51 protein-coding genes and 1 pseudogene (2 of these 52 cut by a window edge) are annotated in these 57,671 nt (G+C 59.0%); 22 read left to right on the forward strand and 30 right to left on the reverse strand.

Translation table 11 applies throughout. The annotated features are described in order from the left end of the window. Positions 1 to 10, reverse strand: partial view of an ABC-F family ATPase gene (locus tag EIY71_RS00480; RefSeq protein ID WP_045121838.1) — the start only. The gene continues 1,577 nt to the left of window position 1, outside the view; the window shows 10 of its 1,587 coding nt (coding positions 1-10); it begins with the start codon at positions 8 to 10; its stop codon lies off the left edge, out of view. 392 nt (positions 11 to 402) lie between these two features. Between EIY71_RS00480 and lpxO the strand changes: the two genes are divergently transcribed. Next, positions 403 to 1,302: a lipid A hydroxylase LpxO gene (lpxO, locus tag EIY71_RS00485; protein ID WP_102718826.1), complete on the forward strand. Its 900-nt coding sequence runs from the start codon at positions 403 to 405 to the stop codon at positions 1,300 to 1,302. Between the two features lie 42 nt (positions 1,303 to 1,344). Here lpxO and EIY71_RS00490 read toward each other — a convergent pair whose 3' ends face one another. Then, complete coding sequence (locus EIY71_RS00490) at positions 1,345 to 2,205, reverse strand: Ku protein (RefSeq protein WP_134019827.1); 861 nt, start codon at positions 2,203 to 2,205, stop codon at positions 1,345 to 1,347. Positions 2,206 to 2,399: 194 nt separating this feature from the next. Between EIY71_RS00490 and EIY71_RS00495 the strand changes: the two genes are divergently transcribed. Both EIY71_RS00495 and EIY71_RS00500 read left to right on the forward strand, forming a co-directional pair. Beyond that, complete coding sequence (locus EIY71_RS00495; RefSeq protein WP_102686228.1) at positions 2,400 to 2,741, forward strand: hypothetical protein; 342 nt, start codon at positions 2,400 to 2,402, stop codon at positions 2,739 to 2,741. A gap of 50 nt (positions 2,742 to 2,791) precedes the next feature. Then, complete coding sequence (locus tag EIY71_RS00500) at positions 2,792 to 3,937, forward strand: PQQ-dependent sugar dehydrogenase (protein ID WP_134019830.1); 1,146 nt, start codon at positions 2,792 to 2,794, stop codon at positions 3,935 to 3,937. Between the two features lie 5 nt (positions 3,938 to 3,942). Here the strand turns inward: EIY71_RS00500 and EIY71_RS00505 are convergent, their stop codons facing one another. After that, entirely contained in the window at positions 3,943 to 5,046 is a 1,104-nt protein-coding gene (locus EIY71_RS00505; RefSeq protein WP_085745765.1) for a GNAT family N-acetyltransferase/peptidase C39 family protein, read from the reverse strand. Positions 5,047 to 5,138: 92 nt separating this feature from the next. Here EIY71_RS00505 and EIY71_RS00510 point away from each other — a divergent pair, with 92 nt between their 5' ends. From EIY71_RS00510 to ilvA, 3 genes and pseudogenes are all read left to right on the forward strand, one after another. Then, entirely contained in the window at positions 5,139 to 6,713 is a 1,575-nt protein-coding gene (locus EIY71_RS00510) for a RimK family protein (protein WP_134019833.1), read from the forward strand. A 7-nt stretch (positions 6,714 to 6,720) separates the two neighbouring features. Continuing rightward, positions 6,721 to 7,644 carry a magnesium transporter CorA family protein gene (locus EIY71_RS00515; RefSeq protein ID WP_085683743.1) on the forward strand — a complete coding sequence of 308 codons (924 nt, stop codon included), beginning with the start codon at positions 6,721 to 6,723 and terminating at the stop codon, positions 7,642 to 7,644. Positions 7,645 to 7,848: 204 nt separating this feature from the next. Next, positions 7,849 to 8,838, forward strand: a pseudogene (gene ilvA / locus EIY71_RS00520) (threonine ammonia-lyase, biosynthetic); the annotation flags it as partial. Positions 8,839 to 8,864: 26 nt separating this feature from the next. Here the strand turns inward: ilvA and eco are convergent. After that, the gene (eco, locus tag EIY71_RS00525) at positions 8,865 to 9,350 is read right to left on the reverse strand and encodes a serine protease inhibitor ecotin (protein ID WP_134019839.1); all 486 of its coding nucleotides are present in this window, start codon (positions 9,348 to 9,350) and stop codon (positions 8,865 to 8,867) included. Positions 9,351 to 9,721: 371 nt separating this feature from the next. Between eco and EIY71_RS00530 the strand changes: the two genes are divergently transcribed. Next, a complete protein-coding gene (locus EIY71_RS00530) occupies positions 9,722 to 9,991 on the forward strand; it encodes a DUF1652 domain-containing protein (protein ID WP_085745760.1) in 270 nt (89 codons plus the stop codon). Here EIY71_RS00530 and EIY71_RS00535 read toward each other — a convergent pair. Next, on the reverse strand, positions 9,988 to 10,386 hold the full coding sequence (locus EIY71_RS00535) for a hypothetical protein (protein WP_064596409.1): 399 nt from the start codon (positions 10,384 to 10,386) through the stop codon (positions 9,988 to 9,990). The genes EIY71_RS00530 and EIY71_RS00535 overlap by 4 nt on opposite strands. Before the next feature lie 90 nt (positions 10,387 to 10,476). Continuing rightward, positions 10,477 to 10,737: a DUF2790 domain-containing protein gene (locus EIY71_RS00540; protein ID WP_085745758.1), complete on the reverse strand. Its 261-nt coding sequence runs from the start codon at positions 10,735 to 10,737 to the stop codon at positions 10,477 to 10,479. Here EIY71_RS00540 and EIY71_RS28700 point away from each other — a divergent pair. After that, entirely contained in the window at positions 10,730 to 10,867 is a 138-nt protein-coding gene (locus EIY71_RS28700) for a hypothetical protein (RefSeq protein ID WP_240871668.1), read from the forward strand. The two genes, EIY71_RS00540 and EIY71_RS28700, sit on opposite strands and share 8 nt — an antisense overlap. A gap of 355 nt (positions 10,868 to 11,222) precedes the next feature. Continuing rightward, positions 11,223 to 11,519, forward strand: coding sequence for a hypothetical protein (locus EIY71_RS00550; protein ID WP_134019842.1), 297 nt, complete (start codon positions 11,223 to 11,225; stop codon positions 11,517 to 11,519). A gap of 149 nt (positions 11,520 to 11,668) precedes the next feature. On the opposite strand, the gene EIY71_RS00555 is transcribed toward EIY71_RS00550, so the two are convergent. From EIY71_RS00555 to EIY71_RS00575, 5 genes are read right to left on the reverse strand one after another with little or no spacing between them, the layout of a single operon-like run. Beyond that, a complete protein-coding gene (locus EIY71_RS00555) occupies positions 11,669 to 12,223 on the reverse strand; it encodes a hypothetical protein (protein WP_134019845.1) in 555 nt (184 codons plus the stop codon). Then, entirely contained in the window at positions 12,210 to 12,848 is a 639-nt protein-coding gene (locus EIY71_RS00560) for a DUF2931 family protein (RefSeq protein WP_372239278.1), read from the reverse strand. Before EIY71_RS00560 ends, EIY71_RS00555 begins: the two co-directional genes overlap by 14 nt. Positions 12,849 to 12,901: 53 nt before the next feature. Further along, positions 12,902 to 13,780, reverse strand: coding sequence for a hypothetical protein (locus EIY71_RS00565; protein ID WP_134019850.1), 879 nt, complete (start codon positions 13,778 to 13,780; stop codon positions 12,902 to 12,904). Then, a complete protein-coding gene (locus EIY71_RS00570; protein WP_064381737.1) occupies positions 13,777 to 14,775 on the reverse strand; it encodes a DUF2515 family protein in 999 nt (332 codons plus the stop codon). Before EIY71_RS00570 ends, EIY71_RS00565 begins: the two co-directional genes overlap by 4 nt. Then, a complete protein-coding gene (locus EIY71_RS00575) occupies positions 14,772 to 16,982 on the reverse strand; it encodes a type VI secretion system tip protein VgrG (protein WP_134019853.1) in 2,211 nt (736 codons plus the stop codon). Before EIY71_RS00575 ends, EIY71_RS00570 begins: the two co-directional genes overlap by 4 nt. Before the next feature lie 362 nt (positions 16,983 to 17,344). Between EIY71_RS00575 and EIY71_RS00580 the strand changes: the two genes are divergently transcribed. Further along, entirely contained in the window at positions 17,345 to 18,646 is a 1,302-nt protein-coding gene (locus tag EIY71_RS00580; RefSeq protein WP_134019856.1) for an OprD family porin, read from the forward strand. A 159-nt stretch (positions 18,647 to 18,805) separates the two neighbouring features. Here EIY71_RS00580 and EIY71_RS00585 read toward each other — a convergent pair whose 3' ends face one another. The 12 genes from EIY71_RS00585 to EIY71_RS00640 all read right to left on the reverse strand — a co-directional run bounded on the left by EIY71_RS00585 (position 18,806) and on the right by EIY71_RS00640 (position 32,046). Beyond that, a complete protein-coding gene (locus EIY71_RS00585; protein ID WP_134019859.1) occupies positions 18,806 to 19,426 on the reverse strand; it encodes a hypothetical protein in 621 nt (206 codons plus the stop codon). Between the two features lie 44 nt (positions 19,427 to 19,470). Next, positions 19,471 to 20,409 carry a carbohydrate kinase gene (locus EIY71_RS00590; protein WP_102716869.1) on the reverse strand — a complete coding sequence of 313 codons (939 nt, stop codon included), beginning with the start codon at positions 20,407 to 20,409 and terminating at the stop codon, positions 19,471 to 19,473. A 13-nt stretch (positions 20,410 to 20,422) separates the two neighbouring features. Next, positions 20,423 to 21,919, reverse strand: a complete 1,497-nt coding sequence (gene xylB, locus EIY71_RS00595; RefSeq protein WP_134019862.1) for a xylulokinase — start codon at positions 21,917 to 21,919, stop codon at positions 20,423 to 20,425. A gap of 307 nt (positions 21,920 to 22,226) precedes the next feature. Then, entirely contained in the window at positions 22,227 to 23,699 is a 1,473-nt protein-coding gene (locus EIY71_RS00600) for a mannitol dehydrogenase family protein (protein WP_134019865.1), read from the reverse strand. Between the two features lie 16 nt (positions 23,700 to 23,715). Further along, positions 23,716 to 24,819, reverse strand: a complete 1,104-nt coding sequence (locus tag EIY71_RS00605) for an ABC transporter ATP-binding protein (RefSeq protein WP_134019868.1) — start codon at positions 24,817 to 24,819, stop codon at positions 23,716 to 23,718. A gap of 23 nt (positions 24,820 to 24,842) precedes the next feature. Further along, positions 24,843 to 25,673 (reverse strand): carbohydrate ABC transporter permease, encoded by an 831-nt coding sequence (locus EIY71_RS00610; RefSeq protein WP_007957423.1) that lies wholly within the window; start codon positions 25,671 to 25,673, stop codon positions 24,843 to 24,845. Between the two features lie 8 nt (positions 25,674 to 25,681). Then, positions 25,682 to 26,608, reverse strand: a complete 927-nt coding sequence (locus EIY71_RS00615) for a carbohydrate ABC transporter permease (RefSeq protein WP_039768250.1) — start codon at positions 26,606 to 26,608, stop codon at positions 25,682 to 25,684. Positions 26,609 to 26,701: 93 nt separating this feature from the next. Further along, the gene (locus EIY71_RS00620) at positions 26,702 to 28,012 is read right to left on the reverse strand and encodes a sugar ABC transporter substrate-binding protein (RefSeq protein WP_134019871.1); all 1,311 of its coding nucleotides are present in this window, start codon (positions 28,010 to 28,012) and stop codon (positions 26,702 to 26,704) included. Positions 28,013 to 28,237: 225 nt separating this feature from the next. Continuing rightward, positions 28,238 to 29,143, reverse strand: a complete 906-nt coding sequence (locus tag EIY71_RS00625) for an AraC family transcriptional regulator (protein ID WP_011334055.1) — start codon at positions 29,141 to 29,143, stop codon at positions 28,238 to 28,240. Between the two features lie 53 nt (positions 29,144 to 29,196). After that, the gene (locus tag EIY71_RS00630; RefSeq protein ID WP_134019874.1) at positions 29,197 to 30,075 is read right to left on the reverse strand and encodes a phospholipase; all 879 of its coding nucleotides are present in this window, start codon (positions 30,073 to 30,075) and stop codon (positions 29,197 to 29,199) included. A 150-nt stretch (positions 30,076 to 30,225) separates the two neighbouring features. After that, on the reverse strand, positions 30,226 to 31,515 hold the full coding sequence (locus tag EIY71_RS00635) for a glycosyltransferase (RefSeq protein WP_134019877.1): 1,290 nt from the start codon (positions 31,513 to 31,515) through the stop codon (positions 30,226 to 30,228). Positions 31,516 to 31,680: 165 nt separating this feature from the next. Then, on the reverse strand, positions 31,681 to 32,046 hold the full coding sequence (locus EIY71_RS00640) for a response regulator (protein ID WP_085745746.1): 366 nt from the start codon (positions 32,044 to 32,046) through the stop codon (positions 31,681 to 31,683). Between the two features lie 264 nt (positions 32,047 to 32,310). Between EIY71_RS00640 and EIY71_RS00645 the strand changes: the two genes are divergently transcribed. Genes EIY71_RS00645 through EIY71_RS00665 form a run of 5 tightly spaced genes read left to right on the forward strand, consistent with a single transcriptional unit; the run spans position 32,311 to position 38,855 of the window. Continuing rightward, the gene (locus EIY71_RS00645; protein WP_085745745.1) at positions 32,311 to 35,802 is read left to right on the forward strand and encodes a response regulator; all 3,492 of its coding nucleotides are present in this window, start codon (positions 32,311 to 32,313) and stop codon (positions 35,800 to 35,802) included. Beyond that, a complete protein-coding gene (locus tag EIY71_RS00650) occupies positions 35,802 to 36,635 on the forward strand; it encodes a protein-glutamate O-methyltransferase CheR (protein WP_085603817.1) in 834 nt (277 codons plus the stop codon). The genes EIY71_RS00645 and EIY71_RS00650 overlap by 1 nt, the downstream gene beginning before the upstream one ends. Next, positions 36,632 to 37,225, forward strand: a complete 594-nt coding sequence (locus EIY71_RS00655; RefSeq protein ID WP_085745744.1) for a chemotaxis protein CheB — start codon at positions 36,632 to 36,634, stop codon at positions 37,223 to 37,225. The genes EIY71_RS00650 and EIY71_RS00655 overlap by 4 nt, the downstream gene beginning before the upstream one ends. Continuing rightward, positions 37,219 to 38,433 (forward strand): hybrid sensor histidine kinase/response regulator, encoded by a 1,215-nt coding sequence (locus EIY71_RS00660; protein ID WP_085603811.1) that lies wholly within the window; start codon positions 37,219 to 37,221, stop codon positions 38,431 to 38,433. The genes EIY71_RS00655 and EIY71_RS00660 overlap by 7 nt, the downstream gene beginning before the upstream one ends. 44 nt (positions 38,434 to 38,477) lie before the next feature. Continuing rightward, entirely contained in the window at positions 38,478 to 38,855 is a 378-nt protein-coding gene (locus EIY71_RS00665; protein ID WP_007954537.1) for a response regulator, read from the forward strand. Between the two features lie 13 nt (positions 38,856 to 38,868). Here EIY71_RS00665 and EIY71_RS00670 read toward each other — a convergent pair whose 3' ends face one another. From EIY71_RS00670 to EIY71_RS00680, 3 genes are all read right to left on the reverse strand, one after another. Next, entirely contained in the window at positions 38,869 to 40,539 is a 1,671-nt protein-coding gene (locus EIY71_RS00670) for an ATP-binding protein (RefSeq protein WP_085745743.1), read from the reverse strand. Next, positions 40,536 to 42,038: an ATPase domain-containing protein gene (locus tag EIY71_RS00675; RefSeq protein WP_134019880.1), complete on the reverse strand. Its 1,503-nt coding sequence runs from the start codon at positions 42,036 to 42,038 to the stop codon at positions 40,536 to 40,538. The genes EIY71_RS00670 and EIY71_RS00675 overlap by 4 nt, the downstream gene beginning before the upstream one ends. 126 nt (positions 42,039 to 42,164) lie before the next feature. Beyond that, positions 42,165 to 43,220 carry a tetratricopeptide repeat protein gene (locus tag EIY71_RS00680; RefSeq protein WP_085745742.1) on the reverse strand — a complete coding sequence of 352 codons (1,056 nt, stop codon included), beginning with the start codon at positions 43,218 to 43,220 and terminating at the stop codon, positions 42,165 to 42,167. A 192-nt stretch (positions 43,221 to 43,412) separates the two neighbouring features. Between EIY71_RS00680 and EIY71_RS00685 the strand changes: the two genes are divergently transcribed. The 3 genes from EIY71_RS00685 to EIY71_RS00695 are packed head-to-tail and all read left to right on the forward strand — an operon-like array spanning position 43,413 to position 46,723. Further along, entirely contained in the window at positions 43,413 to 45,548 is a 2,136-nt protein-coding gene (locus EIY71_RS00685; RefSeq protein ID WP_102686207.1) for an FUSC family protein, read from the forward strand. Then, entirely contained in the window at positions 45,538 to 45,738 is a 201-nt protein-coding gene (locus EIY71_RS00690; RefSeq protein ID WP_085745740.1) for a DUF1656 domain-containing protein, read from the forward strand. The genes EIY71_RS00685 and EIY71_RS00690 overlap by 11 nt, the downstream gene beginning before the upstream one ends. A gap of 4 nt (positions 45,739 to 45,742) precedes the next feature. After that, positions 45,743 to 46,723 (forward strand): HlyD family secretion protein, encoded by a 981-nt coding sequence (locus EIY71_RS00695; protein WP_085745739.1) that lies wholly within the window; start codon positions 45,743 to 45,745, stop codon positions 46,721 to 46,723. A 59-nt stretch (positions 46,724 to 46,782) separates the two neighbouring features. Here EIY71_RS00695 and EIY71_RS00700 read toward each other — a convergent pair whose 3' ends face one another. From EIY71_RS00700 to mexE, 3 genes are read right to left on the reverse strand one after another with little or no spacing between them, the layout of a single operon-like run. Next, positions 46,783 to 48,204: an efflux transporter outer membrane subunit gene (locus EIY71_RS00700; RefSeq protein ID WP_134019883.1), complete on the reverse strand. Its 1,422-nt coding sequence runs from the start codon at positions 48,202 to 48,204 to the stop codon at positions 46,783 to 46,785. Then, on the reverse strand, positions 48,201 to 51,392 hold the full coding sequence (locus EIY71_RS00705) for an efflux RND transporter permease subunit (RefSeq protein WP_085745737.1): 3,192 nt from the start codon (positions 51,390 to 51,392) through the stop codon (positions 48,201 to 48,203). Before EIY71_RS00705 ends, EIY71_RS00700 begins: the two co-directional genes overlap by 4 nt. Before the next feature lie 15 nt (positions 51,393 to 51,407). After that, positions 51,408 to 52,661 carry a multidrug efflux RND transporter periplasmic adaptor subunit MexE gene (mexE, locus tag EIY71_RS00710; protein ID WP_011334072.1) on the reverse strand — a complete coding sequence of 418 codons (1,254 nt, stop codon included), beginning with the start codon at positions 52,659 to 52,661 and terminating at the stop codon, positions 51,408 to 51,410. A 429-nt stretch (positions 52,662 to 53,090) separates the two neighbouring features. On the opposite strand from mexE, the gene gcvA reads away from it, so the two are divergent. From gcvA to EIY71_RS00725, 3 genes are all read left to right on the forward strand, one after another. Then, positions 53,091 to 53,996 (forward strand): transcriptional regulator GcvA, encoded by a 906-nt coding sequence (gcvA, locus tag EIY71_RS00715; protein WP_134019886.1) that lies wholly within the window; start codon positions 53,091 to 53,093, stop codon positions 53,994 to 53,996. Positions 53,997 to 54,071: 75 nt separating this feature from the next. Then, positions 54,072 to 54,899 carry a DMT family transporter gene (locus tag EIY71_RS00720; protein WP_134019890.1) on the forward strand — a complete coding sequence of 276 codons (828 nt, stop codon included), beginning with the start codon at positions 54,072 to 54,074 and terminating at the stop codon, positions 54,897 to 54,899. A 30-nt stretch (positions 54,900 to 54,929) separates the two neighbouring features. After that, positions 54,930 to 55,691, forward strand: a complete 762-nt coding sequence (locus EIY71_RS00725; protein ID WP_134019893.1) for an SDR family oxidoreductase — start codon at positions 54,930 to 54,932, stop codon at positions 55,689 to 55,691. 37 nt (positions 55,692 to 55,728) lie between these two features. Here the strand turns inward: EIY71_RS00725 and EIY71_RS00730 are convergent, their stop codons facing one another. Then, positions 55,729 to 56,697, reverse strand: a complete 969-nt coding sequence (locus EIY71_RS00730) for an AraC family transcriptional regulator (protein WP_134019896.1) — start codon at positions 56,695 to 56,697, stop codon at positions 55,729 to 55,731. A 101-nt stretch (positions 56,698 to 56,798) separates the two neighbouring features. Between EIY71_RS00730 and EIY71_RS00735 the strand changes: the two genes are divergently transcribed. After that, positions 56,799 to 57,671, forward strand: the 5' portion of a protein-coding gene (locus EIY71_RS00735) for an MFS transporter (protein WP_134019899.1). 378 nt of this gene lie beyond the right edge of the window; only the first 873 of its 1,251 coding nucleotides appear in the window; it begins with the start codon at positions 56,799 to 56,801; the stop codon falls past the right edge of the window.

A 57,671-nucleotide genomic window follows, 5' to 3' on the forward strand; every position in this document is an offset into this window, starting at 1 on the left:
TAGAAATCAAAGGTTTTTCCTGCGAAGCGTGCTGAGTAGCGAGGGTGCAGCCGGAGCGCTTGGCCCGAGTCGAAGTGCGCTGAGGCGGGACAATCCCGTCATCAACCAAGGGGGGCGCGTAAAGTTTGGCGGCGATTGTACTGGTCTGGCTCTTTAAACGATAGGGCGGTGACATCCCGATTGCCGTTTGGCGCGATCGCGGGACAGTTTTTCACAGACGAGTGTTCACTATTGGTTACAAACTGTGGCTAAAATGCCATCCATTCACCCAATGCCTTGTCCGGCATGGGCTCAAGGATGCGCCACCGGGACGTTTTTTTTGATTTCAGACCACTGCCACAGACCTTGGGCCACAGCCCTGAAGGCGCGCAGTTTGCTCACTTCTGACGTGTGACGATTTCCGTGAAACTCATCATTGCCGCTGTATATGTCATTTCCATTGCATACGTTCATCTGCGTGGTCGCGTGCGCCACAAGCTCGGTCGACAACTTAGCGATCACTCTTCGTTTCTGGCACCGATCAACTGCTTCCTTTATCTGTTCTCGAAAAAGCCCAACACGCCGTATCTCGATCCGAAGGATTTTCCCGACCTGACTCCGTTACAGACCCACTGGGAAGAAATCCGCGAGGAAGGCCGCAATCTGCTGCGCGCCGGCGAGATCAAGCGCTCGAATCAGTACGACGACGTCGGTTTCAACTCGTTCTTCAAGACCGGCTGGAAGCGTTTCTACCTGAAGTGGTACGGCGACAGCCACCCGTCGGCACTGCAACTGTGCCCACGTACTACCGAACTGGTGCAGAGCATCGGCTCGATCAAGGCTGCGATGTTTGCAGAATTGCCGCCGGGCTCGAAACTGGTGCGTCACCGCGATCCTTACGCCGGTTCCTACCGTTATCACCTGGGTCTGGAAACGCCGAACGACGCCGGTTGCTACATCAATGTCGATGGCGAGAACTATCACTGGCGTGATGGCGAAGCGGTGATGTTCGATGAGACCTTCATTCATTACGCAGAAAACACCACCGACCAGAATCGCATCATTCTGTTTTGTGACGTCGAACGTCCGATGAAGTATCGCTGGGCAGCGGCGTTCAACGGCTGGTTCAGCCGTACCGTGATGTCGGCGGCCGGTGCACCGAACGACGCGGGTGACCGCACCGGTGGCATCAACCGATTGTTTACCAAAATCTACAAGATTCGACTGCGCGGCAAAGAGCTGAAGAAGCGCAATCGCAAGCTCTATTACATGGAAAAGTGGGCGATCTTCGGCGGACTGCTGGCGATCTTTATTCTGATCTGACGCATCGGGCGACTGTTGAAAGGCAGTCGCCCGATTTCATTTTCACGACGCTCTTTTGGTCTTCTTCGCTAGTGTTGCCTTGCTGGCGGTCTTCTTCGCCGGTTTGGCCGGGGCTTTCCCGCCGAGGCTGCGCTTGAGCAGTTCGGTCAGGTCGATAACATCGGCCGATTTGCGCTCTTCCTCACCGGAAACGGTTTCAACGTCTTCGATCTTGCCTTCATGGGCCTTTTTGTCCACCAGCGCCATGATCTTGTTTTCGAACTCGTCGTTGTAGTCCTCGGGCGTCCAGTCTGCCGTCATGTCTTCCACCAGCCGCTTGGCCATGTCCAGTTCACCCTTGGCCAACTGCGGTTTGGTCACTTCGCTGCCCAGTGCCAGTTCATCAAGGCTGCGCACTTCCTGAGGCCAGCGCAGTTTCACCAGCACCAATGCCGACTCCAGGGGCATCAACGCGGCCAGATACTGACGCGTGTGTAAAACCACACGGGCGAGGGCGACCTTTTGGGTTTTGCTCAGGGTTTCACGCAGAAGGGCGTAGACCTTGCCACCGCGCTTGTCCGGGGCCAGGTAATAGGGCGTGTCGATGTTCTGCAACGGAATTTGCTCGCTGTCGACGAAAGCGAAGATGTCGATGGTCTGGGTCGAAACCGGGTGTGCCGAACGGATCTCTTCCTCGCTGAGCACCACATAGCGGCCTTTTTCGAACTGCACGCCTTTGACGATGTGCTCCTTGGTGACTTCCTTGCCGGTGACCTTGTTGACCCGTTTATAGCCGACCGGGTCCATGCTGCGGCTGTCGAGCCAGTCGAAATCGACGCCTTGGGACGAGGTCGCCGAAACCAGCGCAACGGGGATGTGCACCAGACCGAAACTGATTGCGCCTTTCCAGATTGCCCGAGCCATGGTGCTGTTCTCCGAGTGATGTTCGGGTGACCCGTGGCCCTGCGTAAAAGTTTCCGTTGTTTGCAGGGTGCGGCGGTAAACGGCAGGTCAAGCCGTGTTACATCTTGTTTAGCGGTGACGGGTTAACAAATCCGAACCCTGGGCGTAGCGTGGACTCGAAGGCTCTAATCCACGTGCATCGAAAGAGGCCGTTCATGAACCGTTTCCTGCTTGGCATCGCATTGCTCGCCCTCACTGGTGGTCTGGTTCACGCAGAGGGCGCAATCACGCATTCACCGTTGTTGCTGGCGCAAAGTCCGACCGGCAACAGCAACAACCCCTACAACAGCCCGATCCGCCGGGCCAACCCCAACAGCATGCAGGGCACCCAGCCCAGCGCTCCGCCTGTTCGCGGGCCGAACACGGTGCCCGTACCACGCCCGCCGACCCTGGAAAACCGCGGCATCGGCAATGGCCAGCCGCTGCGCTCCGTCCCGAGCACGCCACCCACCTTCATCCCCAATCCTCCAGCCCGTGACAGCGGGAGCAACCGTTGAATGGCAGAACCGCTTCTGTCAGCCCTTCACACGAACAAAAGGAATCGTGCATGTTGCGTAAAACCCTTCTGGCCGGCCTGTGTGCCAGTGCACTGATCACTAGCCCGGCGTTCGCTGCCGCTCCCAAAGAGCTGCAAAGCGAGCAGGGCACCCTCGAGGTCACAACGATTACCCAAGGGCTCAAGCACCCATGGGCCTTGGCGTTCCTGCCGGATCGCCAGGGCATGCTGGTGACTGAGCGCCCCGGTAACCTGCGTGTGGTAGGCGCTGACGGCAAACTGTCCGCGCCGATCACCGGTGTGCCGGACGTCTGGGCCAAAGGGCAGGGCGGATTGCTCGATGTGGTGCTGTCACCGGACTTTAAACAGGATCGCCTCGTGTACCTGTCCTATGCCGAGGGCGGCGGAGCGGGTGACAAAGCCGGAACGGCGGTCGGGCGCGGGCGTCTGTCGGACGACCTGAAAACCCTGAAGGACTTCAACGTGATTTTCCGTCAGGAACCGAAACTGTCGGTCGGCAACCACTTCGGCTCGCGACTGGTGTTCGACCGCGACGGTTACCTGTTCATTACCCTGGGCGAAAACAACGACCGTCCGACCGCGCAGGACCTGGACAAGCTGCAAGGCAAGGTTGTGCGGATCTACCCCGACGGCAAGGTGCCGGATGACAACCCCTTTGTCGGCCAGTCCGGCGTGCGCCCGGAGATCTGGTCTTACGGCCACCGCAATCCCCAGGGCGCCGCGCTCAATCCGTGGACCGGAACCCTGTGGGAAAACGAGCACGGCCCGCGCGGCGGCGACGAGGTGAACATCATCGAGCGCGGCAAGAATTACGGCTGGCCGCTGGCGACCCACGGCATCAACTATTCCATGCAACCGATCCCGGAAGCCAAGGGCAAAACCGCAGAAGGCACGGTAGGGCCGCACCATGTCTGGGAAAAATCCCCGGGCGTCACCGGCATGGCCTTCTACGATGCCGATCGCTTCAAACCCTGGCAGCACAACGTGTTCATCGGTGCGCTGGTGACGCAGGAGCTGATCCGTTTGCAGTTCGACGGCGACAAGGTGGTGCATGAGGAACGCTTGCTGGGCGAACTGAAGCAGCGGATCCGTGATGTGCGCCAAGGGCCGGACGGTTACCTGTATGTGCTGACCGATGAGTCCGATGGTTCGCTGTACAAAATCGGACTCAAATGAACCTTTTACGCGGGTGAGCGAGCGTAAAGCACCACCGCCGCCCGCAACTTGCCACGACCGAAGCGGCACATCTTCTCGAACTCCCCATGGCTGACCGGCACGTGCTGGCAGTCCATGGGCTGACGATGCTGGCTGTGATCGACATCCGGGTCGTGCAGGTAGACGAAGTCTTCATCGCAGTCTGTGACGATCACCCAGTGCGGCGATTTGGACCGGGTCAGGCGATAGCTGCTGATCAGCACCAGGGGCTGACCGCCGTTGGTCAGCAATGCGGGCAAGTCCAGCGTTACGCCAATGACCTGATCGACGTCTGTGTCGTTCAGTTGCGCCATGAACTCGTCATGGACCAGGCGCATGACGTCTTTTTTATGCGCATCGCGCACGCCATCGAGAAACAGCGGCCCGCTCATGCTCAGTTGCAAACGCACTTTGAAACCCCGGCGCCAGGCTGCCAGTGCCAGACCTTGCGGGCTGCAACCGCCATGGCCAGCCGTCATGAACACCGTGGTTGCCTCGCGCCACAACTGCAATTCCTCGCGCCGCTCCAGCAAACGATCGGCCTGCAACGCACCCATGGCCATCAGCAGGCAGGCCGGGCCGCAGGTGAAGTCGGTAGTTTGTCGGTAATAGGGGACCTTGATGTTGCGTGAGTCGCGGTGCTGGAGAATGCGTTTCTCCAGACGCAGTGCGTCGGCGTGATCCTCGTAGTAGTCATGGATCAAGGCAAAGCGTCGGTAACCGTTGCGCTCGTACAGGGCGATGGCGGTGGGGTTGTCGGTGCGCACTTCCAGCCGCAGGTAGGCGCAGTCGTGATCGAGCGCACAGGTCTCGATCCGTTGCAGCAATTGCTTGCCCAGACCGCCGCCGCGCGCCTCGGGGGCAATCGCAATGGAATACAGTCGGGCCAGCGAGGTGCCGCGATGAAACAGCACCAACGCATAACCGGCGAGTTGGCCCTCACGTTCGGCCACCCACAATTGCCCGTTGGCCCGGGTGATCATCCATTGGAAACTGCGGCGGGTGAGCCGATCCGTGGTGAAACAGTGCATCTCCAGCGTGAGCAACGCTGGCAAATCTTCAACCACCGCCAGGCGAAAAACAGCATTCATATGACCACCGTAAAAGTTGCGTAACGAAACGGGACTTTCGAAAAACTTCGTGCTTAATAGAAAAGGTCTTGTTCTCCAACGGATCAATTTCTATGTCAGCGGTACAGGGTCATTGGCGCGAAGTATCCAGTCAAAATTTGCCACCGGCAACTTATTTAAAACCGCAGATCAGGACTTCCAGTCAAGTGTTGATCATCGTCGAACGCGAGGAAGACTGGGCCTCGTATTTCCCCAGCGAAGACATCCTGACGGCCCAGGAATACCTTGAACAACCACCCGACAGCGAGCCGGGAAAACGGGTGCAGGTGATCAACCTGTGCCGCAGCTACAAGTATCTGGGGCACGGTTATTACTGCTCGCTGCTGGCTGAAGCGCGCGGGCACAAGGTGATTCCTTCGGTGCGCACCATCAGCGAACTGACGCGAAAATCCCTTTACGGTCTGGCGCTGGATGACCTGGATAAAACCCTGGAAAAAGCCCTCAGTCATCATCTTTACAGCGATACCGAAGGTTTTACGCTGACACTTTATTTCGGCAAAACCCATATCGAGCCGTTGCAGGATCTGGCCCGGCAATTGTTTGAAGTATTTCCGTGCCCGATTCTGTTAGTTGAGTTTCGCAGAACTAACGGATGGCATATCGAAGGCATAAAGTCCGGTGCCTTGCACAAGTTGCGTGACGATCAGGAAGATCAGTTCGCCAATGCGCTGGACGGTTTCAGCCGCAAGATCTGGCGCGTACCGCGTTCGCCGCAAGTGGCGCGTTATGATCTGGCGATCCTGCACGATCCGCAGGAGGCGTTGCCGCCGTCCAACGCCCGCGCACTGGAAAACTTTGTGCGGGTCGGCAAGGGCATGGGCATCGATGTCGAGCTGATCGAACGCAAGGACTACGCAAGGCTGGCCGAGTACGACGGCCTGCTGATCCGCGAGACCACCAGCGTCGACAACCACACTTATCGCTTCGCCAAGAAGGCCGAAAGCGAAGGTCTGGTGGTGATGGACGACCCGACGTCGATCCTGCGCTGCACCAACAAGGTCTACCTGACCGACCTGCTCAACAGCCATCAACTGGGCATGCCGGCTACGGAAATTCTTTACAAGGAGCGACCCGAAGACTTCGAGCGGGTCGGCGAGCGCCTCGGTTTTCCGCTGGTACTGAAGATCCCCGACGGATGTTTCTCCCGTGGCGTGATCAAGGTTGAGAGCCAAGAGGCTTTGCTGGAGGCCACCGCCGAGCTGTTCGAACATTCGGTGCTGTTGCTGGCCCAGGAGTTTTTCTACACCGAGTACGACTGGCGCATTGGCGTGCTCAACCGCAAACCGATCTTCGCCTGCCAGTACTTCATGTCCAAGGGCCATTGGCAGATCTACAACCACAAGGCCAAGGGCCAGGACGTCAACGGCGAATGCCGCACGCTGGCGATTCACGAAGCGCCGCGCGCGGTGGTGGAACTGGCGGTGAAGACCGCCAACCTGATCGGCGACGGCTTGTACGGGGTTGACCTCAAGCAGGCCGGCGACAAGGTGGTGGTAATCGAGGTCAACGATAACCCGAACCTCGACGCAGGCATCGAAGACGCCTACCTGCAGGACGATTTGTATTCGCTGGTACTGGAAGAGTTCGTGCGGCGTCTCGAACTCAAACGCCGCGGGCAGGCCTGGTGACCGGCCGATGATCAACAGCTTTGCACTGAATCACGGCGGTTTGCAGCGGGTCGAGCGACTGGACGCCGAGGTGATGCTGTTCAGCGACCCCGACGCCGCCGAGCGCGACTTGCTCCACAGCCACTTCAAACTCGATGAACACGCGCTGGCCTCGGCGCTCGACCCGGACGAAGTGTCGCGGATCGAGTTTCACCCCGATCACTTGTTTCTGATCTGGAAACGCCCGGAAAACTATTCCGGCGGCGGCAGCCTGGCGTTCGAGGTGTCGTCCTGCGGTTTGCTGTTCTCACCGGGCCAGTTGCTGGTGATCGCCACGGACGACACGCCGCTGCACGGTGTCGGCACACGTCAGCCACTGAACACGCCGCTGGACGTGTTGCTGGATCTGCTGTTCAACAACATCCATCACTACCTCGGGCATCTGAAGGTGATCAAACTGGTCGCCCGGGAGTTGCAGCAGAAATTCAACGCCTCGATGCAAAACCAGCATCTGGTGCAGATGTTCAACCTCAGCGAAAGCCTGATCTATTACATCAACGCCCTGCACAGCAACGGCGCGGTACTGACGCGGTTGCGCAATCACGCGGAAAAACAGCATTTCGGCAGCGAAGCGATCGGCCTGATCGACGACCTGATCATCGAAAACAACCAGTGCTACAAGCAGGCGGAAATCTATTCGACGGTGTTCTCCGGGCTGATCGACGCCCGGGGCAACCTGATGAACAACAGCATGAACAACCTGCTACGCAAACTGACACTGATCAACGTGGTGTTCCTGCCGCTCAACCTGATTGCGAGCATCGGCGGCATGTCGGAATTCAGCATGATGACCGCCGGCACGCCGTGGTGGGTGTCGTACCCGTTGTTCCTGGCGGCGATGCTGCTGGGGGCGGGCGGGATGCTGTTCGGGCTCAGGCGTCTGGCGAAATGAAAGCAAAATTCGCCATTGACTTGCCTGCAGCGCCCGGGCTAATTTCGGGGCCATGACTTCCACCGTACTGCGCTGCCAGCCAAGCATTATTACCGCCATTCCTCATTTGGCGGGCTAGCTCACGACTGCAGCACCCAACCCGCCCTAGAGGCGGGTTTTCATTTTCTGTCTCCGGGGTTCCGAATCAAACGTCAGGAGACGACCATGCGCTACAGCCCCGCCCAGCAAGCCCTGCTTGAGCAGTACGTGAAAAAGATCCTCGCCGCGCCGGTGTATGAACTGGCGGTGCGCACGCCGCTGCAACCGGCGCCGGCGCTGTCCGAAGCGCTGGGCAACCGGATCCTGCTCAAACGCGAAGACCTGCAACCGACGTTCTCCTTCAAGATCCGTGGTGCCTACAACAAGCTGGTGCAGTTGAGCGACGAGCAGAAGGCGCGCGGCGTGATCACGGCGTCGGCGGGCAATCATGCGCAAGGCGTAGCGCTGGCGGCGCGGGAACTGGGCATTGCCGCGACCATTGTGATGCCGGCAACCACGCCTGAGTTGAAAGTGCTGGGGGTCAGCAGTCGCGGGGCTGAGGCGCTATTGCATGGTGAAAGCTTTCCCTTTGCCCTGGCCCACGCGCTGCAACTGGCTGAGCAGACTGGGCGAACGTTCGTTTCGCCTTTCGACGATCCAGATGTGATCGCTGGCCAGGGCACGGTTGCGATGGAAATCCTGCGCGAGCATCAGGGCGCACTGGATGCGATCTTCGTCCCAGTGGGCGGTGGCGGGTTGATCGCCGGCATCGCGGCGTATGTGAAATACCTACGACCGGAGGTGCGGATCATCGGTGTCGAGTCGGAGCACTCGGCCTGCCTGAAAGCTGCCCTGCAAGCGGATGAGCGAGTGGTGTTGCCCAACGTGGGCACTTTCGCCGATGGCGTGGCGGTGGCGCAGATCGGCGCTTACGGGTTCGAGGTTTGCCGCTTCTGCGTGGATGAGGTCATTACCGTCAGCAACGATGAGCTCTGTGCGGCGATCAAGAATATCTACGACGATACCCGCTCGATCACCGAGCCTTCAGGTGCATTAGCGGTCGCGGGCATCAAACAGTACGTGGCGCAAACCGGCGCACGGAATCAGACGTTCATCGCCATCGATTCTGGCGCCAATATCAATTTCGACAGCTTGCGCCATGTCGCCGAGCGAGCGGCGGCGTGCGGCGTTGTGGCTTGAAGTTACTCGGGAATGGCCACGCCAACCTTGTCCGAGGCCGACCAGATGCGGAAGCGCACTTCGACGTCCTGCGGTGCGTAGATCACGATCGGCAGCTTGCTGTTGTAGCGCACGGTGAAACCGTCACCGATCACCGGCACGAATGCGCGTTTTTTCTGGGTGCCGGGCGGGCAGGCCATCAGCGTGCTCATCGGGCCGCTGACTCTTTCCAGGCGGTAGAACGGATAACCCCAGCCTTCGAGGTTTTTCTCTTCGAGGGTGCCGCCCAGGCGTTGGCGGTTGCAGTCGACTTCGAGGGTCTTGCCAGCGAGGATTTCGACTTTGAAGTTTTCTTCCTGGGCCTGCTGCGGCAGGTGGATGACCTGGCGAGTGAAGCCCGCTTCGGCCTTCGGATAAGGCGCGGTGTCTTCAAGTTTGGCGGCGTGGGTGAGGGTGGACAGGCTGGCGAGCATCAGGCCGGCGGTCGCGTAAACAGTGAAATTTCCCATTGAAGCCTCCTGGCGGGTGTACGTTGGTTGACGGGCATTCTCACTGCCAAGGGCGATGAATGCAAACCGCCAGCCGCATGCAAATTGCAGTGCCTGCACGATCGAATCTTGCATTTTGCAACTGGCCAGTGGCCTGCCTTTTGCACAAGTCATTGATTTACAAGGGGGTGGAAAAGACCCGATGAGAGGCACGTTTTATGCGTTGATTTGGTGCGGCGCACCGAGTTCGGGCGCCTACACTCCAATGGGCATTTCGCAGTACAGCCGCTTGTCACACCCAGGGATTCAGCGGGGATACACCCGTGGGAAGCCGTGGCAACGGTCGACGTGAATACTTGATTGGCAGTCTCACAGTAAGGAGAGGTTTCGCCATGTTTCTGTCTGCCTTGGAACTCCGCAACATCATAGAAAGCAGTTTTCTACCGAAACGCTGCCAATGCACGCTGTCCCCGGATCTGTCGATGACCGTCAAAGTGTATGGCGATCACCAGACCGATCAGGTTGAGCTGCAGGTGAGTGGCATCGATGCCAGTCATTTGAACAGCTGTCGCGAAATCAACGGCCTGATCGCCGGGTTGCGCTCGGATCTTGCGCAACAAACGGCAATCCATCATTCAGTGCCGCGATCCCGAGTCGTCTAACCGACTGTTTCACCCAGTTCGACCGTCACGCGCCGGGCCTGCAAGAAGCCAAGGCCCAGCGCGAACTCGACCAGCACCGCGAGCAGAATCCCGGGGCCGGCGTGGCCGTTGAGCCATTCAGCAAACCCCAGCACCGCCAGGCCAAAACAGCCGACGATAAAGCCGTTGCTCAGCGCATTGCGCGCGATCGACACCGGCGCGTTGCGCACCAGATAAAACATCACCCCCAAGGCTGCAAACAGCACCGCACTGCGCCGTGCGACGAATCCAGCTGCCTCCGAATACTCGATGCTCCAGATCGCCAGCAACATCTGTGGCGCCAGACCCCACGCCAAGGAAAGCAGAAAACACAGGCAGAAGGTGAGGGTCGAGAGCGTGCGAAACGACAACTGCATGGCGAATCCTTGCGGCAGTGAGGAGGGCCCCGAGCATACTCTTCGAGACCCGTGCTCGCCTACCGCAAAGCCGCAAATCAGAGCTTTCTGTCAGTTCTGGAAGCTGCACGCGTCAGATAATTTCCGGTAACTGATTTCTTCCGGTTTCCCGGTGCTGTCGAGGTACTTCATGTCGGCGGTGATGACCTTGCACTCCTGCGTCTGCGGCTCGGTCAGGGAAACCACTTTGGCGACATGCAGCGGCATGCCGTATTCATAGGGAACAGCCTTGGAGGTGTCATTGGCCTGGGCCAGCCCGGCAAACGCGGTGCAGGCGAGGGCGGTGGTGAGCAGGAACGGACGAATGTTCATGATGGACTCCGGTGCGACGGTAATTGAGTTCGGCATGTTGCAAGCCAAACCTGCCGCACTGGGCGTCAGCCAGGGGCTGAGGGCGTGCGGTTCAGTAGAGTTTTTGACCGCGGCGTTAAGCGATGGTTAACCGGGCTGAACGCCGGCTGTCTGGGCGGGGATCGATTCGTGGGGGAGTCTCGGCGGATTCCTACAAGGGTGGATGCCTTGTCTGCTTTCGAGGGCTGGAGTGGGGCGGTTATGGTTTGGCGTCGCTGCAAAATCAGCGGCTTAGGTTTGGTCACCTGAAAAACTCGACACATCTGTGCCATGATTCGCGCCGCGGACACTCACGTCTTCGGAGTACATTGCTGTGGCGGCTGTGTGCAGGGGCGCCTTCGGGCGAGCTGATCGGGTTTCTCAGTTGACCAAGCCTTGCATACAGTCCGCCTCCCATCGTTTGGTCACGGTGTCGGCGGGTCATTGAAGCCTATCGAGTAATGACAATGCCAATCCTGAAACCAAGCTCCGCCCGCTATCTCCCACTCAACAGCGGCGTCACCGACAGCGCACCGCTGGTCATCGACACCCAAGCCAACCCGAAAGACCTCTTCGAAGCCGCCGTGCAACGCATCCGCGCCGCCAGCGACCTGCTCGAAACCTTGCACTGCCTGTGCTTCAAACACGCCGACGTCCAGGACATCCCCCACATCACCCATGCGCTGTACCTGCTGACGCAGGATGGCAGTGATTTGCTTCAGGTTGCGCAGCAGAAAATGTTGAACTGGCGGGCGCCGGTTTGATTTTTAGAGCGACGGCCTAGCATTCACGGGCAGAAAACTTGAATTATCTGCCCGTGCCTATGCCGGTTCAAAGTAGCTAGCAGAGTAATTTGGACTCTCACGGGGAGTGACCTTCTGGTCGACAGAACGCGAAGCCCAACGCAGAGTCATTATTTGAGATCGATGACTTTGAAACCTTTTTTATCGGGTACCGTATTCACTCCCTTGGGTTCTTCCGGCTGGCCTTTTGGGGTGATGTAGTCGTAAACGACAAATTTTTCGGGGATTTCATAGCCATCGTCGGGAATGACCAGGCGCATCTCCCGAGCACTCAGGTACAAAGAAACCGGCAGGGCCTTTTCGGCAAAATCGATGCGTTCCAGCGTTCCGCTGTCTGGATTCTTGCGTAAAACGGCGCCCTTCAAATAGGGAGAGCCATAGTTCATGGCGTAGATCAAAACGGAGCCCGTGCATTTTGCCAATGCAATTTCACCGACGGAGTCCGAGTCGGACATGTCAGTGAAGGCAGTTTCTGTCTGGTTGTTAAGTTTTACGAAGAGTCGCTGCCCGTCCTCATTTGAAGCGGACAGCAGTGAGGCAGTGGTTCCATCTGAAAGCGGGCAGTCCAGTAGCGTTTTCTTCGTTTCGGCGAAAGCAGGAAGGCACACAAGCGAAAGAATGAGAAGAAACCGCAACTTGTTTATTTCGCGATTACCAAGAGCCATACGGCACGCCAAACTTTTCAACATAGACTTTCGACACTGCGGAAAGTGGGCGATGCTTTCCTCCGGACGTTCCTTCGTAAGGGCCACGTGGATCAATTTCAGCTTGAACACAAGTAATCTCAATGGGGGGCAGGCATGGACCGAGAGCCCAGAGTTTTGCAACGCCACTGGGAGCAAGTCCGATGACCAAAGCTTCTCGATAACCTGTAATCCATTTTCCATCGGCAGCGCAGTAGGCGTTCTCCTCTTTTCGCATGATTTCTCTAGCCGACTCTGGTATGTCTACGCCCATTTGATAGGTTTGAGGTTCAACCAAAGACTGCCACCGAACGTAGATTTTTTTGGGGAGATCTGCGCCGGTGACATATTTTCCCTTGCCCCAACCGGGCTTTTCCGGCCAGCCCTTTGGTTTTCCTGAATTGCCAGGTGGATTTTGGATAGCCGCATTGCCGCTCATCGCGCGTCTATAAACCTGGCCTTTGATATCTACAACGTCGGCCGTCTCGATCCAGACCTCCATATAGTTGGGTGCAGAGAAACCCAGTCGCCAAGCCTCATAGGGCATAGAAGCACCATGAGTAGTCGAGCACGCCACAAGAAAGGAAACAAAGATGTGCAGGCGCAGGCACTTCAAAGAAAATTCACCACGGTTTTCGTTGGTCAGTGCATACGCCTATTTCACTGAATTGCTTTTATAACAGGATCTTTATAGTTCTCATCGATTTCTATTCCTGCAGCACGAGCATTGTTTTCAGCAGCAATACGCGCATCATGGTCTCGCTTCAGTTGAGCAGGCAACAGCTCTTTCCATCTTGCCTTTTCTTCATCTTTGGTAAAACCTGAAGACCAGAAGTCGCGCTCGCTCAGGAACTCCATTGATAGTAAATATGTGCCCATCTTGTCCGGGGTGTCTTTGGAATCACGGCGCCAGGCTTTAAAAGTCAGATAGACGCCATCATTGTAAAAATACCAATTGTAAAATGATTCAATTTTCAGCCAGCGATCAATGTCAAGCTCGTAATCCGGGTCCAGCCAGGGATGGCTGGAAACCAAGTGCCCCAATACGTCGTCTGGCGAGGTAATTTTTCCTATCTCAGACCCGGGAATCCTAGGGTCCCCTGGATAGAAATAGTGTTTCCAGCCAGCTGATTTTATTTTTTTTAGCAAGTCATAAATGAAGTCTTTTTGTGTTTCATGCGGGCTGTTGTCAGGTAGTCCTCTCACTGTGATGTCAACGTTTTCAATGGTGTCGCCGATTTTTTTGTCTATCACCATGGTGAAGCTTGTAGCTTTTTCAATTGTAAGTGAGGTGCTTGAATTTTTTACTGTTACGGTAGGCAGGTCTTTTTCATTTGCTGATCTTTTAAACTTGTACCAGCAGAGATCTAACTCACTCAGGCATTCTTGGGAGATTTCTAATGGCGTACTTTGTACAATATTTTCTATTTTGTTGTGTAGCTCTATTTCGATGTGGCTTTGTGTATTTGTCATGTTGGAATCACCATTGTTGCAAGCAGCAAGTAGCAGGCCTGAAAAAAACACCCATAAAAATTTCATTTGGCATTTGACCAGGTGGCAATCGTTTTGATTTGGCCTTCCATGTAGCTTTCTCGTTCTCCCATGAGCTTGTGGTATTGCTTGGCGATGGAGCCAATAAACTCCATTCGATCTGTTTCGTCGTAGAGATCGCCTTCCGACATCTGGACTCTGAGCTCTGGATTCTCAACATCGCAAGCAGTACTTAGCGCAGCGACTCGTACCGGTACAAATGGTGCCCACTCGAAACCAGCTTGCATTTTTAATGTTGCTCTAAATGGAGTGCTTTCATAAATCAACGGTTGCAGGATACGACGTTGTTCATGGTCGGCGATGGCCAGCAAGGAGGTCAGCTGGGCATTTCTTCTTGCGGGTCCCTGAGAAAGCTCCTCGGTTGCTTTTATTGCTTTAAAACCTTTAACAACGTCACTGGTTACAGCCAGGTTGTTTAGTATAGGCAGCGCATCATCTGCCCAGGGCAAGCTGTCGATGTTGGTTTTTATCTGGCCTTCACAGCTCCGCGCGTTGCGCTCTGGAGCACACTCATCAAACTGATCTTTATATTTTGCGTAAAACCAATGCCAAACAAAAATATCTTGAAATAACCAGAAATTTCCCTTCCCTAGGGAGTTTTTACCAATTCGCAAGGGAGGCTGTACGATTGGTGGGGTAAGCGCGAGATAAGGATCATTGGGAATAAAGTCCAGCCCACACTTAACTTGCTTGCTTGCAAAAGCGGCCAAACCCATCCAGTAGAATCGGCCTTTTAGTTCTGGTTTTCCATCTTCGCCAGATTCGAGGTAGAAGCCGGCATAAGCAGCCGCAATTCTAGCGGCCCGTGCACTGAAGTCAGAGATCAGCTCGTACTTTCCTGAGCTTGAGGATCGTTGTTTGCTCAGGCGTCGTATCGCTTCTTCTTGCCCCATGGCCCACAATTTTTCGCAACCAAGGACAACTTCATGTACAGAACATTTTTTGTCGTTGGTGGTAAATGTAGTAATCGGTGGCGTGCTCATTTGTTCCGGCTCGCTTCATAATCATCGGCACCAGACGGAACAGACAGCTCGTCCCATACAAGGTGAGCCTTCACAGGCTCCTTGGTATCTGTTTGCACTCTTGGGTGAAGCCCGTCAGCATCGCTCTTTGATATTTGCGGTGCTGTTTCTGAAGGGATAATCAGTGCTGTCTTGACGGACTTGACGGGTTTACCAAGTTTCGTCACGAATTTTAGTTGTTCGTCAAAACGCTCTTCTATCACTTTCGCTTTAAGCACGCTTCCAGCTCTGGCCTGATCTGCAATGAGTGGTATCAACGGCGGCAGAATTGCGATCCCGGTGCCGGCGCCGGGCGCACCGCCGGTATTGGCCTTCACCTCGGCACCACTGATGGTCACGCCACCCGCATCGACCTTGACGAAACTGCCGCCAGCCTTGGCCGTCAGTTCCATGCCACCCTCGATCACGACCTTGTCGCCGGCGTGGTAATGAATCTCCGTACCAGCCTCAACGAACTGCCCGGTGCCGACCTTCACATGTTGGGTCACGCCGACAGTCAGGTGATCGTTGGCGCGCATTTCGCTCTTGCGGTCCAGGTGAGTGATGCGGTGTTCCTCGACCTTGAATTCACTTAAAACATTGGCTTCGACGGTGTCATGCCGTTCGCTGCCGACGCGGATCTTCTGGTCGTGCTCGATGTTTTCGTCCCAATCGCGCTGGGCGTGGATGTAGATCTGCTCGACGCCTTTCTTGTCTTCGATGCGGAACTCGTTGTAGCCCTTGCCGCCCGGTGAACTCAGGGTCTTGAAGGTGCTGCGGGTCTTGTTCGCCGGCAGGTCGTAAGGGACGACGTTTTCCTTGTGGTACAGGCAGCCGGTCACCAATGGCTGGTCGGGGTCGCCTTCGAGGAAGGTCACCAGCACTTCCATGCCGATCCGTGGAATGGCGATGCCACCGTAGGCTGCGCCGGCCCAGCCGCTGGCGACGCGCAGCCAGCAGGTGGTCTTGTCGTCGGCCTGGCCTTCTCGGTCCCAGTGGAATTGCACTTTCACGCGGCCGTACTGGTCGCAGTGGATTTCTTCGCCGGCGGGGCCGGTGACGATCGCGGTCTGGCTGCCGAGGACTTTCGGTTTCGGGTGCTCGAGGGCAGGGCGGTAGTGGGCGTCCCACGGGGTGGCCACGAAGCTGTTGCGGTAGCCCTGGTGGAAATCGCTCTTGTTGTCGGTGACGTCGCTGGTGACGTTTTCGCCCAGCACTTGTGGCTGCTTGCCTTCGTGGAAGATTTCCAGCAGCAGCCACAGGTCGTTCCATTCGGCGCGCGGGTGTTCGGCCAGGGTCATGAAGTGGCCGCTGGTCAGGGTCGGTTCGTCCCCTTTGCCTTCGGCGAGTTTGTAGTCGCTGCGATGGCGCTCCAGCGCACGGGTCGAGAGGAACTTGCCGCGCTCGCGCGTGGTGAAACGGCCGGGGTAGTCGTAGTCTTCCAGGTCCGGCATGAACGCGGATTTGGCCGCGCCTTCAGGCAGAATCTTCGGTTTCTCGAAATCATAATCGCGGCGGCTGACGCGGCTGGTGCGGGTTTCCAGGCGCAGGTTGAAACGCTTGATCACCGGTTTGTCGGCGGCCATGCCGGAGTCTTGCTGGTAGTTGACCGGTTTCAGCTTGCGGAACACGGTCTGGTCGTCGCCGAACACCAGTTTGTGGCCGCTGCTGCTGTGCTGGAAGTGGAAGTGGATGCCTTCCTCCTCGCACAAGCGCTGGATGAAATGCAGGTCGGACTCGTCGTACTGCACGCAATAGTCACGTTCCGGGTACTCGGCGCTGAGCTGGAAGCTGTAGGCGTCGGCCAGAATGCCGCGATCTTCCAGCACCTGGGCGATGATCTTCGGCACCGTCAGTTGCTGGAAAATCTGCTGGTCATGGTTGTGCCGCAGGTAGGCCAGTTGCGGCACCAGGCTCAAGCTGTAACGGGTCAGGGTCTTGCCGGAATCGCCTTGCTCGATGCGATACACCAGACCGTGAATCTTGCCCTCGCCGGTGGCGCCAAAGGTCAGGCAGCCGGGCTTGTGCAGGAGTTCTTCAAGTTTGAGGTCGGGGCGGGCGCTGACCAGTTCGATGTCGAAACGGAACGGCTCGTTGAGGGCTTCGCGACCGGTGAAGCTGAGGACTTGCAGGTCGGCGGAAGCGCCTTCGAGCGTGAGGGTAATGTGGGTAGCGTTGGCGTCCAGCATGCCTTGATTTCCGTCCTTTGGATTAGCGTGGGCGGATGGTGCAGGATTAAATCGCCTCGTTCAAGGCGCAAATGCCGTAGAGGCAGTGGTCAGAACCCATAGGGAAAACCCTTAGGCCCACGGTTTGGCCCAGTAAAACAGGCACTTGCGGACGAACCAGTCTGTCGCGAACGCCGAATACCGCGTCCGGGAACAACCAGTCAGTTTCAGACTAAAGTCGCCTGTAGCACGTCAAAGCCATCTGCCATCATTGCCGTTCACCCCCGCGTGTTCACTGCCTCCCGGTTCTTCACTGGTCCGGGACGGGAGCTATTTCTGGTTGTTTGCGCCTCTGCGCAATCGTTGTTCTGTTGGAGTTTTCAATGCGTCCCCCATTTCCCCTCATCACCCCGCGCCAGTCGCTTGGCTTCGGAGCCTTTGTGCTGTGCGCCGGTTTTACCGCACAGGTCCAGGCCAGCGGTTTTTTCGAAGACGCCACGGCGAAGATCGAATCGCGCACGGTGTACTTCAACCGCGATTTCCGTGACGGGCACACCTCCAGTGATCAGGGCGCGTCCAAGCGCGAAGAGTCGGCGCAGGGCTTTATTCTCAATCTGCAATCGGGCTACACCGAAGGCACCGTGGGTTTCGGGATCGATGCGCTGGGCATGGCGGGTTTCCAGCTCGATTCCAGCCCGGATCGCAGCAACAGCGGCCTGCTGCCGTCCAGCGGCGACAACCCGCGCGGTTCGAAAGGTCAGTACGCAAAAATGGGCCTGACCGCCAAGGTCAAAGTCTCGGATACGGTGCTGAAGTACGGCGCGCTGCTGCCGGATCTGCCGCTGCTCAAGTACAACGACGGCCGCCTGCTGCCGACCATGTTCAACGGTGCGATGCTGACCTCCAAAGAGGTGAAGAACCTGACCTTCATGGCCGCGCGTCTGGACAACTACACCGCCCGGGACTCGACCGATTCGCAAGAAATACGCGTGCACTGCAAGAACAAGCGTTATGCGTGCAACACCACCGCCGATCATTTCGACATGTACGGCTTCGACTACAAGATCAACGATCGCCTGACCGCGCAGTATCACTACGCCGAACTGGAAGACATCTATCGCCAGCACTTCGTGGGTCTGTTGGCCAATCAGCCGCTGGGTGACGGTGTGTTGAAAGCCGATCTGCGTTTGCTGAAAAGCGCCGACAGCGGCGATGCGAAAGCGGGCTCAATCGACAACCGCGCGTTGAGCGGCATGCTGTCTTACGGCATCAGCGGTCACACCTTCAGCGCTGGCTGGCAGCGTATGAACGGTGACAACTCGATGCCGTATCTGGATGGCAGCAACCCGTATCTGGTGAACTACGTGCAGGTCAACGACTTCGCCGCCGCCCAGGAGCGTTCGTGGCAGCTGCGTTACGACTATGACTTCAAGGCGATCGGCATCAACGGCCTGAGCTTCCTGACCCGTTACGTGAACGGCGATCACATCAAGGTCCCGGGCAGCGATCAGGAAGGCAAAGAGTGGGAACGCGACAGCGAGTTGAAGTACGTGATCCAGACCGGGACGTTCAAGGATGTCAGCCTGCGGTTGCGTAATGCGACTTACCGCACCAACTACGAGAAGTTTGCCCGGGATGTGGATGAGACCCGTTTGATTGTGAGTTACAACTTTTCGGTGTTGTAACCCATAGGCCGGCGGTGTCTGAACTGACGCCTTCGCGGGCAAGCCCGCTCCCACAGGTTTCCTTGGTGACCACAATTTCGTGAGCACCGAGGAAACCTGTGGGAGCGACGGTGCGACGATTCGACTTGCTCGCGATGGCGTCCTTAAGAGCGCTGAGGATCAGAGCCAATGCCAGAACCGGCTCCAGAACCCGCGATTCAGATCATCCTTGCACGCCGCGTATTGCTGACCGTACATGTCCGAGCGGTTCTGCACCTTGCGCGCCACCGGCATCAGCCACGCCTTGCTGGCATAAGTCTTCTGGCGGAAACCGCCCCAGCCTTCGTGGTAATTGAGGTATTGGTTGTAGGCGTCGTACTTGTACACGCCGTTGATCGAGGTGGTCTTGTCCATGTACCAGCCGACGAAGTCGATGGCGTCGTCGAAGTCCTCGCGGTCGGCGCCATATCGGCCGGTGCTTTTCTGGTAGTGGGACCAGACTTCATCCTTGGCTTGCGCATAACCCGAGGCCGTCGAAACCCGGCCCCACGGGATCACCCACAACAGGTATTTGCGCGGCGTCTTGGCGTCGTAGCGATAGCCGGACTCCTGATACATGATCGCGAACGGCACCTGGATCGGTACGCCCCAGCGCTTTTGCGTGACTTGCGCCGCGTCGTACCAATCACTCTTTTCGCGGAAAATCTCGCAAAGGTTTTCCGGCGAACGCGGCGGTGATGTTCCGCAACCGGTCAACAGTGCCGCCAATACCAACAGTCCAACCGTGCGCCGCGAATTCAAAAGCCGTCATCCCGTCGTGCAAAAAAGGGCGCCAGTCTACGCGGTCAGGTCAACTGGTGGCGATAAGGCAAATCCGGACCTGTTTTACTGCATGTAAGGGCGGCGGCCTGTACGGCAAACCTGAGCATGCCGTCGATCTGCTCGCGGCTGAGGTGCTGAACGCCTTCCACCGAATCCAGCTCATGCTCGGTCAGCCAGGTGATCAGCGCGGCCTGGAAGGTATCGCCGGCGCCGACGGTATCGGCAATCTTCACCGAGGTTGCCGGTACCGACCATGAACCGTGAGCGCGACTGAACACGGTCGCGCCTTCACCGCCACGGGTCAGGAAAACGACCTGGCAGCGATGCTGCAACCAGCCTTCGATGACGCGCGCCGGATCTTGTTCGGGGTACAGCAGGCTCAAGTCTTCGTCGCTGACTTTGATCAAGTCCGCCAACGGCACCAGCGTAGCGATTCGTTCGCGCCACAGGTCGATGTTCGGCTCGGGGTTGAGGCGCACGTTCGGGTCGAGGCTGATCAGGCGTTTGCCGCTTTCACGCTGCACCAGCGCAAGCAAGGTATCGGCAATCGGCTGCACCACCAGTGAGAAGGAACCGAGGTGCAAGCCGCGCACTTCAGGGTCCAGCGTCGGCAGGTGCGCCAGGTTCAACTGGCGGTCGGCGCAACCCTCGCCACGGAAGCTGTAATGCGGCGAGCCATTGGCGCCCACCGCGACCATTGCCAGGGTGGTCGGCGCGGCGAAATCCACCAGGTAATCCGGGCGTACGCCTTCATCCTGCAGCACTTGCTGCAAGCGCCGGCCGAGGTAGTCGGTGGACAACCCGCCAAACAGCGCCGAATCCACGCCCAGTCGGCGCAAACCCACCGCCACGTTGAACGGTGAACCACCGGCAATCGCCTTGAAATTGACTTTCGATGCCTGTCCGCCGGCATCGTCTTCGCTGAAGAAATCGAACAGCGCTTCGCCACACACCAGGTACATAGTTGTTTGCTCTTTATAAGGTTGCGACATGCAGTCGATAGCGTTCATAGGCCTGCTGGAACGCCGCGACATTCGCGGCAACCGGCAGGGTTTCACTGTTCAGGTCGAGCTTCACGCAGCGTTCGCACAGATCGGCCAGGGTGTCTTCGTGGCCGTTCGACCACGACTTGCACCACGCCGCCTGAATCGCCGCGCCCAGGGCTGCGGCTTCGCTTTGCTCGGTGCAGATCACCGGGGTGTTCATGATGTCGGCGACGATCTGCCGCCACACCGCACTTTTCGAACCGCCGCCGATCAGGCAAATGCTGCGGCTTTGTAAACCATTCTGGCGTAGCAGATCCAGTCCATAACGCAGGCCGAAGGTGGTGCCCTCGACGGCGGCGCGGCACAGATTGGCTTGCGTCAGGTTATCGATGGTCAGGCCGTGCAGGCTGCCGGTGGCGTGGGGCAGGGGCGGCACGCGTTCGCCGTTGAGGAATGGCAACATGCTCACGCCGTCAGCGCCAATCGGGGCCTGGTCCACCAAGGCATTGAAGGCGTCGAGATCGAGGTTGAACAGTTCGCGGATCGCGCCGGTGGCGTTGGTCAGGTTCATGGTGCAGATCAACGGCAGCCAGCCGCCGCTCGAGGAGCAGAAGGTCGCGACCGACGCATCCGGGCTGACCTTCGGTGCCTCGGCGTAGGCGTACACCGTGCCGGAAGAACCGAGGCTCATGGTGATCGCCCCCGGCTGAATATTGCCGGTGCCGATGGCGCCCATCATGTTGTCGCCGCCACCGCTGGATACCAGTGCGTTGGGGTTGATCCCCAGCTGTTCGGCAACCGCCGGCAGGATCGTGCCCACCGCTTGATGGGCGTCGATCAGCTCTGGCAGCGCGGATTGCAGACGACCGCTGGCGTCGATGTCGCGCAGCAGCTGCAGATCCCATTGACGGGTGCGCACGTTGAAATAGCCGGTGCCGGAAGCATCGCCGTATTCGCTGCATGCACGACCGGTGAGCCAGAAATTCAGGTAGTCGTGGGGCAGCAGAACTCGCGCGATGCGGGAGAACACATTCGGATGCTGCTCCTTGGTCCACAACAGTTTGGAGACGGTGTAGCCCGGCGCGATGACCACGCCGAGGCGTTCCAGCGAGCCTTGTTCACCCCCCAGGTGAGTCAGCAGGCGATCGTTTTCAGGCGTGGTTTCGGTGTCGCACCAAAGCTTGGCCGGGCGCAGGACCTGGCCTTGATCGTCGAGCAGCACCAGGCCGTGTTGCTGGCCGGAAACGCCAATGCCCTGGATCGACTGGCCGTCGACATTTGCCGCCAATAAAGCGCGGCGGGTGGCGAGGGCGAAGGCTTCCAGCCATTGCGCGGTGTCTTGCTCGCGACGGCCGTTGGCGCCGCTGATCATCGTGTGGGCGGCGGCGCCCTGGCCGAGAACCTGACCGCTGACAGCGTCGAGGATGATGGCTTTGGTGCCTTGGGTGCCGCAGTCGATGCCGAGGAATAGTTGTTGTTTGTGCATGGTGTGAACCTGTTGGTTTTTTGGCGACTTCTAAAGCCACCCCTCACCCCAACCCTCTCCCCAGAGGGGAGAGGGGGAAAGGGAGCAGATTTGTATCGGCTGCAACTCCTGAGTTCTACTCCGGACTTTCAGGTCGGCGTAGCTCGAATAAGCACCTCGATCGGCTCCCTCTCCCTAAGGGGAAAGGGAGGATCTCGGTGCTTTTCAATTCCTGAGTTCGACTCCGGACTTTCAGGTCGATGTACCTCGGATAAACACCTCGATCGGCTCCCTCTCCCTCTGGGAGAGGGCTGGGGTGAGGGGCTTTTCAGGCCAGAATACGCTCGAGAGTCCGAGTGACGCCTTCTTCACGCAAGCTATTCAGGCACCACTCGAACGCCGCAACAAACTCTGGCGAACGCGGTATCGCCGTACCGAAGATTTCTTCAACCCCCAACAACCGCTCAGTGATCAAGGCATCCTCTGCCACCAACCCCTGACAGAACGCCGCCCGAGGATCCGGAATCGAATAAGTGTCACCATTCTCATCCACACCCTTCAAGTAAAGCGCCCAGGCCGCCACCACCAACGCTGCCCGTTTGGTCTCCTGCCCATCGGCAATCAACCGATTGATCGTCGGAATAGTGAACTTGGGAAACTTCGACGACCCATCCGAACACACCCGCTCAAGCTGATCGGCAATCGCCTGATTGGAAAACCGCGCCACCAGCGTGTCCTTGTACTCGGTCAGGTCGATCCCCGGCACCGGCGCCAGTTGCGGAGTCACGTCCAGGTCCATATAGGCGCGCATGTAGCGCACGAACAGCGGGTCGTTCATGGTCTCGTGAACGAAGCGGTAACCCTTCAAAAAGCCCAGATAGGTCAGCGCCAGATGACTGCCATTGAGCAGTTTGATCTTCATCTCTTCGTAGGGCGAAACATCGTCGGTAAACTGCACGCCGACCTTTTCCCAAGCTGGGCGGCCGTTGACGAACTTGTCTTCCAGCACCCATTGCACGAACGGTTCGCACACAACAGGCCAGGCGTCGTCGACGGCGTGTTTGTCCGCCAGTTGCAGGCGATGCGCGGTGCTGGTCATCGGGGTGATGCGGTCGACCATGGCGTTGGGGAAGCTGACGTTGGTGTCGATCCAGTCGTGGAGGTCCGGATCCAGCAAAGCAGTAAAGGCCAACAGTGCCTTGCGGGTGACGGCGCCGTTGTGTGGCAGGTTATCGCAGGACATCACGGTGAATGCCGGAATGCCCGCCGCACGCCGTCGGGCCAGTGCGGCACAGAGGAAACCGAACACGGTTTTCGGCTGTTGCGAGTTCGTCAGGTCGTGCTGAATCTGCGGCAGGTGCGCCATGAACTCGCCGTTGCTGTCGTCGATGCAGTAACCGCCCTCAGTGATGGTCAGCGAGACGATGCGGATCTGCGGATCCGCGAGCTTGTCGATCAGCACCTGGGCGCTGTCCTCGGCCAGCAGCATGTCGCGGATCGCGCCGATGACGCGGACTTCGGTGTCGTCGCTGTCGCCCAGTTCGAACAGGGTGAACAGGTAATCCTGCTCCTTGAGGTCGTCCCGGGCGCGGCGGTCTTCGGCGCGCAGGCCGACGCCGCAGATGGCCCAGTCCAGCGCTTCGCCGGCGTTCATCAGCGCATCGGTGTAATACGCCTGATGCGCGCGATGGAAACCACCGACGCCAATGTGTGCAATGCCCTGGCGGGTGTCGCTGAGGCTGTAGGCCGGAAGCTTCACTTCGGCGGCCAGGCGGTTGAGGTTTTGTTTGTTCAGTTTCATCGGGTCAGTCTCGAAATCAGGCGGCCGCGCGCAGCGGGCGGGTCAGCGCCACGCCGTCGGCATCGAACAGATGACAGTGGGAGGCGTCCAAGTGCAGGTTCAGTTGTTCGCCGTAACGGCTCGCCAGATCACCGCGCACGCGCATGGTCAGGGCTTCGCCGGCGTTGGTCTTGACGTGGCAGAAGGTGTCGCTGCCCAGCCGCTCGCTGACGTCGGCGGTGACTTGCAGGGTGCAGTCGCCTGCTTGTGCCAGCTCCAGATGTTCCGGGCGAATGCCCAGGGTCACGGCGCTGCCGACGCTCAGGTTCGACGCGTTGAACGGCAGGGTGATGCGGGTACCGGCCTCCAGCGAGACTTCGCAGCTCGCGCCATCGATTCGCACGATCTGGCCTTTGAGGAAGCCCATTTTCGGCGTGCCGAGGAAACCGGCGACGAACAGGTTGGCGGGGTGGTGGTACAACTCCAGCGGCGAGCCGACCTGCTCGATCTTGCCGCCATTGAGCACCACGACCTTGTCGGCCATGGTCATGGCTTCGACCTGATCGTGGGTCACGTAGATCATCGTCGCTTTCAAATCTTTGTGCAGGCGCAGCAGTTCCAGGCGCATCTGTACCCGCAGGGCGGCGTCGAGGTTGGACAGCGGCTCGTCGAACAGGAAGATTTTCGGGTTGCGCACGATTGCCCGGCCGATGGCAACGCGCTGACGCTGGCCGCCGGACAGTTGTTTCGGCTTGCGTTCGAGCATCGGGCCCAGTTCGAGTATGCGCGCAGCTTCGCCGACTTTCTTCTCGACTTCAGCCTTCGGTACGCCGGCCAGATCGAGGGCGAACGACATGTTTTTCTTCACGGTCATGTGCGGGTACAGCGCATAGGTCTGGAACACCATCGCCAGATCACGCTTGGCCGGGCTGACTTCGGTGATGTCTCGTCCGTCCAGTTCGATGGTGCCGCCGCTGACTTCTTCAAGACCGGCGATCAGTCGCAGCAGGGTGGATTTGCCGCAGCCCGACGGGCCGACGAACACCACGAATTCCTTGTCGTTCACCTCAAGGTCGATGCCCTTGATGATGGAAAAACCTTCGAAGCCTTTTTGCAGATTCTTGATTTTCAGGTTGGCCATGATGGCGCTCCTTTTGCGAATTCTTATTTGACGGCGCCGAACGACAGGCCGCGCACCAGTTGTTTCTGGCTGATCCAGCCGAAGATCAGGATCGGCGCGCAGGCCAGCGTCGAGACAGCCGACAACTTGGCCCAGAACAATCCTTCAGGGCTTGAGTAGGAGGCGATCAACGCGGTCAGTGGCGCGGCTTTGGACGAGGTCAGGTTCAGCGACCAGAACGCCTCGTTCCAGCACAGGATCAGCGACAGCAGCACGGTCGAGGCGAGGCCACCCTTGGCGATCGGCAGCAGCACGCGGAGCATTTCCTGGGCGAGGGTGGCGCCGTCGAGGCGGGCGGCTTCGAGGATGTCTTTGGGGATGTCCTTGAAGTAGGTGTAAACCATCCAGACCACGATCGGCAGGTTGATCAGCGTGTAGATCACGATCAGCGCAATGCGCGTGTCGAGCAGGCCGAAACTCTTGGCCAGCAGGTAGATCGGCATCAGCACGCCCACCGGCGGCAGCATCTTGGTGGAGAGCATCCACAGCAGCGTGCCCTTGGTGCGCTGGGTTTCGTAGAACGCCATCGAGTAGGCCGCCGGCACCGCAATCAGCAGGCACAGAGCCGTGGCGCTGAAGGAAATCACCACCGAGTTCCAGGCGAAACTGAAGTAATCGCTGCGCTCGTTGATGTGCAGGTAGTTCTCCAGCGTCGGCGTGAAGATGAACTGCGGCGGCGTGGCGAAGGCGTCGATTTCGGTCTTGAAACTGGTCAGCACCATCCAGAAGATCGGGAAGAAAATGATGATCGCGATGGCCCAGGCCAGCGTGCCGAGCAGCAGGCTTTGCAGCCGGCGGGATTGTTGAAGAGTCATGGCAGGCCTCAGGCTTTGTCAGTCAGGTTTTTGCCGATCATCCGCACCAGAATGATCGCGGCGATGTTGGCGATGACCACGGCGATCAGGCCGCCGGCCGAGGCCATGCCGACGTCGAACTGCACCAGCGCCTGGTTGTAGATCAGGTAGGCGAGGTTGGTCGACGCGTAGCCGGGGCCGCCGTTGGTGGTGGTGAAGATTTCGGCGAACACCGACAGCAGGAAGATGGTTTCAATCATCACGACCACGGCAATCGGCCGTGCCAGGTGTGGCAAAGTCAGGTGCCAGAAAATCGCGATCGGGCCGGCGCCGTCGAGGCGGGCGGCTTCCTTCTGTTCCTGGTCGAGGGACTGCATGGCGGTCATCAGGATCAGGATCGCGAAGGGCAGCCATTGCCACGAGACAATGATGATGATCGACAGCAGCGGGTAGTGAGCGAGCCAGTCCACCGGCTGTGCGCCGAACAGTTTCCAGATGTAGGCGAGGATCCCGGACACCGGATGGAAAATCAGGTTCTTCCAGATCAGCGCACCGACCGTGGGCATGATGAAGAACGGCGAAATCAGCATCACCCGCACGATGCCGCGACCGAAGAACTCGCTGGCCTCCAGCAGCGCACTGATCAATACGCCGAACACCACGCTGATCAGCAGCACGCTGCCTACCAGCAGCAAGGTATTGGTAGCGCCGGGCATGAAGCCGGAGTCGGTCAGGAAGTAGGTGAAGTTTTCCAGCCCGACAAATTCGTTGGTGCCCGGGTCGAGCAGGTTGTAGCGGATCATCGAGAAATAGACGGTCATGCCCAGCGGCACGATCATCCACAGCAGCAACAGGGCCACCGAAGGGCTGACCAGAAACCAGCCGGGATTGGCCACACGGCTTTTGCGCCGGGGCTGCGACAGGTCGATGTGGGCTTTGGCAGTTGAAGTATTCATGGTGATCACAACCGAGTCATACAGACCTATGGAGATCCCGTGCGGGAGCGAGCAATCTCGCTCCCGCAGGAGGCAGAAGAGGCTTTCGCAGGATTACTTCGGATAACCCGCGCGCTTCATCTCGCGTTCGGTGGTTTGCTGGGCGGCGGTCAGCGCCTGGTCGACCGTGGTCTGGCCGATCAGTGCGGCGGAGAACAGCTTGCCGACCTGAGTGCCGATCCCCTGAAACTCGGGAATGGTCACCAGCTGGATGCCGATGTAAGGCACAGGCTTGAGGGAGGGTTTGCTCGGGTCAGCCGCTTTCAGCGATTCCAGCGTGACCTTGGCAAACGGCGCGGCGCTCATGTACTCGTCGCTGTAGGTCGAGGCGCGGGTGCCCGGCGGAACGTTGGCGATGCCGTCGGTCTTGGCGACCAGCTCGCCGTACTCCCTGGAAGTGGCCCAGGCGCTGAACTCTTTGGCAGCATCCTTGGCCTTGGAGCTGGTCGGAATCGCCAGCGCCCACGAGTACAGCCACGCCGAGCCTTTGTCGGTGACCTGATGCGGCGCGTAGGTGAAGCCGACATGATCGGCGACCTTGCTTTGAGTCTTGTCGGTGACGAACGAGCCGGCGACGCTGGCGTCGACCCACATTGCACATTTGCCGCTGTTGAACAGGGCGAGGTTTTCGTTGAAACCGTTGCTGGAGGCACCCGGCGGGCCGGATTTCTTCATGGTGTCGACGTAGAAGTTCAACGCGTTCTTCCACTCCGGACCGCTGAATTCGGGTTTCCACTGCTCATCGAACCAGCGTGCGCCATAGGCGTTGGCCACAGTGGTGATCAGCGCCATGTTCTCGCCCCAGCCGGCCTTGCCGCGCAGGCAGATACCGTATTGTTCCTTGTCCTTGTGGGTGAGTTTTTCGGCGAAGCCGGCAATCTGTTCCCAGGTTGGACGCTCCGGCATGGTCAGGCCGGCGTCCTTGAACAGGTCGGTGCGGTAGTAGGTGATCGAGCTTTCAGCGTAAAACGGCAGGGCGTACAGCGAACCCTTGACTGACAGGCCTTCGCGTACGGACGGGAACACGTCATCGAGGGCGTAGCTGGCCGGCAGATCCTTCATCGGCTCCAGCCAACCCTTGGCACCCCAGAGTGCGGCTTCGTACATGCCGATGGTCAACACGTCGAACTGACCGCCCTGAGTGGCGATGTCGGTGGTCAGGCGCTGACGCAGAACATTTTCTTCCAGCACCACCCAATTGAGCTTGATGTCCGGATGCTCGGTCTCGAAGGTTTTCGAGAGCTTTTGCATGCGGATCATGTCGCTGTTGTTGACGGTGGCGATGGTCAGGGTCTGGGCGCCAAGGCTGACGCTGCTGAGGGTCATGCAGGTGAGGGCCAGCAGAGCTTTTGCAGTGGGTTGCATCGTGCACTCCTTTTCTGCACCCGGCGGGGGCAGAAGGACAGTTATTGTTTTTGTGTTCTTCCGGCGGGGGAAGAATGTGCACTGATTACAGCCTTCTGGCGCAGGGCTGACAAATCATCCCTAGCACTCGAATCGATACTTTTTTGCACTCTGGATTGGCGCGATAAACGCAGGGAAGGGCGTTTCAGCAGGGCGAGAGGCGCGAAACCGTACAGATTTTCCTGTTCAGCCGTGGTTTTGCTCGGTCAGGCGCTGCACCACCAGCCGCCGGTAATGCGAAGGCGTCATGCCTTTGAGCTGCTGAAAGCGCCGATTGAAATTGGAAATATTATTGAAGCCCGACTCAAAGCACACTTCGGTCACCGGCTTGTCGCCATCAGCCAGCAACTCGCAGGATTTACTGATGCGCAGGCGATTGACGAATTCGATGAAGTTGCGCCCGGTCGCCTGCTTGAACACGCGGCTGAAATAGGTGGGTTTCATGCCCAGGTGCTCGGCGACCTCCTCAAGGGGTAGTTCGCGGGCGTAGTGGGCGAAGATGTAATCCACCGCGCGGTTGGTGCGGTCGATGTTGTGCTCGTCGGCCAGTTGCGGGGTGGTTGCGCCGGACAGCAGTTGGTAGTCGTCGCAGGCCGCCAGCAATTCCATCAGGATGAAAAAATGCCCGAGACGGGTGATGCCGGTTGAATCGGCGATGCGTTGCATCAGGGTCATGGCCTGACGGATTGTCTGCGGGGAGCGGAATTCGATGCCGTACTGCGCACGCTCAAGCAGTGGCGCCAGGGTCTTGAGTTCGGCGAACACCTGATGACCGCTTTCGAACAACTCATCGGTGAAGTTGACCAGCATGTCGCGTTTCTCGACCACCTCGTCTTCGGCCACCTGGCTGATCCAGTTGTGCGGCAGATTGGGCCCGGTCAGGAACAGCGTCTGCGGGTAGAAGTTGCCGATGTAATCGCCGATGAACACCTTGCCCGAACTGGCGACGATCAGGTGCAGCTCGTATTCCTTGTGAAAGTGCCAGCGCACCAGCGGGCAGGGGAAACCATGCTGGCGATAGATGATGGATAACCCGTTGTGGTCATCCATCAGTTCATAGGAAGGGTCGGTGACGCGGGCTGTTCGGGTCATGGTCGGACGCTTTTTTTGTTATCGCCCGGCGATCATGCCTCTTTGCGCGGCCGTTACGCCAGTAGGCGATCAGCAGGGCGCAGGTGCGCCTTCGTCTGATTCACTGCCCGGCAGAACGACACGATGTTGGTCTCTTCGATGAAGTCGACGTTGATCACGTTGCACTTCATTGCCCAGTCACTGTTGTTCGGGTCGAACCACTCGTTCAACTCCTTATGAATATCGACCGGCCCGCCCAGCGCCGTGTAACTGGTGGCGGACAACGACCAGGGTTTCCAGGAGCCCGGTGGGGACTTCAGGACATTGCCGATGAATTGCTTCAGTTCCGCCGTTCCGGTCAGGTCGTTACCCGACCATTGATGGTTGATGTAATCGATGAACACGCTGCGATCCAGTTGCCAGTGCGAACGGGCGGCAACGAATATACGTTGCTCATTGTTGATTTGTTTAAGCTGGCCGAGGCTGGCACTCAGATTTCGACTCGGAATCAAACGGTGGCCGAGAAAGTGAATCATCATGTTATTGAAATAGACATAATCGAAGTCGTTGCCATCCAGACTATGGAAGTCAAGAACAATGAACTCATCCGGGTTTTGTTTCAGGAAACTTTCCAGGTCGGTGATCAGGTTACCCAGGGTTCGGGAGTTGCGGTGCCCGCCATGGTGAGCACGAAACTTGCCGACGCCTTCTGCCTTGGAGTCGTAGATCAGGCGAATGTCCAGCACCCTTGCGCCATGGTGTAGCTGAGCGTGGAACGAATCATGCTGGCAGGCGAGCCAGTGGCGGGGTGGGCCGAAAACTGGATAATCGGCGCGCCAGTCGCTGCCGGCGTTGTGGGTTCCTGGCAGCGTCAACTCAGAAATGGAAAGAGAATCGATGGAAGGTGTCGCCGCCATCCAGTCATGGGTGGCGAAGTTGTTGTTGTCGGTCATGTATGCATCCTGCACTAGTTGATTGATTGCACCACTTTCAAATGATGAGAGTGGTGAAGGCAGGATGTTTATAGTGTTTAATTTGTTTATTTGCCAACGATGGATTGATGCAATTTATTGGCTCTTGTGTTTATACATTTCGAGAGTGAATTACTTGTTCAGGTTTTTGGCTTCAATCCACTGCGCCATGTATTGCGTACTTTTATGTGAATGATGTCGCAGCATGCTGCCGGTGAAATTGCTCCTTCTTAGTTGGGCAAGATTTTTACGGCAGTCCAACAGTTTATTGATTAATGCCGGACCATGTATCTCTTGCTGATACACGTCCTCGAGTAGCGTTTGCCCATGGGACCGGGCCGCTTGCCAGGCAATGTCATCGCTATAAAGCTTCACTGCGGCATTGGCCAGATCCTGCGCGGTGCGGCAGATCGCCCCCGGCCATGGCTGATCGGTATGCATGCCTTCAGCCCCGATCGGCGTGGTGACACTCGGTGTGCCGCAGAGCATCGCATCAATCAATTTGCCCTTGATTCCGGCGCCAAAACGCAAGGGCGCCAGGCAGATGCGCGCATCGGACATGACCTGCAACGCATCCTCGGCCCAGTTCATGATGTGAAAACCCTGCGCGGCATTGTGCAGTGCTGCTGCCTTGGGCGGCGTGTAGGCGCCGTACAGATGCAATTGGGCTTTTGGCAGTTGCTCGCGGATCAGCGGCCAGACGGTGGATTTCATCCACAACACGGCGTCCCAGTTCGGCGCGTGACGGAAGTTGCCGATACTGAGGAAATGCGCGCGCTCCTCGAAGGGTTTCGCTGGCGTACTCGGTGGCTCGACCATCAAGGGACACCAGTGCAACAGCTCGGGCGGCAGCTTGAACTGCTGCACCAGCAACTCGATTTCCACCTGCGAGATCATCAGGTTCAGGTCGCAGCGATACAGGGCGGCGATCTCGCGTTTGGCCAGATCGGTGTCCGCCATCAGCTCGAACTCTTCAGCCAGCGCCGGGGCAAATAGCTCAGCGAAGTCGTTGGCGTCATCGCTGAGCTTCAGCCGGTCCTTCAACCGCTGATGCCGTGCATGCCGCAAGCTTTGCAGGTCCGAGGTTTCCAGTACCCGCAGGGCATCGGGGCAATGTTTCTCCACGCGCCAGCCGAATTGTTCTTCGATCATGAACTGGTCGAACAACACGATATCCGGCATCAGTTCGCTGATGAATGTGTCGAAACTGCTGTTGTTCAGTTCGATCGGGACTTCGCGGATGCCCAGCGCGGTCAGGTCGGCGCGGTGTTCGCCAGTGCCGGCCGGGCTGGCAAAAGTGATTTGCCAGCCCTGTTGCAGGAACGTCTCGAGAATCTGCATCACATGCCCGCTCGCAGCGGAGGAGCGGGGTTCCGGCCAGACGTAACCAATGACGAGGACTTTGGTTGCGGGCTGACTCATGAGAAACGGTTCCTGAAACGAAGAGACGGAAAAAAGGCGCGCGGATTAGACCATAATCCACGTGTCGGGTGATCCGTGTTTATTGGGTGTGCATCGGGCAAGACCGAGCAAGAAGACCACCGGCAGGGCGCGTGACAGCGTCATTCAGGTATTGAAGTCTCGCGTTCAGGATTGCCCGAGTACGGATTTGACCTTGTCACGCAGTTGATCAATGGAAAAAGGCTTGCCGATTACGTGCATGTCCTTCGGTACTTCAATCGTTTCTGCATAACCGCTGGCAAACAGAATCGGCAGGGCGGGGCGAATGTTGCGGGCTTCGGTGGCCAGTTGACGGCCATCCATGATCGGCAGGCCGACGTCGGTCATCATCAGGTCGATGTGCTGGTTCACGTCCTTGAGGATTTCCAGCGCCTGTTCGCTGCCGTCCGCTTCCAGGACCTTGAACTCCAATTCCTCCAGCACGTCGACGATCAGCATGCGCACGATGGCATCGTCTTCTACTACAAGGATGGTGGACACAGGGCTGGACATAATGGCGGCTCTCAAGAATGGGGGACGGGGCACCGGTCGATCAAAAATGCCGGGCTCTTGCATGAGTAAGTGGCGCATAGCCACAAGTTCCCGAATGGATACAAAAAAGAATAGGCGCAAACGGGGGGGGCAAGGATAACCGTTGACCTTGGATTAGGCGCAGGCAATTGTGGGAAAACAGTACTAAAGCTGTGAGAAAAATGGATCCATGGTGCCGTTTTGGGGCAAACTCCCTGGTTTTCACCAGTTCGACAAGGCTGCCACATGTCCTCTCCGTCTTCGGTTGATGAGCAACGGTTTCGCAAACTCTTGAGCCGCAACGTCAGTTTGCCGTTGGGCGTCGGCGTGATCAGTGCGGTGTTTTTCATCTCATTGATCACCTATTTGTTGTCCGTGATTCAGTGGGTGGAGCACACCGACCGGGTGATCAATAACGCCAACGAAGCGGTGAAACTCACCGTGGATCTGGAAACCGGCATGCGCGGGTATCTGCTCAGCGGCGACGAGCACTTCCTCGACCCGTACGAGACGGCCAAGCCCCGCATCGCCGTGGCACTGAATACCTTGCTTGAACTGACTGCCGACAATCCGGCTCAAACCGACCGCCTGCGTCGTCTTCAGGCGCTGCAAACCGAGTGGGCGACGTATGCGCAGTCGATGATCGATCTGCAACGCGCGAGCGGTGATTACAAGTCCGCGGTCAAAGCGGGGAAGGGCAAGCGCCTGACCGACGAAATACGTAAACAGTTCGAAGATGTAATTGAAACCGAACAGTTGCTGCGTGCTTCACGCAACGAAGACGTGCGCCGCACCACGATCTGGAGCATCAGCCTTTATCTGCTGTTCGTGGCCGGCATCAGCGGTCTGCTGGCCTATGTCGGTCGGCGCGATCTGGTCAACCTGTCGCAAAGCTATGGCGCGACCCTGGCGGCGCAAGAGGCCAGTGCAAAACGTCTGGAACAGCAAGCCTGGTTGCGCAACGGCCAGACCCAGCTCGCCGAGCAAGTGCTGGGGCAACTGACGGTCAATCTGCTGGGGCGCAATATTCTGCAATTCTGCGCCCAGTACCTCGGCACCGCCGTGGCCGCGTTGTATGTGCGCGAGGAACATGGCGGCCTCAAACGCGTGGCGACTTACGGATTCTCCCGCGAACAGGAACAACAGAATCAAGTGATCTACAGCGATGAAGGCCTTGTCGGGCAGGTCGCCCAGCAGGCTCGGCTGATTCGTCTCGATTCGGTGCCTTCCGACTACTTCAAGGTCAGTTCCGGCTTGGGTGAAGGCCTGCCGCACAGTGTGCTGGTGGTGCCTACCAGTGATGACGAACGAGTCAACGGTGTGATCGAGCTCGGTTTCCTGCGTCCGCTCACCGATCGCGACGTGGCGCTGCTGGAACTGATCGCCGGCAACATTGGTACGTCCATCGAAGCGGCGCGCTATCGCCAGCGTCTGCAGGAAGTGCTGGCCGAAACCCAGCAACTCAATGAAGAGTTGCAGGTGCAGCAGGAAGAGTTGAAAACCGCCAATGAAGAGTTGGAGGAGCAGTCGCGCATTCTCAAGGAATCCCAGGCCCATCTGGAAACCCAGCAAGTCGAGCTGGAACAGACCAACGAGCAACTGGCCGAACAGGCCCAGACCCTGGCCGAGCAGCGCGACGCCATGGATCAGAAGAACACCGAGCTCAATCAGGCCCAGGCACAACTCGAAGAACGCGCCGAAGAGCTGCAGCGTTCGAGCAAGTACAAATCCGAATTCCTCGCCAACATGTCCCACGAGCTGCGCACGCCGCTCAACAGTTCGCTGATCCTGGCCAAGCTGCTGGCAGAAAACCCGCAGGACAACCTCAGTGCCGAGCAGGTCAAATTTGCCGAATCGATCTATTCCGCCGGCAACGATCTGCTCAACCTGATCAACGACATTCTCGATATTTCCAAGGTGGAAGCCGGCAAACTCGAAGTGATGCCGGAAAACACCAGTGTCGCGCGCCTGGCCGATGGCCTGCGCAGCGTGTTCGAACCGTTGGCGGCGGACAAGAAACTGACGTTCACCGTCGAATTGCAGCCCGATGCGCCCATCACTCTGTTCACCGATCGCCAGCGTCTGGAACAGATAATCAAGAACCTGTTGTCCAACGCCGTAAAATTCACCGAGCAGGGCACGGTCAGCCTGACCATCGCCGGCCAGCCGGACGATCGCATCGCTTTCATTGTGCGCGACTCGGGGATCGGGATTGCGCAAGATCAGCAGGAAAGCATTTTCGAAGCCTTCCGCCAGGCCGACGGCACCACCAACCGCAAATACGGTGGCACTGGCCTGGGCCTGTCGATTTCCCGGGATCTGGCGACCTTGCTGGGTGGCTCGATCAGCGTCAGCAGCGCGCCGGGGCAGGGCAGCACCTTTACGCTGGTATTGCCGCAGCAATACAACGAACCAGGTGATACGCCGGTTGCACCGCTGACCTTCAGCCCGCCGGCCTCTGCGCCGGTCATCGCGCCTGTCGCAGCGGTTTCGCCTTTGGCGCCCGTAGACATCCCGCGCTTCAACGACGACCGCAACAAGGCACCGTTCACTACCCGCTGCATTCTGGTGGTGGAAGACGAGCCGAATTTCGCTCACATCCTCTACGACCTGGCCCATGAACTGGGCTATCAGTGCCTGGTCGCCCACGGCGCCGATGAAGGTTACGACCTGGCGAAAGAATTCGTGCCGGACGCGATCCTGCTGGACATGCGCCTGCCGGATCATTCGGGCCTGACCGTTCTGCAACGCCTGAAAGAACACGCCGAAACCCGCCACATCCCGGTGCACGTGATTTCCGTGGAAGACCGCGTCGAAGCGGCGATGCACATGGGCGCCATCGGTTATGCGGTCAAGCCGACTACCCGCGAAGAGCTCAAGGACGTGTTCGCCCGTCTCGAGGCCAAGCTGACCCAAAAGGTCAAACGCGTGCTGCTGGTGGAGGACGACGATCTGCAACGCGAAAGCATCGCCCGTCTGATCGGTGATGACGACATCGAAATCACTGCTGTCGGCCTGGCGCAAGACGCACTGGAACTGCTGCGCACGACGATCTTCGATTGCATGGTCATCGACCTGAAGCTGCCGGACATGCTCGGCAACGACCTGCTCAAGCGCATGTCGACCGAGGATATTTGCTCGTTCCCGCCGGTCATTGTCTACACAGGACGCAACCTGACCCGCGACGAAGAAGCCGAACTGCGCAAGTATTCGCGCTCGATCATCATCAAAGGCGCCCGCTCGCCGGAACGCCTGCTGGACGAGGTCACACTCTTTCTGCACAAAGTCGAATCGCAGTTGTCCCATGAACGGCAGAAGATGCTCAAGACCGCCCGCAGCCGCGACAAGGTCTTCGAGGGTCGCAAAGTGCTGCTGGTGGACGACGATGTGCGCAACATCTTCGCCCTGACCAGTGCGCTGGAAACCAAGGGTGCAGTCGTGGTGATCGGCCGTAACGGTCGTGAAGCGATTGAAAAACTGAATGAAGTCGAGGACATCGACCTGGTGCTGATGGACGTGATGATGCCGGAAATGGATGGTTTCGAAGCCACCATGGAAATCCGCAAGGATCCGCGCTGGCGCAAGCTGCCGATCATCGCGGTGACGGCCAAGGCCATGAAGGACGATCAGGAGCGCTGCCTGCAGGCGGGCGCCAATGATTACCTGGCCAAGCCCATTGACCTGGATCGCCTGTTCTCGCTGATTCGCGTGTGGTTGCCGAAGATGGAACGCATTTAGTGGAACGTAGTAATCCCGTTGAACGAAACAGTGAAATCGAACTGCGGCTGTTGATTGAGGCGATTTATCTCAAGTACAGCTATGACTTTCGCGATTACTCCGGCGCCTCGATCAAGCGCCGGGTGCAACACGCGCTGAGCCAGTTCGAGTGCGCGACCATCTCGGCCTTGCAGGAGAAAGTCCTGCACGACCCGACGGCGTTCATGCAGTTGCTGCAATTGCTGACGATCCCGGTCAGCGAGATGTTCCGCGATCCGTCGCACTTCCTGGCGATCCGTCAGGAAGTAGTGCCGCTGCTCAAGACCTATCCGTCGATCAAGATCTGGATCGCCGGCTGCAGCACCGGCGAGGAGGTCTACTCGATGGCGATCCTGCTGCGCGAAGAAGGCCTGCTCGACCGCACGATCATCTACGCCACCGACATCAACCCGCGCTCGCTGGACAAGGCCAAGCAGGGGATCTTTTCGATGGAAAACGTGCGCGCCTACACCGCCAACTATCAGCAGGCCGGCGGTCAGCGCTCGTTTGCCGACTACTACACTGCAGCCTATGGCTACGCGATTTTCGACAAGAGCCTGTGCGAGAACGTGACCTTCGCCGATCACAGCCTGGCGACCGATAGTGTATTCTCCGAAACTCAATTAATTTCGTGTCGTAACGTGTTGATTTACTTCAACAAAAAACTTCAGGATCGAGCGTTCGGGTTGTTCCATGAATCATTGTGCCACCGTGGATTCCTGGTCTTGGGCAGCAAGGAAACTTTGGATTTTTCCGGCTACTCCAACCAGTTCGAACCGCTGGTGAAACAAGAACGGATCTACCGTAAATCATGAACAGTGCAGCGGATTTGCCTCGTGTCGGGGCGATTGTGGTCGGAGCTTCCGCCGGTGGCGTTGAGGCTTTGCTGACCTTGCTTGGTTCACTGCGTGCCGGGTTCGGTCTGCCGATCATCATCGTCCTGCATTTGCCGGAAGAGCGCCGCAGCCAGCTCGCCGAGGTGTTTGCCCGGCGAGTGGCGCTGCCGGTCGCAGAGGCCATCGACAAGCAGGACATCACCCCCGGCACCGTGTATTTCGCGACGCCGGGTTATCACTTGTCGGTAGAACAGGATTTCAGCCTGTCGCTGAGCCTTGAAGACCGCCTGCATCATTCGCGGCCTTCGATCGACTTTCTGTTCGAATCCGCCGCCGATGCCTATGGGCCGGCGCTAGCCGCCGTGTTGCTGACCGGCGCCAACCACGATGGCGCACGGGGCCTGGCGCAAGTCAAACGCCTGGGCGGCCTGACCATCGTGCAGGACCCCGACGAGGCGCAGGTCGCCACCATGCCTCGCGCGGCACTGAAAACGCATCAACCGGATTACATCCTTCCCATAAACGGCATCGGCCGTCTGCTTGTCGAGCTGGAACGAATCGCATGCTGAGTAATATCCAGGCAAAACTGCTGATCGTCGACGATCTGCCCGAGAACCTGCTGGCCCTCGAAGCGCTGATCAAACGTGAGGATCGCACCGTCTACAAAGCATTGTCGGCGGACGAAGCACTGTCGCTGCTGCTGCAACACGAATTCGCCATGGCCATCCTCGACGTGCAGATGCCCGGCATGAACGGCTTCGAGCTGGCCGAGCTGATGCGTGGTACCGAGAAAACCAAAAACATCCCGATCATCTTCGTCAGCGCTGCCGGCCGTGAACTCAATTACGCGTTCAAAGGCTATGAAAGCGGTGCTGTGGACTTCCTGCACAAGCCGCTGGATATCCATGCGGTGAAGAGCAAGGTCAACGTCTTCGTCGACCTGTACCGCCAGAGCAAGGCGATGAAGCAACAGGTCGAAGCCCTGGAGCAGAGTCGTCGCGAACAGGAAGCGCTGCTGCAGCAACTGCAAAGCACCCAGGGCGAACTGGAGCAGGCGGTGCGCATGCGTGACGATTTCATGTCGATCGTCGCCCATGAAGTGCGCACGCCGCTCAACGGCCTGATCCTCGAGACCCAACTGCGCAAGATGCACCTGGCCCGGGACAACGCCGCCGCGTTCACCCTCGACAAGATGCACGCCATGGTCGACCGCGACGAGCGCCAGATCAAAAGCCTGATCCGGCTGATCGAGGACATGCTCGACGTGTCGCGGATCCGCACCGGCAAGCTGTCGATCCGACCGAGTCGCTTCGATCTCGCGCAACTGGTGGGCACTCTGCTGGAGAATTTCGCCCAGCAGATCGAAGCTGCCGAGACCGAAGTCAGCTTCACCGCGACCGAGCCGGTGGAAGGGCAGTGGGATGAATTCCGTATCGAGCAGGTGGTGTCGAACCTGCTGACCAACGCGTTGCGTTATGGCGGCAAAAGTCCGATCCAGGTTCGGGTTTATCGCGAAGGCAATGAGGCTCGGGTCGAAGTTCAGGATCAGGGCATCGGCATCAGCGAGGAGAACCAGAAACGCATTTTTCAACAGTTCGAACGGGTCTCCGCCAAGACGGTGGTGGCCGGCCTCGGGCTGGGTCTGTTCATTTCCGAGCAGATCGTCGCCGCCCATGGCGGCTCCATCGTCGTCGAAAGCAAGATCAACGAGGGCGCCCTGTTTCGCGTTTGTCTGCCGCTCCAGGAAAACGGCAAAACAAACGCAACCTCTGAGTGACCACACGGTCGTATCAGCAGCTATTGACCGAACAAAGGCTTCCCATGAGCGTAGATGCACAAGATGTAGTACTCGTCGTCGAGGACGAACCGGTGATCCTGATGGTCCTGACCGATTACTTGTCAGGCCAGGGCTATCGCGTATTGCAGGCCGAAAACGGCGAGCAGGCGTTCGAGATTCTGGCGAGCAAGCCGCATCTGGACATGTTGATTACTGATTTCCGCCTGCCTGGCGGGATCTCCGGCGTGCAGATCGCCGAGCCTGCCGTCAAATTGCGCCCGGATCTGAAGGTGATCTTCATCAGCGGCTATCCGCAGGAAATCCGCGAGACCGGCAGCCCGATCACTCGTCGGGCACCGATCCTGGAAAAACCGTTCGATCTGGATGTGTTGCAGGAGAAGATTCAGGAACTGCTGGCCTGAGGCGTCAACCGCCTCAGCTCTTGATCATTTCCCGCACCTTCGCCGTCAACAGATCGAAGGTGAACGGCTTGGTGATCATCTGCATGCCAGAGTCGAGGAAGCCGCCGCGCACCGCCGCGTGCTCGGCATAACCGGTGATGAACAGGACCTTCAAGTCTGGCCGGTATTGCCGGCCGATTTCCGCCAGCTGCCGACCGTTCATGCCCGGCAGGCCGACGTCACTGATCAGCAGATCGATGCGTTGCTCCGAATCCAGAATCGGCATGGCACCGTCAGCGTCGCCGGCCTCGACAAACCTGTAACCCAATTCACTCAATACCGCACTGACCAGCACGCGCACGGCCGGGTCGTCCTCGACAATCAATACGGTTTCGCCTTCCACGGCGTCCGGCGCCTGCTCCATGTCAACCGGTGCGTGAGGCAGTGATTCACCCTGGAAGCGCGGCAGATAGAGTTTGACTGTGGTGCCCTCATCGATTTTGCTGTCGATCGACACATGACCACCGGATTGCTTGCTGAAGCCATAAATCATCGACAGACCCAGCCCCGTGCCCTGGCCGATTGGCTTGGTGGTGAAAAACGGGTCGAACGCGCGATTGATGACACTTTCCGGCATGCCGCAGCCATTGTCAGTCACGCTCAATACGACGTAATCACCGGGCTCCAGATTGCTATAGGTCGCGGTGTAGTCGCGATCCAGCACCTGATTCTTCGTCTCGACCACCAGATTGCCGCCGTCGGGCATTGCGTCGCGCGCGTTGATGACAAGGTTGAGCAGGGCGCTTTCCAATTGATTGGGGTCGGCCTCGGCCACCCACAATTTTTCGTGCAGACGCATGTCCAGCTGAATGCTTTCGTTGAGGCTGCGTTGCAGCAGCTCGCCCATCGACTGCACCAGATCGTTCATATGCACGGCTTTGGAGTCCAGCGACTGGCGACGGGAAAACGCCAGCAGCCGATGGGTCAGGCCGGCGGCGCGGTTGGCCGAAGTCACACCGAGGTCGATCAGGCTGTCGAGATCATCCAGGCGGCCACGGGCCAACCGACGGCGTAGCAATTCAAGACTGCCGATGATGCCGGTCAGCATGTTGTTGAAGTCGTGGGCGATACCGCCGGTGAGCTGGCCGACCGCTTCCATCTTCTGCGACTGTCGAAGGGCTTCCTCGTTGTGCCGCAGCTGTGCGGTGCGCTCTTCGACTTGTTGCTCGAGGGTTTCGAGGGTCGATTGCAGGCGCCGTTCGCTATTGCTCAGATCGATCAGGCGATCGCGGGCTTCGTATTGTCGTCGTCGCCCGCGCAGGGCGGTGGAAATGAGGCTGACCAACGTTGCCGGATGAAAAGGGCGTTCAAGGAACGTCACGTTGCCCAGTAATTTGCTGAGCTGCGACGAGGGCCCTTGTTCGGATCCTCCGTGATGGGTGAGCAAGACAATTGGCAAGTCAGACCACGCCGGTTGTTGCTCCAGGTACAGCAGCAGGCCTTCGAGTTCCGGACCATTCAGGGCCTCGGCCGCGATCAGCAGCAGCCCGGCGCCAGGCTCGAGTTCGGTGCACAGGGTGGCCAGATCGGGCGTGATCAGGCCACCGTATCCGGCCTCGTTGAGGATCATCAGCGCCACTTGGCTGTCGCGACCCTGGGGCGCAAGAATCAACGCCCGTTCCGACAGCGGTACGGTGAGGGTCACAAGTTGTCATCCTTGAGCAGCGGGTTACTCGCGCCGAGGTAGGTGGGGACTCCGCGCAGCACACCCTGGAAGGCTTCCAGCGGTTCACCGATGGTCATGCCTTGCTTGGAAATGCGGTATTCACGAATGGTCGATTCATGGCTGCCGGTACGTTTCTTGATGATCGAAATCGCCCGGCGTACCTTGCCGAGGGCTTCGAAATAACGCAGCAGAATCACTGTGTCGGCGAGGTAGGTAATGTCTACCGGGGCCTGCATGTCGCCGACCAGTCCATGCTGGGCGACGGTCATGAACGTCGCGGCGCCCTTGCGGTTCAGGTACAGCAACAGTTCGTGCATGTGCAATACCAGCGCGTTCTCTTCCGGCATCGCGGCCTGATAGCCGTTGATGCTGTCGATCACAACGGTCTTGATGTCACCTTCATCGACGCAGCGTCGCACCCGGTGGGAAAACTCGCCAGGAGAAAGCTCGGCAGCATCCACCTGTTCGATCAGCAGATTGCCGGTGGCCTGCAGGGCCTTGAGGTCGATGCCAATGTTATTCATGCGCTCGAACAGCAGGCCCAGTTCTTCGTCGAAAATGAACAGCGCGGCCTTTTCACCACGCGCCACGGCGGCTGCCGCGAAAATCATGGTGATCAAGGATTTGCCGGTCCCCGCCGGACCCAGAATCAGCGTGCTGGAGCCAGTCTCGATACCGCCACCGAGCAGGGCGTCCATTTCCTTGATGCCGCTGGACAGTTGCAACCGCGGGTAATCGCCCCGGTGCTCCGCCGCCACCAGGCGCGGGAAGACGTGCACGCCATCGCCCATGATGGTGAAGTCATGGAAGCCGCCACGGTATTTCTGGCCACGATACTTGATCACCCGCACGCGACGTCGTTCGGCGCCATAGTTGGGGGTCAGTTCTTCGAGGCGGATCACGCCGTGAGCGACACTGTGCACGGTTTTGTCGAGGGATTCGGTGGTCAGGTCATCCAGTAGCAAAACCGTGGCGTCGTAGCGCACGAAATAATGCTTGATCGCCAGGATCTGTCGACGGTAGCGCAGGGAGCTTTGCGCCAGCAGGCGGATTTCCGGGAGGCTGTCGAGCACAACCCGCGTGGGTTTGAACCGCTCGACCACTTCGAAAATCTGCTTGGTCGCTTCGCCCAGTTCAAGATCCGAGGAGTACAGAAGGCTCTGATGATGCTCGGCGTTGAGCAGGCTTTCGGGCGGCGTCAGCTCGAAAATTTCGATGTTTTCGTTCAGTTCCCAACCGTGGGACGCCGCGCCCTGGCGCAATTCGCGCTCGGTTTCGGACAGCGTGATGTACAACGAACGTTCGCCGGCACGGGCGCCGGCCAGCAAAAAATGCAACGCGACTGTGGTTTTACCGGTTCCAGGCTCGCCCTCCAGCAAGAAAACATGACTGCGGGACAAACCACCAGCCAGGATATCGTCGAGACCCTCGATGCCGGTGGCGGCTTTTGCACTGATCAACGCGTTCGATGTAGACAAAAAATGCCCTCTCATGACTAGGGGAAACGCGGCAGCGGGCGCCGGACGCCGTTTGGCACTGCCTGTTTACTTGACCTTTTGCCGTGACGACGGTTCCGATTTTCTTGCGGGATGTCGAGAAGGCCGCTAGAGGCCTTGCTGCAAAGAGGGATCGTCCGGGTTCATCTGTTCGAGCTGCGCCAGCAGAATCTGCACGTTCTGCAACTGACCGCTTTCTTTCCAGTAGTTGATCAGCAACACCCGCGCCTTACGATCGGCAGGATGACGCTGGACGATTTCCTGCAACTGCTTTTGCGCCGCTTCCAGTTCTTCGGCGCTGTGCAGGGTCGTGGCGAGGTCGTAGCGATAGTCCTTGTTATCGGGCTCGAGCTCCACGGCTTTGGACAAACCGAGCAGGGCGTACTCGCGTTGATCGTGGTGCAGCAGCCAGAGTCCCAGCGCATGTTGCAGATAAGCCGAGTCAGGCTGGGCCTTCAATTGTCGGGCGAGCAATTGTCGCGCGGCGTCGCTCTGACCCTGACGATCGAGCACTTCGATCTGCATCACCAGCGCCGGCAGGTTGCCGGGGTCGAGACGCAAGGTCTGTTCCAGCGCTTCCTGTGCCTGTTTCAACTCGGCGTTGTGCAGATACAGGCGCGCCAGTTGCACGTAGTTGGCGGCGCTTTCCGGCTGACTCTTGAGCGCCTGCTCCCACACATCGATGCCTTGCTGGAGCGGGGCGAAATACAGGCCCAGTTGATCCGGCGACAAGCCGAGCAGGGCGTTGATTGCCGCAAAACGAACGTTCTGATCTTCATCCTCGAGCAACGGGCCGAGCAGCAGGCTGCGCTGGCCACCGGGCACCAGACCGGTCACGCTCCTGATGGCTGCCATTCGCACGTCGGGAGATTCATGCTGCAGATCGGCATCCGCCAGTTTCAAGGCTTGCGGACTCGGGTAATTGGGCAGTTCGGCATGCAGCCAGACCCGCCGCTTGGCGGACAAATCCGGACGTCCCAGCTGTTGATACAGAACCCGCGCGGCCCCCGGCTGACCGGCACGAGCGGCGTCCAGCGCTTCACTGTAACCATGCCTGATCGCTTCTGGCACAACCGGCACTGTGCTGCGAAAAGACAGCCAGCCAACGAGCAGGACCAACACAAGGCCGAGGCTGATGAGCAAATAGCGGCGAGACTGAGGCATGCGAATTTCCGAAACTTTCGTTTTGTAGCGGAGGTCGCAAGCTTCTGTCAGCTCGCGCCGTGAGTCAAACCCTCTGCCCGATATGGCCTACTACAGGCGTTGAATCGACCTACAGCTTGTGTCGACTCTGTTTGCCGTCATGCCCTCCATGCAGTGTCTACGCTTGCAGAAGTTGTTTCGAAGAGGCTACCCATGCAATCCCTGCTTGTTTATTTCAAGGCGGTGATCCACCCCAGCCAGGCCGTGCTGCTGTTTGGTTTACGCACCATTGCCGCCGGATTGCTGACCTTGTACCTGGCGTTCCTGTTCGACCTGGATCAGCCGAAGTGGTCGATCATGGCCGTGGTGATCATCAGCCAGCCACTGGCCGGGATGGCGCTGGCACGCAGCTTCGGGCAAATCATCGGGACAACCCTTGGCGCGGTGGTGGCGGTGGTGCTGATGGCGATCTTTCCCCAGGCGCCGTTGCCGTTCATCACGACCCTGGCGCTGTGGCTGGCCCTGTGCACGGCGGGCGGCACGTTGCTGCGCTACACCAGTTCCCAGGCGTTCGTGTTGAGCGGGTATACCGCCGTGGTGGTGGCGCTGCTGGCGATTCCGGATCAGGACGGCACCTTTCTGCTGGCGGTGACCCGGGTTACCGAAACCTTGCTGGCGGTGGCGTGCGTATGCGTGGTCAGCCTGCTGACGGCGCGGCCCGAGGCGGTATCACGCAACTATTTCGCGAAGGTTGATCAGGTGATCAAGCTCGCCGCCACCCATGCCGCCGCCGTGCTGCGCACCGAAGAAAGCGAAGCGGACTTTCAGCGTCGGCAAATGCAGCTGCTGGGGGAGATCAGCGCCCTCGAAGGCCTGCGCCGGCACTTGTATTTCGATGCTCCACGCCTGCGCAGTGCCAACAATCTGGTGCTGTTGCTGGGCAATCAGCTGATGCTGCTGACTTCGCGCCTGACCGCATTACGTCACCAACGGGAATTGCTCACCGAACGCTGGGAGGGCGATCTGCCGCTGGACATCCAGCAATTGCGTGCCGAGGAGCTGGCACTGCTTGATCAGCTCGCACAGCAAGGACGCTCACTGCCAGCCGAGGTGCGGCACCAGTTCGTCGCGCTGCAACAGCAATTCGAAGCGCTGGCCTACAAGGCCGAACAACTGACGGAAGACATGAGTGCAACCCTGCGCTCGCTGGCCTGGGCATTGCGCTGGGAACAGGCGCGGCTGTTGCAGCAACTGGAGCAGATTCTCGAACTGAGCGATGCGATACAGGAAGGCCGGGAGGCCAGCTGCATGTTCCGTGGCCAGTCCAGCCCCTTGCACCTGGATTTCACGCTCGCGACGATGAACGCCATCCGCGCATTCAGCGCGTTACTGGTGGCCGGACTGATCTGGATCGAAACCGCCTGGGACGGCGCGCGGGGCGGGATGATTCTGGTGGGGATTCTGTGTTCGCTGATGGCGACGTTTCCGCGCCCGTTGGTTGCTGCGCAGAGTTACGCGCGAGGGTTGGGACTGGCCCTGGTGGTTTCGGCGTTTTATCAGTTCATGCTGGTCCCGGCGATCAGTGATTTCGAAATGTTGGCCTTGTTGCTCGCGCCTTTGCTGTATGTGATCGCGGTCGGACTGTCCAGCCCGGCCACCGCCGGTATCGGAATGGGGCTGGGGCTGTCGAGTTTCCTGATGCTCGGTCCGCAGAACGTCGGCACCGGGCAGAACACCGCCATTCAATGGTTCGAATTCGCCGGGGCCTATGTCAGTGCGGCGATGCTGGCTTTGATTGTCTACGCCTGGATCTTCCCTTTTCGCCCGGCCTTTCGAATCAGGCGCTTTTATAACGAGGCGCGGGAGCAGGTCTATCAACTGACAAAAAGCCCGGCTACCGACGAAGAGCAATTCGCCTTCGAAAGTCGAATGGTCGATCGCCTGACTTCAATGCTGGGCGTGTTACCCGCCGCCAACGATCGGGACATGCAGCGCCTGTATGAAATCAGTCTCGCCTGCGTGGCGCTGGGCGTGGCCATGCACCAACTGAGGCAACAGGCACAGAACAACGCCTTGCTCACGGACGCTTTTGGTCGGCAGCTGTCGACGGCATTGCGTCAGACCGGTCGTTTCGTCGCCGGCCGACCGGATGTGCGCCTGACACCGTTGCTGACTACGCTGCATTCGCTCGGCGATGAGCTGGATGCCTTGCATGTCGCCACCCATGAACACCTATGGTCGGTGTTTCGCATGCGAGTGGCCCTGTTGATCGTGGTGTCGTTTCTGGAGCGGCATGGCGAACATTTGCAGCCCGACCGTTCTGAAGGAGAGTCCGTCCTTGCCCATTGATTTCGAGATCGGCGGCGTTTACTTGCCTCCTATCGCCCAGGCCTTGTTGCTGGCCATACCGGTTTTTCTGCTGCTCGACTGGGGTTTGCGCCGGCTTGGCGTCCTGCGTTTTGTCTGGCATGAGGCGCTGTTCGAGGGCGCCTTGTACGCCTGCGTGTGCGCCACACTGATTTTGCTGATGGGAGCCTGAAACCTTGAAGACGTTGCTCACTCGATTGACGACCTTGGCAGTGGTGCTGCTGGCAATCGTGCTTGGCTGGTTTGCCTGGGAACATTACACCCGAGCTCCGTGGACGCGGGATGCGCGGGTGAGGGCGGATGTGGTGACGCTGTCGGCGGATGTTTCGGGCCGCATCGTCACACTGGCGGTGCAGGACAACCAGCATGTCGACAAGGGCCAGTTGTTGCTGGAGATCGACCCGGCTCGTTACAGCCTCGCGGTCGAGCATGCGAAACGCTCGGTGGAGGTCTCAAAGGCCACGCTCGGGCAGTCGCAAGCGGCGATTGTCGCCAGCGAAGCGTTGCTCAAACAGCGCCAGAGCGAAGAACGCCGGCGACGCACGCTCAAGCAAGGGTTCGCGATTTCCGGGGAGGAGTGGGAGAAGTCCAGTACTGACGTGGCGGTTGCCCAGGCCGATCTGTTGCGCAATCAGGCCAATCTCGGTCTGGCTGAAGCCAACGTGCAACTGGCGATAGCTGCATTGACCCAGGCCGAACTGGATCTGCAACGTACCCGAGTCGAAGCGCCGGTCAGCGGTTACGTCACCAATCTGCTGACCCGTCAGGGGGATTACGCGGTGGCCGGTAGCGCCCTGCTGGCACTGGTGGACAGCGGCTCCTTTTATGTCAGCGGCTATTTCGAGGAAACCAAACTGCCACGGATCGAGGAGGGTGATCGTGTGCGGATCGAATTGATGAGCGGGGAAAAATTCGGTGGAACCGTGCAAAGCATCGCCTTCGCCATTGCCGACCGGGAAAACGCCCCGGGAAGTCGATTGCTGGCCAACATCAACCCCAGCTACACCTGGGTGAAATTGGCGCAACGGGTACCGGTGCGGATCGGCATCGACCCTGATTACGCAGGCAAGGATCGATTGAGAGCCGGCACCACGGCGACGGTCACAGTGCTGGAAAACCGAGAAAGACAGGTACAAAAAAGCCCCGCGACCGAATGATACGCGGGGCAAAAAATTTGGTTGGTTGCGGCCAACCAAAGGAGCTCTTTAAAAACCTTTTACTTGCTGGCGACCGCCTCTGGCTGCCAACCGCCACCGAGGGCCTTGTAGATCGCGACTATGCCGCGATACAGATCCACTTCGGCCTGGGCCTGGCTGTCTTCGGCGCTCAAACGTTCACGCTGGGCGTCGAGCAACACCAGGAAGTCGGTGGTGCCTTCGCGATAGCGGATTTCAGCCAGATCGGCAGCCTTGCGGCTTGATTCGCTCTGGCGGATCAGCGAGATCAGCCGTTGCTGACGTTTGCCGTAATCGCTGAAGGCGTTTTCCGACTCTTCCAGCGCGAGCAATACTTGCTGCTCGTAGGTCGCCAGTGCGCCTTCGGCATCGGCATCGGCGCCGCGCAGACGGGCCCGCACGCTACCGAGGTCGAACGCTGCCCAGGTGATGCTCGGGCCCAGTGCCCAGGCGTTGGCCGCCGAGGAACCGATCTGCGAACCACGTCCGGCCGTCCAGCCGAGGAAACCGCTGAGGCTGACCCGTGGGAACAGGTCGGCCTTGGCCACACCGATACGCGCCGTGGCCGAAGCCAGTCTGCGTTCGGCGCTGAGGATGTCCGGACGACGCTGCAGCAGTTCGCCCGGATCACCGATCGGCAAGGCCTTGGCAATCGCCGGCAGGTCTTTCGGGCTCAGGTCGACGGTCAGCTTGTCCGGACGTTCACCCAGCAGGGTGGCGATGCGGTTTTTCTGCCGGGCCTGTTCCGCCTGCAACTGCGGCACGCTGGCTTCGACCGACGCCAGACGGGCATCGGCCCGTTCAACATCGAGCTGATCGCCAACGCCGGCGTCACGCAGGCTGATGGTGATCTTGCGCGACTCCTGCTGGTTGTTCAGGTTGGCCAGGGCGATCTTTTCCCGAAGCTGGGCGCCGCGCAGTTGACCGTAAGCGTCCACCAGTTCGGCAATCATGGTGACTTGCAGTTGATACAGATCGGCTTCGGCCGCTTGCTGGTCGGCGTCGCTGGCTTCCAGATTGCGCTGGATGCGTCCAAACAGGTCCAGCTCCCACGCCATGTCCAGACCCAGGTCGTAGCGTTCGCTGTTGACCCGTTTGGTGGTCTGGCCCGGAATCTGACCTTTGGCCAGGTCGCTGCTGGCGCGGCTGGTGATGGTCGGCATTGCGTCGTTGCTGACGTCGTCGCGGATTGCCCGGGCGGCTTTCCAGCGGGCGAATGCCACGCGCAGTTCACGGTTGCCTTGCAGCGATTGGGTCACCAACTGGTTGAGAGTCGGATCGTCGAACTGCTGCCACCAGATGCCTTCGAATTTCGAACGGTCGAAGTTCTTCTGGCCGGCGGCGCCATCGGTGGCGGACGTGATATTCGCCGCCTCCGTCGTCGGGGTCTTGTAGTCAGGGCCGACGGCGCAGGCACTCAGGGCCAGCACCAGCAGGCTCGGCAGGAAGACTTTCAGACTCATTGGTGCGCCTCCAGTGGCTTTTGAAGATTGTTCGCCTTCGCCGCTTTGCGCGCTTCGCTGCGCTCCACGAAGTTGCGGATCAGCACGTAGAACACGGGGGTCAGCAGCAGACCGAAGAAGGTCACACCGAGCATCCCGGAGAACACCGCCACACCCATGGCATGACGCATCTCGGCACCGGCACCGCTGGAGAACACCAGTGGCACCACACCCATGATGAATGCGAACGAGGTCATCAGGATCGGCCGCAGACGCAGACGGCAGGCTTCCAGTACAGCGGCCAGCGGATCGAGGCCTTCTTCCTGCTTATCCTTGGCGAACTCGACGATCAGAATCGCGTTCTTACACGCCAGGCCAACCAGTACGATCAAGCCGATCTGGGTGAAGATGTTGTTGTCGCCACCAGAAATGATCACACCGGTGATGGCCGACAGCAGGGTCATCGGTACGATCAGGATCACCGCCAGTGGCAGGCTCCAGCTTTCGTATTGAGCCGCGAGTACCAGGAACGCCAGCAATACGCAGAGCGGGAACACGAACAGCGCAGTGTTGCCGGACAGAATCTGCTGGTAGGTCAGGTCGGTCCACTCGTAGGTCATGCCGTTCGGAAGTTCATCCTTGAGCAGTTTCTCGATGGCTTTTTCGGCCTGGCCGGAGCTGTAGCCCGGAGCTGCCGCACCGTTGATTTCAGCGGTGATGAAGCCGTTGTAGTGCATCACGCGATCCGGGCCCGAGGTGTCGCTGACCTTGATGAAGGTCGCCAGCGGGATCATTTCGCCTTTGTTGTTGCGTACTTTCAGCTGGCCGATCTGGTCGGATTCGAGGCGGAACTGCTGCTCGGCCTGAACGTTGACCTGATAGGTACGACCGAAGCGGTTGAAGTCGTTGGCATACAGCGAACCCAGGTAGATCTGCAGGGTGTCGAAGATGTCGCTGACGGCCACGCCGTGGGTCTTGGCTTTTTCCCGGTCGATGGCGGCATCGACCTGCGGCACGTTCACGGTGTAGCTGGTGAACAGGTTGGCCAGTTCCGGAACGTTATGGCTCTTGGCAATAATGTTCATGGTCTCCTTGTACAGCTCTTCGTAGCCCAGGTTGCCCCGGTCTTCGATTTGCAGGCGGAAACCACCAATGGTGCCCAGACCTTGTACCGGTGGTGGCGGGAAGATCGCCATGTAGGCTTCCTGAATCCCGGCGTACTGGCCGTTCAAGGCACCGGCAATCGCACCGGCAGACATGCTCGGGTCTTTACGCTCGTCGAACGGTTTCAGGGTCACGAACACGATGCCGGCGTTCGGGCTGTTGGTGAAGCCGTTGATCGACAGGCCCGGGAACGCTACGGCGCTTTCCACGCCCGGCTGTTTCAGTGCCAGGTCGGACATGCGCTTGATCACATCTTCGGTGCGGTCGAGGCTCGCGGCGTCCGGCAGTTGCGCGAAGGCCACCAGGTATTGCTTGTCCTGGCCGGGTACGAAACCGGTCGGCGTGCTGGAGAAACCGAAGAAGGTCAGCACCATCAGGCCTGCGTACAGGAAGAGGGCGATGCCGCTGCCACGGATGACCCGGCGCACGGTGCCGACGTAGCCATGGCTGGCGCGGTCGAAGAAACGGTTGAACGGACGGAACAGCCAGCCACCGAAGATCTTGTCCAGCACTCGCGAGAAACGGTCTTTCGGTGCGTCGTGACCTTTAAGCAACACAGCGGCCAGCGCTGGCGACAGGGTCAGCGAGTTGAAAGCCGAGATCACGGTCGAAATGGCGATGGTCAGAGCGAACTGCTTGTAGAACTGACCGGTGAGGCCCGAGATGAATGCCGCCGGTACGAACACCGCACACAGCACCAGCGCCGTGGCAATGATCGGGCCGGTCACTTCGCCCATGGCCTTTTTGGTCGCATCGAAGGGGTTGAGCCCCAGTTCAATGTTCCGCTCGACGTTCTCGACCACCACGATGGCGTCGTCCACCACGATACCGATCGCCAGTACCAGGCCGAACAGCGACAGGGCGTTGAGCGAGAAACCGAACAGGTGCATCACCGCAAACGTACCGATCAACGATACCGGCACCGCCACCAAGGGAATGATCGAGGCGCGCCAGGTCTGCAGGAACAGAATCACCACCAGTACCACGAGAATCAGTGCTTCGAAGAGGGTATGAACCACCGCTTCGATGGAGCCGCGCACGAAGATCGTCGGGTCATAGACGATGCTGTAGTCCATGCCTTGCGGGAAGCTTTTCTTCAGTTCTTCCATCTTGCCGCGAACTTCGTTCGAGATTTCGATGGCATTGGAACCAGGACGCTGGAAGATCGGGATCGCTACGGCCGGCTGGTTGTTCAGCAACGAACGGAGGGCGTACTGGCTGGAACCCAGTTCGACGCGGGCGATGTCCTTCAGACGAGTGATTTCACCGTTATCGCCAGCGCGAATGATGATGTTCTCGAACTCTTCCTCGGAGACCAGACGGCCTTGAGTGTTGACCGACAGCTGGAAGCTCTGGGCATTCGGCGCAGGGGGCGCGCCCAATTGGCCGGCGGCCACCTGACGGTTCTGCTCGCGAATCGCGGTCACCACATCAGTTGCGGTCAGATTGCGCGAAGCGGTCTTGTTCGGGTCGAGCCATACACGCAGCGAGTAGTCGCCCATACCGAACAGCTGCACGTCACCGACACCGCCGAGGCGAGCGAGCTCATCCTTGATGTTGAGGATCGCGTAGTTGGACAGGTACAGCATGTCGTAGCGTTTGTCCGGCGAGGTCAAGTGCACAACCATGGTCAGGTCGGGCGAAGCCTTGTCGACGGTGATACCGATGCGCGTCACTTCTTCTGGAAGTTTCGGCTCGGTCCGGGTCACGCGGTTCTGCACCTGCACCTGCGCGTTGTCCAGGTCAGTGCCCAGAGCGAAGGTGATGGTCAGGGTGATCTTGCCGTCAGCGGTGGACTGCGAGGACATGTACAGCATGTTCTCGACGCCGGTGATGGCTTGCTCCAGCGGAGCCGCCACGGTTTCACCGATGACTTTTGGGTTGGCGCCCGGGAAGTTGGCACGCACCACCACGGTCGGTGGCACGACTTCCGGGTATTCGCTGATCGGCAACTGGAACAGCGAAATCGCACCGGCGATCAGGATCAGCAGCGACAGCACCGCTGCGAAGATCGGCCGTGAAATGAAGAATTGGGAAAAATTCATCGGAGTTGTCGTCCCTTAACCGCGTGGGGTCGCAGCAGCCAGCTTCACAACCGAACCCGGCGCGCCTTTGGCAGGTGCGACTTTGGGCAGGTTGCTGGCTTCCAGCGCTTGTCGTTGTTGAGCGAGAGCGGCAATGGTTTGCTCGCTGGCCATCGGGATCACTTCAGGCGAAACCGGGGAGCCAGGACGAACCCGTTGCAGGCCCTTGACGACGATCGTGTCGTCCTTGTTCAGGCCGCTGCGCACGATACGCAGGCCTTCGATCTTCGGACCGAGTTCGACGGCGCGGTAGGCGGTCTTGTTGTCGCCATCCATCACCAGCACGAACTTCTTGCCGAGGTCGGTACCGACCGCTTCGTCGTTGATCAACATGGCGTTGTAGGTGCCGCTGCCGACCAGTTTCAGGCGTGCATACAGACCCGGGGTGTAGCTGCCGTCGCTGTTGTCGAACACCGCGCGACCACGGATGGTGCCGGTCTTCGGGTTGACCTGGTTGTCGATAAAGTTCATCTGGCCCAGGTGCGGGTTGCCGTCTTCATTGGACAGGCCCATGTACACCGGAGTAGTTGCACCGCGCTGACCTTGACGGGCGAGTTGGGTGTATTTGAGGAACACACGCTCGTCGGCGTCGAAGTAGGCGTAGACCTTGTCGGTGGACACAACGCTGGTCAGCGGAGTGGTGTCGGCGGTCACCAGGTTACCGGCGGTGATCTCGGCACGGCTGACGCGGCCGCTGATCGGTGCGGTTACACGGGTGAAGCTCAGGTTCAGTTTGGCCAGATCCAGTTGCGCTTGTAGCGCGCCGACAGCAGCACGAGCTTCTTGTGCAGCGCTGGTGCGCGAGTCGGCCAGTTCAGCGGAGATGGCGTTGCTGGCACGTAGGCGTTCGCCACGGCCGGCTTCGTTTTCACTGCGGGTGGCGTTGGCGCGGGCCTGGGCAACCAGAGCTTCGAGGCGGCGGACCTCAGCCTGGAACGGACGCGGGTCGATCTGGAACAGCAGGTCGCCTTTCTTGACCAGCGCACCTTCGGTGAAGGCGACTTCGTCGATCTGGCCGGAGACCCGCGGACGGATTTCAACGGTTTCCGGCGCCTCGAGGCGCCCGGTGAATTCGTCCCACTCGTTGACCGGTTGTTCCAGCACCTTGGCCACGCTGACCTTGGCAGCGGGCATGGTGGCGGCGGTTTCCGGAGTCTTGCCGCACGCGCTCATCACCAGCACGGCCAATAGAGCCAACGGGAAGCGCAAATGTTTGAGTGATTGTTCCATGGATGCATCCGCCAATGTATTGAAGATGGGCGGATGATGCTCGGCGGGTAGATGGCAAACGAATCGAATGACACGAAGGTAACTATCATTCGGAATGATATATGCCCGAGGAAAGCCCTCTAGCATGCACCTTTCGTTAGGAGGCTATCAATCGATTCGATGACAATTCTGTGTTGCGTGATCGGCAACTGTCGCAGGCGAAATTGCGCGGTGAGGATTATGCGGCGATTAAATATTCCGCTGAAGTTACCGAGCCTCGACATCCTTGCGGAGCATATGGCGCTTGTTTACAAAGACCTCGCCTGGCTGCTGGAGCAATACGCCAACATCAACAGTCCTGTGACCCGGAACAGGCAACCCACAACATTTCGCTCTAACATGACCTGATACTCATGCCTCGATGTTTTGCCATTCCCGGACCCTGTGTTTATGAGAGATCTACCCCCGACCGCGACCTTGCGCGCTTTCGAAGTATCCACCCGGCACCCGACGTTCACCGCCGCCGCGCAGGAACTGCATGTGACCCAGAGCGCGGTCAGCCATCAACTGCGACACCTGGAAGAACTTTGGGGCTTGCAGCTGTTTGAACGGGGCAAGTCGTTACGCCTTACGCCCGCGGGCGCTGCCCTGGCGCCGATTGTGCGCGAGTTTTTCATGAGCCTTGAGGCGACGCTGGCTGATCTGCGTGAGCAAAAGGGCAGGGTCCGGCTCAGCGTCAGCACGACGTATTCCTTTGCGTTGAAATGGTTGCTGCCACGCTTGCCGAGCCTGGCCCGCCAGCACCCGGAACTGTTGGTGTCATTGGACACCACGGACAAGGTCATCCACTTCGCCAGCAGCGAAGCCGATGTCGCGATTCGCTTGGGCAAGGGCGACTATCCCGGTCTGTATTCACAGTTTTTGTTCGGTGAGCAGGTTTTCCCGGTGGCCAGTCCCGAACTGCTGCAACGCGTCGGAATGCCCGGCAGTCCCGCCGATTTGTTGCAGTTGCCGCTGCTGGCTCGCGACGGTGCCGAACTGGCGCCGAAATGGGAAGCGTGGTTCCAGTCCGTCGGGCTGGCGTTTTTGCCGCTGCGGGAAAGCGTCAGGTTTGGCGATACCAATATGACGGTCGAGGCAGCTTTGCTCGGCCATGGCATTGCTCTGGTGCGCAGCGGGCATGTCGAGAAGGAAATCGACGATGGCCGTCTGGTGCGGCTGTTCGATGTGCCGTTTCAGTCACCGCTTGCCTACTACTTCGTCTGTCCCAAGGGCGTTGAGGTACAGCCGCACATTGTGAGTTTTCGCGAGTGGTTACTCAGCGAGGCAATTAAAGTGCGGGGCGAGCTCGTTTGAAGTATGAAGAATCGCTCATGGCACAGTGAGGAGTCTTCTCTGTAATCCGGCCGTTCGGGCTGCCTAAAATGGCCAATGCCTACTCATCTCGTCCTCCTTGTCCTGTTCGCCGCGCTGCTGCACGCCAGCTGGAACGCGCTGCTGCGCGGCGGTGCCGATCGGCTTTGGTCGATGACGGTGATGTGCGTTGCCATCGCCATAGTCTGTGCAGTCGCCGCGATGTTCATGGTGGCGCCTGCACCTCTTAGCTGGGGATTTGCACTGCTGTCGGCATTGCTGCACGTTGGCTACAACCTGTTTCTGGTGCGCAGTTACCGGGTCGGCGATCTTGGGCAGATTTATCCGATTTCGCGCGGTTCTTCGCCCGCGTTGATCACGCTGGGCGCCGCATTGTTTGCCGGCGAAAACATCACCCCCGGCGAATTGCTCGGCATTGCGCTGGTGTCAGGCGGAATCATTTCGCTGGCTTTTCGGGGACGCAGGCTGTCGGTGCCAAGCCTGCCTTACGCATTGGGAACCGGCTGCTTTATCGCGGCGTATAGCGTGGTCGATGGCATTGGCGCGCGGCTTTCCGGTGCACCGCTGGCCTACACGGTGTGGATGAGTGCCTTGTGGGGCGTGCTGATGCCGGTGGTCTACATCGGTTTGCGCGATGCCCGCAGCCTGTTTTCGATCCGGCCCGGAATGTTCGCTGCGGCAATGGGCGGGCTGGTCTCTCTGTTTGCCTATGCAATCGTTATCTACGCGATGAACGAAGCCCCGCTGGGCGCGGTGTCAGCCCTGCGTGAAACCAGCGTGCTGTTTGCGGCACTGCTTGGCTACCTGTTCCTCGGCGAAACACTTACCGTCCGCCGGATGCTGGCATGTGTGGTGATCGCCAGCGGCGCGATCATCATCGGCTGATTCGGCTTTATTTGCTCAGGAGTAGTTTTCATGGTCAACGTCTCGCAGGCTCCGCTGATTCTGATCACGGGTGGCAGTCGTGGAGTAGGCGCCGCCACCGCCCGACTCGCTGCTGCCCAAGGCTACGATGTCGCGATCAGTTACGTTGCCAATGAGTCCGCCGCGCTGGCGGTTGCGGCGGATGTCGAAGCGATGGGGCGCAAGGCGTTGGCGATGCGCGCCGACAGTGCCGATCCCGAGCAGGTCGCGAGTCTTTTTACCGCGATCGACCACACGTTCGGGCGCATCGATGTCCTGGTCAATAACGCTGGGGTGCTGGCGCAACAGTCACGTCTCGAAGACCTGGGTTTCGAACGCATGCAACGCATCTTTGCGGTCAATGCGCTCGGGCCGATACTGTGCGCCCAGCAGGCCGTAAAGCGCATGTCCCTGCGGCACGGCGGTGCGGGCGGCGTGGTGATCAATGTGTCGTCGGCCTCGGCCCGTCTGGGCAGTCCGAATGAATATGTGGACTACGCAGCATCAAAGGGTGCGCTGGAAACGTTCACCATCGGATTCGCCAAAGAGGTCGCCCGGGAAGGAATACGCGTCAACTGTATTCGCCCCGGACATATCTATACCGACATGCACGCCAGCGGCGGCGAGCCGGGGCGGGTCGATCGTGTCAAGGACTCGATCCCGATGGGGCGAGGCGGGCAGCCGGAGGAAGTGGCGCGGGCCATTTTATGGCTGGCTGGCGCAGAGGCATCATTTGTTACCGGTACATTCCTCGACGTAACGGGCGGTAAGTGAGACAGGGGCAAGGATCATCGATTCCTTGCGCTCGACTTCAAGTAATCGCGGGCTGCCTCGCCTTGCGACTCAAACCCGGTGTCCTGCCCGTAATACGCTTGAATGCACGACTGAAAGCAGCCTGGGAGGTATAGCCCAAACGCTGCGCCACCTCTTCAATCGGCAGTCTTTCGAGCGTCAGCCACTGGCTTGCAAGCCGCATTCGCAGTTCGGTCACGTAGCGCAGCGGAGACATGCCAATCGTGACCTGGAAGCGCTCCGCAAATACAGAGCGCGAGGTATTGCAGTGCTCTGCCAACTGCGCAACGGTCCATTCGCGGCCCGGTTGTTGGTGGAGCGCAAGCAATGCACCGGCCAAGCGTGGATCGCGCAAGGCGGCGATCAGCCCGGAAGCATTGCCGCAGGCGCATTCAACCCAGCCGCGAACGACCATGGCGGCCACCACGTCGGCCAACCGCGCGAGGATACCGGCGAAGCCGACACGGGCGGCGCTGACCTCCCGTTCCATAGTGGTCAGGATCGGCACCAGCCCGGGATAACGCTGGCCACCGGCATCAATCAGCATCAGGCCCGGCATCAGCCGGCCGAGCCCATGGATACTGCCCAGTTCAAACTCCATGCAACCACTGAACAAGATAGTGCTCGGCGTGGGGCTGGCATCCGCTCCGGTATCCACCGCGCTGACGGTGTCACCCAAGGTTTCGCCGTCTAGACGGTCGATGTCTTGAACAGGCACGTCCGGATGGGAAAACAGTTGATGGGACGCGCCATGGGAGATGAACACGGCGTTGCCGGCAGACAGCGCGTAGGTGTTGCCGTCCTCCATTTGCAGTACCGCATTGCCAACGGCCATGAAGTGGAACCAGGCGTGCCCAGGTTTTTCCGCGAAGCTCAATCCGAACGTTGGACCCGCCTGGATACGCCGGTATTCAACGCCACGCAGGCGCATGCCGCGCAATAGCTCATTGATGAGGTCCGAGGAGAGAGCAAACTGGTCTGCAGACATCGTTCAGGGGTTTTGATCAAAAAGTAGAGACTTTGGATCATAGATCATCCAGTTTTCAGCGCCTAGACTCGGCTCGCAATGAACATTGGGAGATCCGTGCGATGAATAACTGTGTATGTAACGCCGTATCCGACCGCCATTGCGGCGTCGGTGCGGATGTAGAGCCTGCGACGCCCGCGTGGATGGCCGTCTTCTCATTGGCAATGGGTGTGTTCGGATTACTCACCGCTGAGTACCTTCCCGCAAGTTTGTTGACGCTGATGGCTACCGAACTGGGAGTGTCCGAAGCGCTGGCTGGCCAGGCGGTGACGGTAACAGCCGTGGTGGCGCTGTTCGCTGGCTTGTTGGTGCCAGGTCTGACCCGCAGCATCGACCGACGTTGGGTGTTGCTGGGCTTTTCCACGTTGATGGTCGCCTCGAATCTGTTGGTCGCCGTTTCTTCCAGCTTCGTGGTGCTGTTGTTGATGCGCATCTTGCTGGGTATTGCCCTTGGCGGGTTCTGGAGCATGGCGGCAGCGGTAGCGATGCGCCTGGTGCCGAATGCTCTGTTGCCTCGGGCGTTGTCGATCATTTTCAGCGGCATAGCCATTGGGACGGTGGTGGCAGTGCCGCTGGGCAGTTATCTGGGCGGGTTATATGGCTGGCGCAGCGCGTTCTTTGCAGCGGCGGCGGTAGGCCTGGTGACCCTGGCTTTCCAGTCGCTCACTCTGCCGCGCCTCGCGCCGCGCCGGCCGGCAAGACTGCGCACCGTTTTCGAGGTGTTGCAGCGTCCGGGCATCGCCATCGGCATGTTCGGCTGTGTACTGGTGCACAGCGGGCACTTTGCGATGTTCACTTATGTTCGGCCATTCCTTGAAGGGACTACTGGCATCGGCTCGCAGGGGCTGTCATTGATGCTGCTGGGGTTCGGTGTGGCGAACTTCGTCGGTACGTTGCTGGCCGGGAGATTGCTGGAGCGCCACCCGCTGGCAACT

The organism is Pseudomonas sp. CH235 (genome assembly GCF_004368175.1).
GTDB lineage: Bacteria > Pseudomonadota > Gammaproteobacteria > Pseudomonadales > Pseudomonadaceae > Aquipseudomonas > Aquipseudomonas paraglycinae.

Bases quoted from the DNA above. Each gene is read 5' to 3' on its own strand.
- EIY71_RS00490 (WP_134019827.1), bottom strand. From the start codon at position 2,205: ATGGCTCGGGCAATCTGGAAAGGCGCAATCAGTTTCGGTCTGGTGCAC.
- EIY71_RS00495 (WP_102686228.1), top strand. From the start codon at position 2,400: ATGAACCGTTTCCTGCTTGGCATCGCATTGCTCGCCCTCACTGGTGGT.
- EIY71_RS00500 (WP_134019830.1), top strand. From the start codon at position 2,792: ATGTTGCGTAAAACCCTTCTGGCCGGCCTGTGTGCCAGTGCACTGATC.
- EIY71_RS00505 (WP_085745765.1), bottom strand. From the start codon at position 5,046: ATGAATGCTGTTTTTCGCCTGGCGGTGGTTGAAGATTTGCCAGCGTTG.
- EIY71_RS00510 (WP_134019833.1), top strand. From the start codon at position 5,139: ATGTCAGCGGTACAGGGTCATTGGCGCGAAGTATCCAGTCAAAATTTG.
- EIY71_RS00515 (WP_085683743.1), top strand. From the start codon at position 6,721: ATGATCAACAGCTTTGCACTGAATCACGGCGGTTTGCAGCGGGTCGAG.
- eco (WP_134019839.1), bottom strand. From the start codon at position 9,350: ATGGGAAATTTCACTGTTTACGCGACCGCCGGCCTGATGCTCGCCAGC.
- EIY71_RS00530 (WP_085745760.1), top strand. From the start codon at position 9,722: ATGTTTCTGTCTGCCTTGGAACTCCGCAACATCATAGAAAGCAGTTTT.
- EIY71_RS00535 (WP_064596409.1), bottom strand. From the start codon at position 10,386: ATGCAGTTGTCGTTTCGCACGCTCTCGACCCTCACCTTCTGCCTGTGT.
- EIY71_RS28700 (WP_240871668.1), top strand. From the start codon at position 10,730: ATGTTCATGATGGACTCCGGTGCGACGGTAATTGAGTTCGGCATGTTG.
- EIY71_RS00540 (WP_085745758.1), bottom strand. From the start codon at position 10,737: ATGAACATTCGTCCGTTCCTGCTCACCACCGCCCTCGCCTGCACCGCG.
- EIY71_RS00550 (WP_134019842.1), top strand. From the start codon at position 11,223: ATGCCAATCCTGAAACCAAGCTCCGCCCGCTATCTCCCACTCAACAGC.
- EIY71_RS00555 (WP_134019845.1), bottom strand. From the start codon at position 12,223: ATGGCTCTTGGTAATCGCGAAATAAACAAGTTGCGGTTTCTTCTCATT.
- EIY71_RS00565 (WP_134019850.1), bottom strand. From the start codon at position 13,780: ATGAAATTTTTATGGGTGTTTTTTTCAGGCCTGCTACTTGCTGCTTGC.
- EIY71_RS00570 (WP_064381737.1), bottom strand. From the start codon at position 14,775: ATGAGCACGCCACCGATTACTACATTTACCACCAACGACAAAAAATGT.
- EIY71_RS00575 (WP_134019853.1), bottom strand. From the start codon at position 16,982: ATGCTGGACGCCAACGCTACCCACATTACCCTCACGCTCGAAGGCGCT.
- EIY71_RS00580 (WP_134019856.1), top strand. From the start codon at position 17,345: ATGCGTCCCCCATTTCCCCTCATCACCCCGCGCCAGTCGCTTGGCTTC.
- EIY71_RS00590 (WP_102716869.1), bottom strand. From the start codon at position 20,409: ATGTACCTGGTGTGTGGCGAAGCGCTGTTCGATTTCTTCAGCGAAGAC.
- xylB (WP_134019862.1), bottom strand. From the start codon at position 21,919: ATGCACAAACAACAACTATTCCTCGGCATCGACTGCGGCACCCAAGGC.
- EIY71_RS00600 (WP_134019865.1), bottom strand. From the start codon at position 23,699: ATGAAACTGAACAAACAAAACCTCAACCGCCTGGCCGCCGAAGTGAAG.
- EIY71_RS00605 (WP_134019868.1), bottom strand. From the start codon at position 24,819: ATGGCCAACCTGAAAATCAAGAATCTGCAAAAAGGCTTCGAAGGTTTT.
- EIY71_RS00610 (WP_007957423.1), bottom strand. From the start codon at position 25,673: ATGACTCTTCAACAATCCCGCCGGCTGCAAAGCCTGCTGCTCGGCACG.
- EIY71_RS00615 (WP_039768250.1), bottom strand. From the start codon at position 26,608: ATGAATACTTCAACTGCCAAAGCCCACATCGACCTGTCGCAGCCCCGG.
- EIY71_RS00620 (WP_134019871.1), bottom strand. From the start codon at position 28,012: ATGCAACCCACTGCAAAAGCTCTGCTGGCCCTCACCTGCATGACCCTC.
- EIY71_RS00625 (WP_011334055.1), bottom strand. From the start codon at position 29,143: ATGACCCGAACAGCCCGCGTCACCGACCCTTCCTATGAACTGATGGAT.
- EIY71_RS00630 (WP_134019874.1), bottom strand. From the start codon at position 30,075: ATGACCGACAACAACAACTTCGCCACCCATGACTGGATGGCGGCGACA.
- EIY71_RS00635 (WP_134019877.1), bottom strand. From the start codon at position 31,515: ATGAGTCAGCCCGCAACCAAAGTCCTCGTCATTGGTTACGTCTGGCCG.
- EIY71_RS00640 (WP_085745746.1), bottom strand. From the start codon at position 32,046: ATGTCCAGCCCTGTGTCCACCATCCTTGTAGTAGAAGACGATGCCATC.
- EIY71_RS00645 (WP_085745745.1), top strand. From the start codon at position 32,311: ATGTCCTCTCCGTCTTCGGTTGATGAGCAACGGTTTCGCAAACTCTTG.
- EIY71_RS00655 (WP_085745744.1), top strand. From the start codon at position 36,632: ATGAACAGTGCAGCGGATTTGCCTCGTGTCGGGGCGATTGTGGTCGGA.
- EIY71_RS00660 (WP_085603811.1), top strand. From the start codon at position 37,219: ATGCTGAGTAATATCCAGGCAAAACTGCTGATCGTCGACGATCTGCCC.
- EIY71_RS00665 (WP_007954537.1), top strand. From the start codon at position 38,478: ATGAGCGTAGATGCACAAGATGTAGTACTCGTCGTCGAGGACGAACCG.
- EIY71_RS00680 (WP_085745742.1), bottom strand. From the start codon at position 43,220: ATGCCTCAGTCTCGCCGCTATTTGCTCATCAGCCTCGGCCTTGTGTTG.
- EIY71_RS00685 (WP_102686207.1), top strand. From the start codon at position 43,413: ATGCAATCCCTGCTTGTTTATTTCAAGGCGGTGATCCACCCCAGCCAG.
- EIY71_RS00700 (WP_134019883.1), bottom strand. From the start codon at position 48,204: ATGAGTCTGAAAGTCTTCCTGCCGAGCCTGCTGGTGCTGGCCCTGAGT.
- EIY71_RS00705 (WP_085745737.1), bottom strand. From the start codon at position 51,392: ATGAATTTTTCCCAATTCTTCATTTCACGGCCGATCTTCGCAGCGGTG.
- mexE (WP_011334072.1), bottom strand. From the start codon at position 52,661: ATGGAACAATCACTCAAACATTTGCGCTTCCCGTTGGCTCTATTGGCC.
- gcvA (WP_134019886.1), top strand. From the start codon at position 53,091: ATGAGAGATCTACCCCCGACCGCGACCTTGCGCGCTTTCGAAGTATCC.
- EIY71_RS00720 (WP_134019890.1), top strand. From the start codon at position 54,072: ATGCCTACTCATCTCGTCCTCCTTGTCCTGTTCGCCGCGCTGCTGCAC.
- EIY71_RS00725 (WP_134019893.1), top strand. From the start codon at position 54,930: ATGGTCAACGTCTCGCAGGCTCCGCTGATTCTGATCACGGGTGGCAGT.
- EIY71_RS00730 (WP_134019896.1), bottom strand. From the start codon at position 56,697: ATGTCTGCAGACCAGTTTGCTCTCTCCTCGGACCTCATCAATGAGCTA.